Origin of the sequence: Vibrio sp. vnigr-6D03 (assembly GCF_002835515.1) — a bacterium.
Taxonomy (GTDB): Bacteria; Pseudomonadota; Gammaproteobacteria; order Enterobacterales; family Vibrionaceae; genus Vibrio; species Vibrio penaeicida.
The window spans coordinates 115,343-173,013 of the sequence record NZ_PIZL01000003.1 but is presented as its reverse complement, the minus strand read 5'-3'; the positions used below and the strand labels follow the sequence as shown (position 1 = coordinate 173,013).

57 protein-coding genes (2 of these 57 running past the window's edge) are annotated in these 57,671 nt (G+C 43.3%); 28 read left to right on the top strand and 29 right to left on the bottom strand.

All coding sequences use genetic code 11. From position 1 onward, the window contains the following. Together lldD and CW749_RS05465 are read left to right on the top strand one after the other, a co-directional pair. Positions 1-266 carry the 3' end of an FMN-dependent L-lactate dehydrogenase LldD gene (lldD, locus tag CW749_RS05470; RefSeq protein WP_101111037.1) on the top strand. It extends 886 nt beyond the left edge of the window, so the window shows 266 of its 1,152 coding nt (coding positions 887-1,152); its start codon lies off the left edge, out of view; its stop codon occupies positions 264-266. A gap of 107 nt (positions 267-373) precedes the next feature. Continuing rightward, on the top strand, positions 374-850 hold the full coding sequence (locus CW749_RS05465; RefSeq protein ID WP_101111036.1) for an outer membrane beta-barrel protein: 477 nt from the start codon (positions 374-376) through the stop codon (positions 848-850). 126 nt (positions 851-976) lie between these two features. Here the strand turns inward: CW749_RS05465 and CW749_RS05460 are convergent, their stop codons facing one another. From CW749_RS05460 to CW749_RS05445, 4 genes are all read right to left on the bottom strand, one after another. After that, positions 977-1,453 carry a DUF805 domain-containing protein gene (locus tag CW749_RS05460; RefSeq protein WP_101111035.1) on the bottom strand — a complete coding sequence of 159 codons (477 nt, stop codon included), beginning with the start codon at positions 1,451-1,453 and terminating at the stop codon, positions 977-979. A gap of 622 nt (positions 1,454-2,075) precedes the next feature. Beyond that, positions 2,076-2,375: a DUF1330 domain-containing protein gene (locus CW749_RS05455; RefSeq protein ID WP_101111034.1), complete on the bottom strand. Its 300-nt coding sequence runs from the start codon at positions 2,373-2,375 to the stop codon at positions 2,076-2,078. A 46-nt stretch (positions 2,376-2,421) separates the two neighbouring features. Beyond that, entirely contained in the window at positions 2,422-2,838 is a 417-nt protein-coding gene (locus CW749_RS05450) for an NUDIX domain-containing protein (RefSeq protein ID WP_272897837.1), read from the bottom strand. Positions 2,839-2,870: 32 nt separating this feature from the next. Further along, positions 2,871-3,365, bottom strand: coding sequence for a GNAT family N-acetyltransferase (locus CW749_RS05445; RefSeq protein ID WP_101111033.1), 495 nt, complete (start codon positions 3,363-3,365; stop codon positions 2,871-2,873). 225 nt (positions 3,366-3,590) lie between these two features. Between CW749_RS05445 and CW749_RS05440 the strand changes: the two genes are divergently transcribed. Further along, positions 3,591-4,034, top strand: coding sequence for a DoxX family protein (locus tag CW749_RS05440; RefSeq protein WP_101111032.1), 444 nt, complete (start codon positions 3,591-3,593; stop codon positions 4,032-4,034). A gap of 46 nt (positions 4,035-4,080) precedes the next feature. Here CW749_RS05440 and CW749_RS05435 read toward each other — a convergent pair whose 3' ends face one another. The 3 genes from CW749_RS05435 to CW749_RS05425 form a co-directional block, all read right to left on the bottom strand. Then, positions 4,081-4,689 carry a LysE family translocator gene (locus tag CW749_RS05435; protein WP_101111031.1) on the bottom strand — a complete coding sequence of 203 codons (609 nt, stop codon included), beginning with the start codon at positions 4,687-4,689 and terminating at the stop codon, positions 4,081-4,083. A gap of 76 nt (positions 4,690-4,765) precedes the next feature. After that, positions 4,766-5,566: an AraC family transcriptional regulator gene (locus tag CW749_RS05430; RefSeq protein ID WP_101111030.1), complete on the bottom strand. Its 801-nt coding sequence runs from the start codon at positions 5,564-5,566 to the stop codon at positions 4,766-4,768. Between the two features lie 20 nt (positions 5,567-5,586). Further along, positions 5,587-6,072 (bottom strand): NUDIX domain-containing protein, encoded by a 486-nt coding sequence (locus tag CW749_RS05425; RefSeq protein WP_101111029.1) that lies wholly within the window; start codon positions 6,070-6,072, stop codon positions 5,587-5,589. A gap of 62 nt (positions 6,073-6,134) precedes the next feature. Here CW749_RS05425 and CW749_RS05420 point away from each other — a divergent pair, with 62 nt between their 5' ends. Beyond that, entirely contained in the window at positions 6,135-6,620 is a 486-nt protein-coding gene (locus CW749_RS05420; RefSeq protein WP_101111028.1) for a GNAT family N-acetyltransferase, read from the top strand. Here CW749_RS05420 and CW749_RS05415 read toward each other — a convergent pair. The 8 genes from CW749_RS05415 to CW749_RS05380 form a co-directional block, all read right to left on the bottom strand. Next, positions 6,607-7,260, bottom strand: a complete 654-nt coding sequence (locus tag CW749_RS05415) for a glutathione S-transferase family protein (RefSeq protein ID WP_101111027.1) — start codon at positions 7,258-7,260, stop codon at positions 6,607-6,609. The genes CW749_RS05420 and CW749_RS05415 overlap by 14 nt on opposite strands. 21 nt (positions 7,261-7,281) lie before the next feature. Beyond that, complete coding sequence (locus tag CW749_RS05410; RefSeq protein WP_101111026.1) at positions 7,282-7,653, bottom strand: chromosome partitioning protein ParB; 372 nt, start codon at positions 7,651-7,653, stop codon at positions 7,282-7,284. 141 nt (positions 7,654-7,794) lie between these two features. Continuing rightward, positions 7,795-8,253 (bottom strand): GNAT family N-acetyltransferase, encoded by a 459-nt coding sequence (locus CW749_RS05405; protein WP_101111025.1) that lies wholly within the window; start codon positions 8,251-8,253, stop codon positions 7,795-7,797. Between the two features lie 95 nt (positions 8,254-8,348). Beyond that, positions 8,349-8,741, bottom strand: a complete 393-nt coding sequence (locus CW749_RS05400) for a hypothetical protein (protein WP_101111024.1) — start codon at positions 8,739-8,741, stop codon at positions 8,349-8,351. Between the two features lie 163 nt (positions 8,742-8,904). After that, entirely contained in the window at positions 8,905-9,519 is a 615-nt protein-coding gene (locus tag CW749_RS05395; RefSeq protein WP_101111023.1) for a DNA-3-methyladenine glycosylase I, read from the bottom strand. Position 9,520: 1 nt separating this feature from the next. Further along, complete coding sequence (locus CW749_RS05390; protein WP_101111022.1) at positions 9,521-9,811, bottom strand: YciI family protein; 291 nt, start codon at positions 9,809-9,811, stop codon at positions 9,521-9,523. Between the two features lie 32 nt (positions 9,812-9,843). Beyond that, positions 9,844-10,416, bottom strand: a complete 573-nt coding sequence (locus CW749_RS05385; RefSeq protein WP_101111021.1) for a TetR/AcrR family transcriptional regulator — start codon at positions 10,414-10,416, stop codon at positions 9,844-9,846. A gap of 114 nt (positions 10,417-10,530) precedes the next feature. Next, the gene (locus tag CW749_RS05380) at positions 10,531-11,091 is read right to left on the bottom strand and encodes a hypothetical protein (RefSeq protein ID WP_101111020.1); all 561 of its coding nucleotides are present in this window, start codon (positions 11,089-11,091) and stop codon (positions 10,531-10,533) included. Positions 11,092-11,301: 210 nt separating this feature from the next. Here CW749_RS05380 and CW749_RS05375 point away from each other — a divergent pair, with 210 nt between their 5' ends. Beyond that, positions 11,302-12,465, top strand: coding sequence for a DUF3541 domain-containing protein (locus CW749_RS05375; RefSeq protein ID WP_101111019.1), 1,164 nt, complete (start codon positions 11,302-11,304; stop codon positions 12,463-12,465). 92 nt (positions 12,466-12,557) lie between these two features. Continuing rightward, positions 12,558-13,097 (top strand): ATP:cob(I)alamin adenosyltransferase, encoded by a 540-nt coding sequence (locus tag CW749_RS05370; RefSeq protein ID WP_101111018.1) that lies wholly within the window; start codon positions 12,558-12,560, stop codon positions 13,095-13,097. Here the strand turns inward: CW749_RS05370 and CW749_RS05365 are convergent. Then, positions 13,090-13,527, bottom strand: a complete 438-nt coding sequence (locus CW749_RS05365) for a GNAT family acetyltransferase (protein WP_101111017.1) — start codon at positions 13,525-13,527, stop codon at positions 13,090-13,092. The two genes, CW749_RS05370 and CW749_RS05365, sit on opposite strands and share 8 nt — an antisense overlap. A gap of 251 nt (positions 13,528-13,778) precedes the next feature. Further along, positions 13,779-14,987, bottom strand: coding sequence for a NupC/NupG family nucleoside CNT transporter (locus CW749_RS05360; RefSeq protein ID WP_101111016.1), 1,209 nt, complete (start codon positions 14,985-14,987; stop codon positions 13,779-13,781). Positions 14,988-15,577: 590 nt separating this feature from the next. Here CW749_RS05360 and CW749_RS05355 point away from each other — a divergent pair. Genes CW749_RS05355 through CW749_RS05345 form a run of 3 tightly spaced genes read left to right on the top strand, consistent with a single transcriptional unit; the run spans position 15,578 to position 18,996 of the window. Next, the gene (locus CW749_RS05355) at positions 15,578-16,285 is read left to right on the top strand and encodes a response regulator transcription factor (RefSeq protein WP_101111015.1); all 708 of its coding nucleotides are present in this window, start codon (positions 15,578-15,580) and stop codon (positions 16,283-16,285) included. Continuing rightward, positions 16,275-17,711 (top strand): ATP-binding protein, encoded by a 1,437-nt coding sequence (locus tag CW749_RS05350; protein ID WP_101111014.1) that lies wholly within the window; start codon positions 16,275-16,277, stop codon positions 17,709-17,711. Before CW749_RS05355 ends, CW749_RS05350 begins: the two co-directional genes overlap by 11 nt. A gap of 4 nt (positions 17,712-17,715) precedes the next feature. Continuing rightward, positions 17,716-18,996, top strand: a complete 1,281-nt coding sequence (locus CW749_RS05345) for an ABC transporter substrate-binding protein (protein WP_237322341.1) — start codon at positions 17,716-17,718, stop codon at positions 18,994-18,996. Positions 18,997-19,112: 116 nt separating this feature from the next. Here the strand turns inward: CW749_RS05345 and CW749_RS05340 are convergent, their stop codons facing one another. The 9 genes from CW749_RS05340 to CW749_RS05300 all read right to left on the bottom strand — a co-directional run bounded on the left by CW749_RS05340 (position 19,113) and on the right by CW749_RS05300 (position 30,394). Next, positions 19,113-22,265, bottom strand: a complete 3,153-nt coding sequence (locus CW749_RS05340; RefSeq protein ID WP_101111013.1) for a multidrug efflux RND transporter permease subunit — start codon at positions 22,263-22,265, stop codon at positions 19,113-19,115. Between the two features lie 2 nt (positions 22,266-22,267). After that, positions 22,268-23,401 carry an efflux RND transporter periplasmic adaptor subunit gene (locus tag CW749_RS05335; protein WP_101111043.1) on the bottom strand — a complete coding sequence of 378 codons (1,134 nt, stop codon included), beginning with the start codon at positions 23,399-23,401 and terminating at the stop codon, positions 22,268-22,270. Positions 23,402-23,871: 470 nt separating this feature from the next. Next, on the bottom strand, positions 23,872-24,654 hold the full coding sequence (locus tag CW749_RS05330; RefSeq protein ID WP_101111012.1) for a LytTR family DNA-binding domain-containing protein: 783 nt from the start codon (positions 24,652-24,654) through the stop codon (positions 23,872-23,874). Between the two features lie 19 nt (positions 24,655-24,673). Then, positions 24,674-25,726 (bottom strand): histidine kinase, encoded by a 1,053-nt coding sequence (locus tag CW749_RS05325; protein WP_101111011.1) that lies wholly within the window; start codon positions 25,724-25,726, stop codon positions 24,674-24,676. Further along, complete coding sequence (locus tag CW749_RS05320) at positions 25,726-26,997, bottom strand: hypothetical protein (RefSeq protein WP_101111010.1); 1,272 nt, start codon at positions 26,995-26,997, stop codon at positions 25,726-25,728. Before CW749_RS05320 ends, CW749_RS05325 begins: the two co-directional genes overlap by 1 nt. Position 26,998: 1 nt before the next feature. Then, positions 26,999-27,793: an outer membrane lipoprotein-sorting protein gene (locus CW749_RS05315; RefSeq protein ID WP_101111009.1), complete on the bottom strand. Its 795-nt coding sequence runs from the start codon at positions 27,791-27,793 to the stop codon at positions 26,999-27,001. Further along, the gene (locus tag CW749_RS05310; RefSeq protein ID WP_101111008.1) at positions 27,786-29,069 is read right to left on the bottom strand and encodes an FtsX-like permease family protein; all 1,284 of its coding nucleotides are present in this window, start codon (positions 29,067-29,069) and stop codon (positions 27,786-27,788) included. The genes CW749_RS05315 and CW749_RS05310 overlap by 8 nt, the downstream gene beginning before the upstream one ends. Next, positions 29,057-29,740: an ABC transporter ATP-binding protein gene (locus tag CW749_RS05305; protein WP_101111042.1), complete on the bottom strand. Its 684-nt coding sequence runs from the start codon at positions 29,738-29,740 to the stop codon at positions 29,057-29,059. Before CW749_RS05305 ends, CW749_RS05310 begins: the two co-directional genes overlap by 13 nt. A 9-nt stretch (positions 29,741-29,749) precedes the next feature. Beyond that, complete coding sequence (locus tag CW749_RS05300) at positions 29,750-30,394, bottom strand: hypothetical protein (RefSeq protein WP_101111007.1); 645 nt, start codon at positions 30,392-30,394, stop codon at positions 29,750-29,752. Between the two features lie 252 nt (positions 30,395-30,646). On the opposite strand from CW749_RS05300, the gene CW749_RS05295 reads away from it, so the two are divergent. The 13 genes from CW749_RS05295 to CW749_RS05225 all read left to right on the top strand — a co-directional run bounded on the left by CW749_RS05295 (position 30,647) and on the right by CW749_RS05225 (position 45,839). Beyond that, on the top strand, positions 30,647-31,372 hold the full coding sequence (locus CW749_RS05295) for a MipA/OmpV family protein (protein WP_101111006.1): 726 nt from the start codon (positions 30,647-30,649) through the stop codon (positions 31,370-31,372). 146 nt (positions 31,373-31,518) lie between these two features. After that, positions 31,519-32,247 (top strand): DUF2807 domain-containing protein, encoded by a 729-nt coding sequence (locus tag CW749_RS05290; protein WP_101111005.1) that lies wholly within the window; start codon positions 31,519-31,521, stop codon positions 32,245-32,247. Positions 32,248-32,745: 498 nt separating this feature from the next. Next, complete coding sequence (locus CW749_RS05285) at positions 32,746-33,903, top strand: porin (RefSeq protein ID WP_101111004.1); 1,158 nt, start codon at positions 32,746-32,748, stop codon at positions 33,901-33,903. Positions 33,904-33,981: 78 nt separating this feature from the next. Then, positions 33,982-34,608 (top strand): DUF2057 domain-containing protein, encoded by a 627-nt coding sequence (locus tag CW749_RS05280; protein ID WP_101111003.1) that lies wholly within the window; start codon positions 33,982-33,984, stop codon positions 34,606-34,608. A gap of 529 nt (positions 34,609-35,137) precedes the next feature. After that, positions 35,138-36,532 (top strand): O-antigen ligase family protein, encoded by a 1,395-nt coding sequence (locus CW749_RS05270; protein ID WP_101111001.1) that lies wholly within the window; start codon positions 35,138-35,140, stop codon positions 36,530-36,532. Beyond that, positions 36,522-37,586 (top strand): acyltransferase, encoded by a 1,065-nt coding sequence (locus CW749_RS05265; RefSeq protein WP_101111000.1) that lies wholly within the window; start codon positions 36,522-36,524, stop codon positions 37,584-37,586. The genes CW749_RS05270 and CW749_RS05265 overlap by 11 nt, the downstream gene beginning before the upstream one ends. Positions 37,587-37,708: 122 nt before the next feature. Next, positions 37,709-38,080 (top strand): VOC family protein, encoded by a 372-nt coding sequence (locus tag CW749_RS05260; RefSeq protein WP_101110999.1) that lies wholly within the window; start codon positions 37,709-37,711, stop codon positions 38,078-38,080. 85 nt (positions 38,081-38,165) lie between these two features. Then, a complete protein-coding gene (locus tag CW749_RS05255) occupies positions 38,166-38,561 on the top strand; it encodes a hypothetical protein (protein ID WP_101110998.1) in 396 nt (131 codons plus the stop codon). Positions 38,562-38,887: 326 nt separating this feature from the next. Beyond that, a complete protein-coding gene (locus tag CW749_RS05250; RefSeq protein WP_101110997.1) occupies positions 38,888-39,109 on the top strand; it encodes a hypothetical protein in 222 nt (73 codons plus the stop codon). 587 nt (positions 39,110-39,696) lie between these two features. Continuing rightward, on the top strand, positions 39,697-41,184 hold the full coding sequence (locus CW749_RS05240; RefSeq protein ID WP_101110995.1) for an NAD(P)H-hydrate dehydratase: 1,488 nt from the start codon (positions 39,697-39,699) through the stop codon (positions 41,182-41,184). 131 nt (positions 41,185-41,315) lie between these two features. After that, entirely contained in the window at positions 41,316-41,798 is a 483-nt protein-coding gene (locus CW749_RS05235; RefSeq protein WP_101110994.1) for a L,D-transpeptidase family protein, read from the top strand. A gap of 280 nt (positions 41,799-42,078) precedes the next feature. Next, positions 42,079-43,287: a multidrug efflux MFS transporter EmrD gene (gene emrD, locus CW749_RS05230; RefSeq protein WP_101110993.1), complete on the top strand. Its 1,209-nt coding sequence runs from the start codon at positions 42,079-42,081 to the stop codon at positions 43,285-43,287. 185 nt (positions 43,288-43,472) lie between these two features. Continuing rightward, positions 43,473-45,839, top strand: a complete 2,367-nt coding sequence (locus CW749_RS05225; protein WP_101110992.1) for an EAL domain-containing protein — start codon at positions 43,473-43,475, stop codon at positions 45,837-45,839. Between the two features lie 46 nt (positions 45,840-45,885). On the opposite strand, the gene CW749_RS05220 is transcribed toward CW749_RS05225, so the two are convergent. Further along, positions 45,886-46,860, bottom strand: coding sequence for a Gfo/Idh/MocA family oxidoreductase (locus CW749_RS05220; protein WP_101110991.1), 975 nt, complete (start codon positions 46,858-46,860; stop codon positions 45,886-45,888). Between the two features lie 192 nt (positions 46,861-47,052). On the opposite strand from CW749_RS05220, the gene CW749_RS05215 reads away from it, so the two are divergent. From CW749_RS05215 to CW749_RS05200, 4 genes are all read left to right on the top strand, one after another. Continuing rightward, on the top strand, positions 47,053-49,020 hold the full coding sequence (locus tag CW749_RS05215) for an acetoacetate--CoA ligase (protein ID WP_101110990.1): 1,968 nt from the start codon (positions 47,053-47,055) through the stop codon (positions 49,018-49,020). A 155-nt stretch (positions 49,021-49,175) separates the two neighbouring features. Then, positions 49,176-50,054, top strand: coding sequence for a LysR family transcriptional regulator (locus CW749_RS05210; RefSeq protein ID WP_101110989.1), 879 nt, complete (start codon positions 49,176-49,178; stop codon positions 50,052-50,054). A gap of 170 nt (positions 50,055-50,224) precedes the next feature. Further along, the gene (locus CW749_RS05205) at positions 50,225-51,115 is read left to right on the top strand and encodes a cation diffusion facilitator family transporter (RefSeq protein WP_101110988.1); all 891 of its coding nucleotides are present in this window, start codon (positions 50,225-50,227) and stop codon (positions 51,113-51,115) included. 305 nt (positions 51,116-51,420) lie between these two features. After that, entirely contained in the window at positions 51,421-52,605 is a 1,185-nt protein-coding gene (locus CW749_RS05200) for an NnrS family protein (RefSeq protein ID WP_101110987.1), read from the top strand. 59 nt (positions 52,606-52,664) lie between these two features. Here the strand turns inward: CW749_RS05200 and elbB are convergent, their stop codons facing one another. Together elbB and CW749_RS05190 are read right to left on the bottom strand one after the other, a co-directional pair. Then, a complete protein-coding gene (gene elbB, locus CW749_RS05195; protein WP_101110986.1) occupies positions 52,665-53,315 on the bottom strand; it encodes an isoprenoid biosynthesis glyoxalase ElbB in 651 nt (216 codons plus the stop codon). Positions 53,316-53,524: 209 nt separating this feature from the next. Next, positions 53,525-55,153 carry a methyl-accepting chemotaxis protein gene (locus CW749_RS05190; RefSeq protein ID WP_101110985.1) on the bottom strand — a complete coding sequence of 543 codons (1,629 nt, stop codon included), beginning with the start codon at positions 55,151-55,153 and terminating at the stop codon, positions 53,525-53,527. Positions 55,154-56,338: 1,185 nt separating this feature from the next. On the opposite strand from CW749_RS05190, the gene CW749_RS05185 reads away from it, so the two are divergent. Together CW749_RS05185 and CW749_RS05180 are read left to right on the top strand one after the other, a co-directional pair. Beyond that, positions 56,339-57,493: an efflux RND transporter periplasmic adaptor subunit gene (locus CW749_RS05185; RefSeq protein ID WP_101110984.1), complete on the top strand. Its 1,155-nt coding sequence runs from the start codon at positions 56,339-56,341 to the stop codon at positions 57,491-57,493. A 16-nt stretch (positions 57,494-57,509) separates the two neighbouring features. Further along, positions 57,510-57,671 carry the 5' end (the start) of an efflux RND transporter permease subunit gene (locus CW749_RS05180; protein WP_180958331.1) on the top strand. Its footprint extends 2,991 nt past the window's final position, so the window shows 162 of its 3,153 coding nt (coding positions 1-162); it begins with the start codon at positions 57,510-57,512; its stop codon lies beyond the right edge, outside the window.

The following is a 57,671-nucleotide window of genomic DNA, read 5'->3' as shown; positions in this document are numbered from 1 at the left end:
CCGTAAAAGGAGACTTAAAGATCATGGTCGATTCTGGTATCCGAACGGGCTTAGACGTTGTTCGTATGCTGGCACTCGGTGCTGATTTTACACTACTCGGTCGTTCTTTTGTTTATGCGTTGGCAGCACAAGGCGGCGCTGGCGTAGAAAACTTGCTCGATTTGTATGAAAAAGAAATGCGCGTTGCTATGACTTTAACTGGCGCAAAAAGCATCTCCGATATTTCCTCTGACTTATTGGTTGATCTGAATAAGCAGACACTTTAGAACGCCACTTAAAATAAAAAGTGCGAGTGATTTAACAAAATCGCTCGCCTTTTTGTTCATTCATCGCCAAAATACGCCTCTCCTGACCATCTAGATTATCAATACTCATGAAAAAATCCCTATTACCATTGGCTCTGCTGGCTATTTCTTGTGCCTCTCAAGCAGAAGAAGGTTACTACTTCGGCCTGGGCTACAACATTTCAACTTCAGATCAAAACGACAGTAAAACAGGGTTAAGTGCAAGCTTCGGGCATACATTTCCGCTTGGAAGTACCTTCATGATGTCTTCAGAATGGCTCTATACCGATTTAGGCAAACACAATGACTACGAACTTTCCAGTATCGCATGGAACTTAAAACCGTCACTGCCGCTTAGCGAAACAATGCACATCGCAGGTGTTTTTGGCACTAACTACTATTTCCAAGAAAGCAGTACTGATAAAGACAACAAATTTGGTATTTCTTACGGAGCTGAAATTGGATTGCGACTCACGCAAAATATTGCTGTGAATACGGGCTACAAGATCTTTGATGCAAAGTCAGAACTTTCATCAATGTACGCTGAATTCCAGCTACGATTCTAGGTCACGAGTGCCAACGATTCATGAACTGAATTGAGTCATTCTTCAATTGAAAATGCCGACTTAACGTCGGCATTCATTATTATTCAACACAGATAATCCACTCCATTAGAGATTCTCTTTCGCATTTTAACCTGCGAGCTTACTCTCTGCCTTCGCTTCGTATTGCTGATACGTTTCTGTGAATTCCGGTAAGGCGGACATTATAGAAACAAACATGAGCAAGGAATAAACAATAGGTAGCAGCACAGACATTACTTTAATTACGGAGCTTGATGGAAACGGAGCATCACCAAAGCGATTATCTACTGTGTCACCGGGAACAAGACAGAGAGGGAAATTGAGCACCGGTACCCACGCAATCAATACCAACCAAGGGGAAAAGCCGATATCCCTTAGCCTTTTTACAATGAAAAGAACATAGAAAACGAAGGTAATGGGCATAACAAGAAACCCAAACTCACCCAATAAATTGGGCAATAGCAAACAAGCAGTAGCCCAACAGGCAAACTCTGTTCGATTTAACCGGCCTTTAAGCTGATAGAACTGAGGTATGGTTTCTTTTAGGGGTATATCTGGGGAACGAAGTAACTCTGATTCCGTCATTTTTTATCCTGATTTTAGTTTTTATCTAGCCAACTTTTCTTGTACAGATATGGGAAATTCGGTTTGAAATATAGAGAAAAAATTAAATAGCATTGTAACCAATATACTAAAGCCTTTAGCAGTTAAGACTCTCCTAATTTGAGCCGTGAATACGCATAACTATTCGACCTATAAACAAAGCGGCAACCAATAAAGAGTGTTAAAACACCCTAACCGACAAGTTTTTTTTATATACCCAAGTGACCTCAAGATGCAGGGTTCAGAGCCTCATATTCTGTTTCAATTCAAGGAAAAGAACGCAGCGGAATGACGAGTCCTTTCCAAGTTCTTTGACGAGGAAGTGAGGCAGAATATGGGCTCCCAAGGGCGAGTTTAACTGGCTTTCATACTTCGTTATCGATTCTTGATTTAGAACCACTAGATCTTCAAATCGATGCCTTGCCTGAAAGCCAGTTCCCTATTCTTTGGTAGGGAAGCCGCTGAAACAAGCATTTTGAGGTTACTTGGGTATCATGAACAACAATATAACGACAATTCAAACATAGTCAGGGAATATCACATAAACACGCGATACTCTTAACAGTTTTTAAACCTTCTAGGTAGCGCTGCGAGTTCAACTTCATCAAGACGTAAATTTGGATATGCGCGTAACAGACGAGACGGAAGGTTTGAAATGGTGCTCTTTTACTTTGGCGTATTCAGCATCAGTGAAAAACGCCTCTTTTGTCTTCTCATCAGGAAAAACCAAAGTAAATACTCGGTTTATTGCCTCAGGTGTTTGCGACTTTAAGACTTCAGAGACCACAAAGTCATAGCCAAATTTGCCCCCGTAACTTTTTAAGATGGGCATCATCGCTTCCCTGTATTGACGGTAACCTTGTTCGTCAGAGACCTCTATTCCTATTAACATTTCAAAAGCCATAGTACATTCCTTCTATTGAGATTTAGACATCCTATCAAGGGTTTATTTATGCGATGTTAACTGGCAATAGACGTTTGATTTTTTCCATCGCCCTCAAAAAAACCGGGTGACAATCTGCGAACACTTTTCCTTCCAAATCCTGCCAGAAAAATTGAAAATCGTGTCCACCGTCGTCTAAGGTGTGGAATGTCCATCTTTCTGGTTGCGGGTTGACCTCGCAATATACAAAGTGCCAAATATGCTGTCTGTAACCTGACTCCCATCGCCCCAAATATTGAGTACCCAAAACATGGCTTAAACCAGATTCTTCCGACAGTTCTCGTATAGCCGCTTGTTCATAGGAGGTATCTTCGGGCTCAACTGTACCTTTAACAATCTGTATCCCAGCAAGGGGATGCTTGAACATTAGCAGCTCCCTTTTCCCTGCTTTTTGCCTAACCACCACTGGGCAAACTTTCAGAATGCGACTTTTCAGTTCAGCTTGTTCATCTAAAATCAATCTGTTAACTCCAGTTGCCAATAGCTCACATCGATCAGTTCACCAAACTTCAACCCAACTTTCTTAAACTCCCCCACTTTTTGAAATCCTAGAGATTGATGCAATGCGATGCTCGCGTCATTCGGTAAACTCACCACACCTAACACGTTACGGATACGGCGCTTTGCGAGAATAGAGATTAAGTGAGAATAGAGCGCTTTCCCGATGCCCTTGCCTAATGCGTTAGGCGAAACATAAACCGACGCCTCAGTTGTATGCCGGTAAGCACTTCGGTTGTTCCATAGCCCTGCATAGGCATACCCGAGCACCTTTTCACCCTCCACCATCACAATCCAAGGCAAAGAATAACTTTGGATTTTACCGACTCTTTGGCTCATTTCTTCAGTTGTAACTGGCTTTTCTTCAAACGTTGCGGTGCTGTTTACAACAAAGTCATTGTAGATGTTTGTTATCGCCTCAATATCTTGTGAATTTACATATCTGATTTCCATATCCACTCCTTCTTCCCTTTATACCCAAGTAGACACAAGATACTTGAGTATATAAATACCGATCCTTTATGCAGTAATGTGGATTTAACATATATTCAAATTTTTCGAACGAAATGGTCAATAAAGACGTATTTTTCATTCATCGGTTTCCCAATATGATCGCTTTCAACAGCTAATAAAAGAAGTTAGCCACTAAATAACTTATTCAAATATATTGAGGTAACCATGAAAACTATCCTAAAGAAGATCACCGCTAGCAACGCAGGTTTCGCAACTTTAGCATTACGTACCCCTATTGGAATCATCCTTATCGCTCATGGTGCGCAAAAACTGTTTGGGTGGTTTGGCGGTTATGGATTAGAAGGTACTGGACAATGGATGGCTTCAATAGGCTTAGCACCCAGCGTTTTAATGGCATTTCTTGCCGGTAGTGCGGAGTTCTTCGGAGGGTTATTTTTAGTATTGGGTTTGCTTACACGTCCCGCCGCATTGGTTACCGCGTTTACAATGGTGATCGCGATATTCTCGGTGCATTTTGAAAACGGCTTGTTCTTATCAAACAATGGTTATGAGTTTGGTTTAGCACTACTTGCTGCCTCTGTTTCTCTGACCATATCAGGGTCAGGAAAACTAGCACTAGACCAATCACTCAATAAAAAGATTGCTTAACGGTGGCTCACAAAAGGAAAAGCGCAGACTAATCTGCGCTTTTCTCTCACCAAATTGGGTTATCTATTATCAGCCATAGAGAGACAAATAGTAAGCAAAGTGCATAGAACCAATTTAACCCTTTTGCATACCCACTGCTGCTGGATACCTTTGACAACCAATAGCCCATTTTCACCCATACCAAATGCATTGAAACATTCAGAACCGCTAACCAAATGACCAATATCCATATACCTTGGTCACCAAAAGCGGTCTGGGCTTGCTCACCAAACAGAGAAAACATGAGGAACACCATCAACCAGCCTTTGCTGTTCAATAGCTGAACCAATAACCCATCCACGAAACCCAAAACTTTTTGCCCTTCTGTACTGGTGCTCCCGATATTCTGAATAAATGAGATCGCCAAGTAGATGAGATAAAACGCGCCCAGCAATTGCACGACATTCATCACTGTGGGGTAGCTTTGCACGGCCTGCCCGAGCCCGAATCCAATCAGTATGGATTTAACAAAAAAGACCAAATCCACACCAATAAGAAGTGGCATCGACCGTTTAACGCCAACTTGAGCACCGGATGCAGCAAATATAATGTTCGCGGGACCGGGGCTAAACACCAATGGGAACATCACGCCTAACCAAATAATAAATAAACTCATTAAGATACCTCTGCTTTTCTTATCTTAATGAGGAGCATAATCAAGCTGTGAGGGCTTCTCTTGTACAAAATTGCAGTTAGCGGAAAAGGTAGTTTTTAGGCGAGATGCCAAAGGCCCGTTTGAAATTGCGATTAAAATGGCTTTGATCGTAAAACCCGCAAGCGAGGGATGTTTCTACGCAGCTGTTTCCTTCAAAAAGCAGCTTTTTCGCTTTATGTGCTTTAACCAACAATAAAAATTGATGAGGGGTAATACCGTAAGATGCTTTAAAAGCGCGAATAAGTTGAAACTTCGATTTGCCCGTCGCTTCTTCTAACTCCTCTAGAGCAACATTCTGGAACCAATTATCCAAAAGGTACTCCCTAACTTTAAAGGCGACATTGTTATCATGACGCTTCCCTTCCGAAGCAGTGAAAGACCCGTAGCGCTTGAACAGTTTTTCTAAGGTCGTCACCAAAAGTGACTCACGCGTGAGCGCGAAACTGGTATGTTCAAGGGCAAGGTGCAACTGCCTAAGCTCTTGGAAAAGATTAGGATCATCAATCACGGGAAAATCGACTACTGGGTCGATAGGGAGACCAGACTGTTCAAATTGTTGCTGAATGAGCGGGATATCGAAGTAAAACATTCGATATTGCCAACCTTGAGCACAACTCGCGTAGCCCGTATGAATTTCAGATGGGTTGATCGCAACAATATGGTTTTTGGGCACAACGATATTTTGCCCCCGATAAAGCAAGCCCTCTGCCCCATCTTCAATGAGCCCGATAGCCAATTCATCATGCCAATGTTTCGCAAACTCAAATGTACTGTAGTTAGCGGATAACAATTCAATTCCCGAAATGTCATCACTCTTCCAGATTTTAGCCGTTTCCAATCAAAGTCCTTTTAACAAGTTTACAACCAACATTCAGAAGCTGATTCAATATAAGGTTCGTCTAGTTCATCAAACAAACAATCTTTAGGGTAAGGCAACGCCAAGTCGGGCATTTTGTCTTTGCTAAAATATTGCAGTGCTTTTGTTTCTTCGTCCAACTCTTCACACGGTAACCCAGTAACATGACATCGAAATAGTATGACGGTGTAATCGACTCGGTCTCCATTAGGGTAGGTAAAAGAGAACCCTTCGCCACCAAATGCACCTAAGATTTTCATTGCCGAAACCGTATACCCTGTCTCTTCCAATACTTCACGCTTTATCGCTGCGCTTGGCGACTCACCTGGCTCTATCATCCCTGCTGGCAAGCTCCAAGACCCATCTTGTTTCTGTTGAAGCAGTAGGCGTTTGTGCTCATCTAAAATGACAGCAGCGACACTAGGAATCAACAGCGGCTTGTTTCCTATAAGAGATCGAATTTCTTTAATATAATTGCTCGCACTCATTGCTTTCCCTTAAAGCTTACCCAATATAAGTAACTGAAATTTTATAGAATAACGGAACATTCATGCCCAACATCAGACCCGCAAAATCAGAAGACATAAAGAAAATCGCTGAAATCGAATCCCTATGCTTTCCAGAAAGTGAAGCGGCCTCTCTCAAGAGCTTTACCGAACGATTCCAGGTTTTTCCTGAATGCTTCTTTGTATTAGAAGTTAATGGAGAAATCGCTGGGCACATCAATGGATGTCGATACCACAAAGCCGAATTGCCCGACGAACTTTTTGAAAACGCCAATCTTCACAATCCAAATGGTATGTACCAAACCGTTTTTGGCTTGGCAGTCGCTCCTTCCCACCAGCGTAAAGGCTACGCGTCTAAACTCACAAAGCATTTAATAGAGGTTTGTAAACAGCGCAACCTCACTGGCATGGTTCTGACTTGTAAAGAGCACCTCATTCCTTTTTACCAAAGCCATGGGTTTACTTCTCAAGGTCAGTCTGATTCCTCGCATGGTGGTGCACTGTGGTACGACATGACTATTGAGTTTTAACTAGGCGGAAAGGCGTTAGGTCTATCTCTTCAATCTCACACACCGCTTTAATCGTAGGGTGATGGCTTAATGCTTGAAGGTACGCTGCGAGATGAGGAAATGTCATCGGATTTTTCTCAACTGGCAGCGACCACTCAGCCAGCATAAACAAGAAGTAATCACAAACCGATATGCTATCGCCAATCAGGTATTCGTGCTTCGATAATTGATCATTAATCACCGACAATGCATTGGCTATTTGAACTTCTTGCGCCGCACGTACATGTTTGATTGTGCTTTCATCATTTGTGTGGCGGTGCGGGTAATAGTAAACCATAAGCTCTGCTTGCAACGTGTTGTTCAAGTAAGCAAGCCATTGAAGAAAAACAGGGCGGGATTTATCTCCGACCAGCGGAATTAACTGATGTTCTGGATGACTCTCGGCTATGTGCATGCAAATAGCTGGGCTTTCAAAAATCGGTTGTCCATCGTCAATTAGGGTTGGAATTCGCCCAGCAGGGTTTAGCTTTAAATAGTCCGCTGACTTTTGAGAATTGGATTTTTTATCAACCAAAACCAGCTCATAAGGCAATTGCATGTGATGCAGTAAAAAGTGCGGCGCTAAACTGGCATTGTTCGGGTAATAGTAAAGTGTATACATCGTTATATCCTTTTGAAGGCGCTAAACAGCCGTCTTAACACCATTCACTTCGTCTGGTTCAGGGTTACTCAGAAAACGTCTGACCTTAATCGTATCCTTTCCTTCCATAATGCACTTGGCTATTCGATGCATCCCATCAAATACGCGAAAGTCTTCGGTTAGAATCACGGGATAGGACAAGTCTGCATTCAGGATTCTTTTACAGTGTTCCGCCACATTTCGACAAGTTGGTAACGGACCTTCTAGACTAAACCATGTGACCTCATCAGGGCCACATATGTCGCTGATGGCGATTTCTTCAACTGGAAGAGATTCAGCCAAAGCCCATATCCGATCAACATACCAAACTGAACTCACTCCATCATTAATTTCACCGTAGCGCTGTTTGCTCATTCTGAATCCTTTCTCTTATTAGCAAAGCTAGAAGGTAATAAGCAAGGAGCTAATCGTCAAACAATCAATAAGAATATGCCCGTACAATCAAATAATTAAATGAAATATTTGGCGAGTTTACAGGGTGCAATAACGATAAGGTCAGAGGCAATTTAGTTCCATGTAAACCGAAGTAGGGTCATGTTCGTAGTCGCCATATACGTCTCGGCGTTTAAAGCCAAAAGTCTCATACAACTTTATTGCCGCAACTTGTTTATTGCCCGTCTCAAGGCGAATGGTGCGTACTCCACGTGCATTCGATTCAGTGATCAAATGGTCTAATATGCCTTTAGATAGATTTTGCCCTCGGAATTTCGGTTTAACATAAATACGTTTGAACTCGCCGTAGGTTTTGTCTGCTTTCTTAAATACAACCGCACCGCAGGCAGCCAGTTCCTCTTGTATGTAAACACCTGCAAAGTAAACGAATTCTGAGTTTAGTGCGCCGAGTGGAAGCAAATCATTGGAATCTTCTGAATAAAGTGAGTTCATTAAATGATCGATTTCTTCAATGATCTCCGGCACACCAATATGATGTGGGTACAGCTGAATAATATCCATATCAAATACTATAGTTCAAAGTAATAATTTGAATATACCATAGCAATTTCAGTTAGTTATTCTTAATTAACTCTTATAAAAGCCAACTAAACTGTCTAAGGAACGGATACGCAAGCAAATGACTCTGGCTTGATTTCACCAGTTATAGAAGTGTCGTATTTTAGAAAAGTCTGATCGCATTCGCTGCTTTCCCATGGTAAGCAGCTAGAGAGTGAAATAGTGCAAGTTTGTTCGAAGCAGCCCGCATCTAAACGGTTTATATGATTTTGCATGTTGTTACCAACTAAACTGGCAATCACGTCTCCAACCGTATTGCTATCCAAATAACAACTGCGTTGATCTTGTCTTAATGGCACTTGAGCGAATTGGAGTACTTGAGATATTTGAGGGGTTGTATTGGCGACATTTCTCACTGCGAGCTGGGAATACACATCGTTGCCATACCACCCTATTACTAACGTTAAAACCAATGCCACCAGTACTTTCATTCCATTGAATCCCTCTGCAATTTGAGGGACTCACTATACCTATAATGGTAACCCGTTATAGGCTCATAATTGAGAAACGCGTCGCGGCTCCGCTTAATTATGCACTGATTTGATTAAGGTAAATCAATGCCTGAACCATCACCGCCATAAAGCTCTCTTTCTTTTATTTGCTTTGTGGAACTTGAAAGCTCGCTCTCGCTTTGTCGACTTCTAGACGCTTCGAACATTCTAAAGCGTGGTCGTTGATTAACCCCATCGCCTGCATAAAAGCGTAGGCGGTTGTGGGTCCTACAAACTTCCACCCTCGCTTTTTTAGTTCTTTCGATAGAGCTATCGACTCCGAAGACGTGGATGCTGTTTGCGGTTTAAAATCAGCGGACAGTTTTGCTTCATATCGCCACAAAAATGCTGCAAGTGATCCCTCTTCTGCAACCAACTCTTTTGCTCGTTTCGCGTTATTGATCACCGCTTCAATCTTTCCACGATGCCTTATAATACCTGCATCTTGTAATAAGCGCTCAACGTCTTTTTCATCAAACTCTGCTACTTTGTAAAAATCGAATTGCGCAAAGGCTGCTCTCAAATTCTCTCTTTTAGATAAAATGGTGCGCCAGCTTAAACCCGATTGAAAACTCTCTAAGCAAAGCTTTTCAAACAACCTTTTGTCGTCAGAGACCGGAAAGCCCCATTCTTTATCGTGATACTCAAAAAAATCCGGCGCTGCACTGCACCAACCGCAGCGAGGTAATCCATCTGGTCCCGTTACCGTATCTGCCATACTATTTCCCTTCCAAAAATTGCAAATTTTTGTCTGCGGTATGAATAACCGTTTCAGTAACTTCAACAGCCACAATTCCCTCAGAAACAAAGGGATCGGTTGCAATTCTTGCGTCTAGCGCTTCTCTATCAACGTTTACAGCGAAGAGGCACCCACCAGGACCAGGCTTTAAATTACCAACTAAAACAAATACACCATCGTCAACGCCTTGCTTCACCCACGCATTATGACCTGCCATATGCGCCTTAGCTTTATCCATTTGCCCAGTCATTGCCATTGAAACAACAAACATGCCACTCTCCTTACTGTGTTCGTTTTACCTGATTACTGTATTTTTTCTATTTGATCTTCAAGCCAATCCTGCATTTGACTTATCTCATTCTGCAGAAAATCATCGTCTTTAAACGCATTTAATAGCGTCGCTACGCCTTGACTACGACCCAAAATATGCATTGCCATTGGCTCGGAATGTTCTTCAAAACCTAGCGCGACAAACTGCTGCATCAGCCAAGTTTTAAACAAAGAAAATAGACGAGTCGCGTCCTCTAAAGCGGGGTGTCGTAACTTACTTAACTCTGTCGTGAGCGTTCCTACTGGGCATCCATAGCGTTCAATTTTAGACTTGTTGCTTATGAGGATGTGAACAAAGCTCATGATTCTCTCTTTAGGGTTTTGGCTTTTGATATCCCAACCATTAAGCATATCTTCCGTCATAACTAAACGTCGGTTTATAACGGCAGTTAGAATGTCGTCCTTCGTTTTAAAGTGATAGTAAAAATTCCCTCTCGAAATACTTACTGAAGAAGCGATATCTGCAAAAGAGGTGAATTCGTACCCCTTTTGATAAAAAAGTAAATCCGCGGCTTCTACTATTTTGTCTCGTTTACTGCGGTTCATATTTCACCTTAACTCGCTCTACCTTCCTTAAAATAGGACAATTGACCTAATAACAAGAAAATAAAATAGGACAAACGTCCTATTCTTTCTCAGATCGCCGTCACAGAGTTAAGATCAAGCGCCCTGATTCAATCTCGCGTAATGGTTCACACCAAAGCTATACACCACTTTTAACATAAACAAAGCACTGACAATCTCCATCCAATTTGGAAGTTGAAGAAGTGGCAGTAGCAATAGCCCCACACACATAACAGTGGCACCAATAAATGTTTGATATGAGCTTCCAGCATAGCGATTCACGACCGTGGCGAAACCAATAGTAAATGCCCAGACGATGCCTGCTTCTAGAAGGGGACCTTCCAACAACCAAGCAATAAGCAGGATGTGAACGTGGCTAACAATGAAAACTATCCGCGCTTTAGGTTTGCTCGCATAGTAATTGTTTGTTCCTCGGCTAAAATTAGCAATACAGCCGGCTAGAACATCAGCCACGATGATGAAGCCAACGATAGTCGCAATGAGCCCCCAACCCTCGGCAATATTCGGAAAATAGTACGACGTGTAAATTAGCCAAGTTCCCAACGTGGCAAACAAAGCGATACAAACCACTTCAAAGTAAGTTTGCTCCTCTCCCAATACTTCATGTAAAGACGGATGAACCTGAAAACTTGTCATAGAAAACTCCTTCCTAATCTTTCTGCTTTCAGGCTATCAAACCTTGCAATAGCACCAAGTTAATACCGCGATATCTTTTATACCCAAAAGAGCAATTTCCGAGATGTGTAGAAATGAAATCTAATAGATAAAACTAACATTCACCGGACTTATATCAATCACACCAGCGGTATATTCGCTCCAATATAAATAACACTATAAAAATGCGACATGAAATTACTTGCTCCCACCCTCTTGATAACATCGTTCATTTTCGCAACTCAGACTCACTCAGCAGATGCATTAGATTTGTCTAATTACACTGAAGCTCAAAGCGATATCGCAGAGCAAAGCGCTCTCGACGACTTAAGCTATTCCGCATCAGCTGAATTAATTAAAGCAACCTACCAGAAACAACTCTATACCTTGTCGCCGTTCAAAGAAGGGCATTTTGGGTTACGAATGTACCGCCAAACATTGGACCCACAATACAAATATGCCATATGGAGCGACCTCGCGCGCGTAGCAAGTAAACTCAATCGATTTAGTGAAGAAGTGCATACACCAGAGCAAATTCATGGGTACTCTATTCAGAGGCTTTCTCGTTACCTCGACGATCGCGATGAACGCAGTTTACGCAGGTTTAACGCCACTAAGATGATGCCAGAATATATGTACCTTGGTGTGGGTCTTCTAGGTTCTATGGCACGGGCAAACGAGTATGGGCTGCAACACAAAGCAGACGCCAAGCTTAGATCTGTTATTCGCCGTTTTGATTTTAAAAAATACGCGACCAATTCGACCATGATCGAAGCGTGGGCAGCACAACTTGCGAATCAAGTGTATTGGCTTCGCCAGTTGGGTGAACAGGACGTTGTCACAGAATTCATTGAGAGCTTCCGTGCCACCTATCCAGATGAACAGGATGCCGAACTCACTCGGCAGCAATTTGGCAACAAGCTTTATGGAATGACACATATTATCCTTGCAGACTCAGGCTATTACCAATATCCAGTTTCGGAAAAAGAACATCAGTGGATCTACGATTACTTTAGAAGCAATATCTCGCTTATTCTTGAAAGAGCAAAAGAGGATGTGATAGCCGAAGTGGGGATTTCATTCTTGCTCGCGGGTTTGGACAATGATCCCGTAGTTGAAATGACAAGAGAAGCCATCAAAACCTCTATCAATTTGGAAGCTGGATTGGTTCCATCGGTTTCAGGTAGCGTCTCACTTTCTGGTGGTGAACATCGAAATGTACTAGCCATTATGTTGCTAGACTGGAAAGGCACTAACGCTGCCCCCAAATATCAGCAACACAGTTCGATTTTCTCTTCACTTCCCTATGGGCTTGAACCGAAAGATCTTAACAAAGTAATTTCTACCTCCCAATAACCTGACGTTAAGCAAATTTGATGATACTTTAGAGCGCTTGTTACAGGGTCTTCCGATCCTAAGATTTGTAGACTTAAAGCTCTGGAAACATCATGAAACCGATCAGCAAAGACTGGGATGAGTTCTGTTACCCCTTCATTTACGAGGACAACCCCACGTGCGATTTTGAGATAGCGACAGACGATCTGTGTTGTCGAGTTGGGTTGCTTTTAACGATGGATATTGAATGCGTTACAAGGGATATTCTTGAACGCATGCAGCCCAACGTCTACCACTTAAATGGATCGGTTAGAGGTAAAATAGCCATACACGAATCCCACATTGATGAACTGAAAACCGATTATCATCACTTAAGAGATCAATTAGACGGCGGATTCAAAGGGTTCGTTTTACCTGGGGGTTCAAACACGTCCGCTGAACTTCATTTGGCAAGGTGCCAAGCGAAGAAAACGGTACGTGCTTTAGTCGCAATTGAGCATCACGGGAAACGCTCTCCTGCTCCGATTTTATTTCGCTACGCCAACTTGCTTGCCAATACGCTTTACGCGTTGGCTGCGTATGAAAACAAAGAAAAAGCCGTTGAAGAACGTGAATTTGTTAGCGCCAGTTACGGTAAACCAAAAGCTAACTAGACGATTTGTTTACCACAACGCCATCCAGCCTTTTACCCATACTCACTGACTCATCCACCGCATAACCCAAGTGTTTGTAAAAGGCGATCACCTTCTCGTTGGTGCTTCTAATTTGGAGGTTAATTTTAGGGCAACCTTTCGCTAAAAGCTTTTCTTCTAGCGCATCCATTAGCGCTTTTCCTGCCCCGCTGCCCTGAAAACTTGGATCCACGGCTAAATAGTTTGCCCAACCTCGATGCCCTTCATACCCGCCCATAACACTTGCGATGATTTGACCACCTTGTTCTAGCACCAAAAATAACTCGCGGTCATGAGCAACTTTTATGTCTATGTCTTTACTGGGATCGTTCCACGGTACAACCAATCCACAGGCATTCCATAATTCGATGACTCTCGGTTTATCTGAGTCCTTAAATGTCCGTATTTTCATATTCGTCCTTTATTCAGCCAATAATGCTATTTATATACTCAATTCTTGATTTAGAAACACGAGATCTCCAAATCGATGCCTTGCCTGAAAGGCAGTTAACTCTTCTTTGGTAGAGAAGTCGCTGAACCTAGCATCTTGAGGTTAATTGGGTGTTGTATCTCAAGGTACAAAAATAAAAGGGCTGAGAAAACCCCAGCCCTTTAAAAATCAACAAATTGAGTACTTAAGTACCCTTTGCCCCTCTGGCTCTACTAAAGCAATATAAAGAGACCCGCTAAACACGCACTCATTAGGTTTGCCAACGTACCAGCCAATACCGCTTTAAAGCCCAAATTCGCCACTTCAGAACGTCTCTCTGGCGCAATGACACCAATAGAGCCCAGCTGAATGGCAATTGACCCAATATTCGCAAAGCCACACAATGCAAAAGTGACAATCACTTGTGTGTGCTCTGAAAGCGCATCTTTGTTTGCTACAAAGTCGATAAAGGCGACAAATTCATTCATGACCACCTTTTGACCAATGTATGAACCCGCAGCAAGTACTTCACTTCCCGGAACACCAATTACCCATGCTAATGGCGCAAAGATATAGCCAAAGATAGCTTGGAGCGTAATGCCTCCAAAGCCGACCAAATCTCCTAGCGATTCCAATCCTGTGTTCACCATTGCAATCACACTAACAAAAGCGATAAGCATGGTTCCAACCGCAACAGCGACTTTCATTCCGTTCATAGCGCCAATCGCCAATGCATCAATCACATTGCTTTGCTCGGCTTTGTCCATTTCTACATCAAGGTTCTGAGCTGGCGTACCTTGCTCTGGCACCAAGATCTTTGCCATCAGTAAGCTGCCCGGTGCCGCCATGAAACTCGCCGCGATCAGGTATTTCAATTCCACACCCAACCCTGCATAGCCACCTAAAACACTGCCCGCAACAGAAGCCATACCACCCGCCATTACGGCGAACAATTCTGATCGTGTCATCTTGGAAAGAAACGGACGGACTAGGAGTGGAGATTCCCCTTGAGACAAGAAGATATTACCAGTCGCAACGAGCGATTCTGCTTTGCTCGTTCCAAGAAACTTTTGGATCCCACCACCTATAAACTCGATGACTTTTTGCATAATGCCAAGGTAATACAGCGCCGAGATTAACGCACTGAAGAAAATGATGATCGGTAGAACTCGAACCGCAAATATAAAACCCGTGTTGGCAAGGTCACCGAACAGAAAGGCGATCCCTTCATCGGCAAAACCGAGCAAACTCGATACTCCATTGCTCAAAGTTGTTAAGGCTGCTTGCCCCCATGGGAAATAAAGCACTAACGCAGCAAACCCAACCTGAAGCATCAAAGCACGCGACACGGTTTTCCAGTTTATGGCTTTACGATTTTCAGAAAAAAGAAACGCACAAAGTAACAGAGTAAAGACACCCAAAAGGCTAAATAGAATCGTCATCAGATTTCCTGTTATCGGCAGTAAAAAGTGGAAGCATTAAATTGCAGAGCGGAATACAGAAAACAAGTTTGACTGGGCATGGTATGAAACCAACCCAAGGGAGAATAGGACATAAAAGTCATTGAATGTTCACCTTTACAAGCAGTTAAAAATAGCTGGTCCGGTCCTTGGGGTCATTCACATGCCCTATTGAGCACTCCTTGTGACGGCTTGTATTGGTTATTTATGATTCATCGCTTTAAACGGAAAAACGATGAATTAATCAGCCTCGGCTTATAACCGAGCGAGAAGTATAGAGAATAAATTGAGATATTCATCACATTTTTATACGCAAACGTTCGCGCGACCAATACTTAAGCAATTTTAGGATTCACTCTCATTTGCAATCGTTTGGCTCATTTCCAACCTATTTTATTTTTAGAATCCAAACGAAATGCGCTGACTTAGTGGTGACGTTGTACTCTGACCAAATGGTACTGGCGCATTGTAAGAGAACACTTACAAATACATGATATAAATGTGATTTCTACGAATTGTTTTGGCTCCGTTATCCATGCATCATATTCAATATGGAATGGAAGGAGCACAGCATGGATAGCAAGCAAATTTTGGTCGTAGATGATAATTTGGAGCTCCGAGAGGCATTAACGGACTATTTAGGACGCTCTGGATTTACCGTTGTGAGTGCCGAGAATGGTACCCAAATGTGGCAATTCTTAGCTGATCACACACCAGACTTAATCATCCTAGATATCATGATGCCCGGCGAAGATGGGTTCACGCTGTGTCAAAAGCTAAGAAAAACCTCAGATATCCCCATCATTATGCTCACTGCGGTCACAGAAGAAGCCGACAGAGTCGCTGGCTTGGAGATGGGCGCAGATGACTACATTACAAAATCATTTAGCCCGCGGGAATTGCTTGCAAGGATAAAAACCATTCTCCGTAGAAGCCAAATATCCTCAGACAATGCGATTCCTAAATGCATCCGCTTTGCTCAATGGGAGCTCAACACGGTAACAAGGCAATTGATCCATCTATCCACTCAAGCCACTAAACAGATGTCTGGTGCGGATCTTTCTCTTCTTTCCCTATTCATTAGAAACCCCGAATCAATATTGACCCGAGATGACATTGCCCGTGAAATTTGGGGGAGAGATGCCGACCCACTCGAAAGGGGCATTGATGTTCAAATCAGCCGACTTCGCCACCATTTGGATGATAAAGATCGTTCGCTCATTCTGACTGTCCGCAGCAAAGGCTATATGCTCACATCAGGCGTAAGCTATGAACATTAACCTCATTCCACGATCCCTTGCTTCGCGGACTTCTCTGTTTCTTCTTGTCGTTATTGTGCTCGCCCAATTGCTGTCTGGCGCGATTTGGTATCAGCATTCTGCCAACAAAGACAAACAAGGGTTACTCAATACAATAAGAAGCTTAACGCTTAGTGCGTCATCTACGGTGTCTTTCTTTCAAACACTTCCTTCGGAATATCGCCATCTCGTTCTCAACCAACTGCGCAATATGGGCGGTACTCGCTTTTTTGTTTCACTCAATAATCATCAAATCCCGCTTACGCCAATTGCAGAAAGTGAAAGAAAATCTCTGGTTATTGATGAAGTCAAAACAGTACTCGGAAGCGAGCTGGATAACGTTCGAAGCATGAGCATTGATTTCACTTTGCGAGAACACCTAAAAGTCTTTAACAACGAATTGCCTATCGATGAGCTTCCCTTATTGTGGGCACATTACACTCTGTCTTACGGCGACATTAATCCGCCTATATTAGTGATGCAAATTGAAGTAGCGCCGAGTGAATGGTTCTACCTCGCTGCTGTTTTACCTGCCCCTTATGTCAATTTGGAAACGAGTTTTTTCGACATCAGAGAATGGCTCACCATGTTTTTATCGGCATTTTTATTACTCGGTTGTACTTGGCTGGTTGTTCGAAAAGAATTACGTCCAATCCGAGCGCTGGCAAAGGCTGCAACCTTGATGTCTAGCAAGCTAAAGGTCCCAAACGTCAAAGAAGAAGGCAGTTCTGAGTTTCGCGCCGCCATCCATGCCTTCAATAAGATGAATCGAAGAATTGATAGCCACATAAACGATCGTGAAATGCTATTCAGCGCTATATCTCATGATTTAAAAACCCCTATTGCGTGTTTGAAGCTACGCTCCGAAATGCTCGACAACGCTGAAGACAGAGAGCGTTTTTCTAGAATCGCCAATGATCTGGATTTGATGGTAAAGGGTGCACTGCAATGTATAAAAGCCACGGATATCCATGAAGAGATCGAACTTATCAGTATCCCTGCTCTGCTAGAACACATTATTAGCACCACGCAAAATGGCAGTTCAACGATCTTAGTTCACACACACAATGCACAGCCCTATGCGGGCAAACCTTTAGCCATGAAGCGTTGCCTACAAAATCTTATTGATAACGGCATTAAATACGGTCAGAAAGTTGAAATCGATATCAACGACTCAGAAGAATCACTGGTTATTAACATTTGGGACCACGGAAAAGGAGTGGACCCCACGCTCATAGACAAGATCTGTGAACCTTACTTTCGTATCGAAAATACCTCCGATAAAGAAGGAAATGGTCTTGGTCTCACTATCACGCAAAGTATCGTTAAAGCGCACGGCGGCCATCTTTCTTTTCAGCCCGCATCAACCGGTGGCTTATGCGCTACACTGACATTCCCAAGAGGTTAACAAGATGATTCGTATGGTTTTAGCGGCAACGCTATTCGCATGTTCAGTCTCAGCCGCTTTTTCAGTCTCAGCTACATTTTCAACCTCAACCACGAGCACAAGCACAACGGAAATAGAATTCCTACATTGGTGGACATCACAAGGCGAAACAAAAGCACTCAATGTGCTCAATGAACAGCTGCATTCACATAATATTGAACTGCGCAGTGCTTCCGTAGTTGGCGGAGGTGGAGACAGCGCAATGACGGTTCTTCAAGCAAGAGCTTTAGCAGGAAACACACCTCACTTTGCCCAAATAGAAGGGCTTGCTATCCGTTCATGGGATGCCATTGGGATTTTGCATAACTTAAATACAACCGCCAAAGCTCAGGAGTGGGATCAGCACTTGTACCCACTCGCACAGTCCATCAACCAAACCGGTAACGGGTACGTCGCTCTCCCTATTACATTACATAGAATGAACTGGCTTTGGGTCAACCATAAAAACCTTCGCGCATTAAATCTTGAAGTGCCATCTAATTGGGATGAATTATTCCATGCCATGGACAAAGCAAACCAGCAGGGTATTACCCCGCTCGCTATTGGCATGCAGCCTTGGCAAGTCGTTCAGCTTTTTGAAAACTTGCTTTTGGCCAAAGGAGGCGTTGATTTCTACTACCAAACACTCGTACAACTGGACCCAACTCGTTTAAAGTCCGACACGATGAAAGCTATCTTGCGTGATTTCCGTAAACTCAGTCAGTTTGTTCAAAAAACACAGCCCGATTCAAAATGGGATACCGCAACACAATCTCTTGCCGAGAATCGCGCACTCTTTCAATTAGGAGGAGATTGGATACTGGGCGATCTCATGGCTCGCGGTGTAAAGGTGCCACAAGACATCGGATGTTATGCCGCACCACAAACCCAATCGGTGTTTTTGTATAATATGGATAGCTTCATTTTCATGTCGCGGAAATCTTTTGATCTACAGCAAGCCAACAAACTCGCTAACGTAATGGCAGACAAAGACTTTCAGTCTTCCTTCAATCGGTTAAAAGGCTCGATTCCCGTTCGAAAAGACATTTCACTCAGCAATTTTAATCCTTGTCAGCAACAATCCCGGCACGATTTCATTCGCGCGACCGTCAATAACCTCGCGGTACCCAGCATGACGGATTCCATGGCGGTCAATCCAATAGAGCAACACGCCATCAATAGTGAGCTGTTCCGCTTTTTCAAAGACACCAGTATTTCGGTAGACACCGTCATTACGCGCATCGTTTCCATCGCCAGCAGCAATTAACCCATAACAAAACATCTCTACGTTACTTGGGGATAGGGCTGGCAAAAACAATAGGTAAAAAAATACCCCAGAGTACGTCTGGGGTATTGGACTTTATGAATCAGTAATTTTTCGTGCTATTCGTCTTTTAGCTCCACCAGCTTAGTACTGCCGCCGTGGAACTTCTCGCGTTTTCTCTGCACCATTGCGTAGAAGCTTGGGATCAAGAACGTACCCGCAAGAAGCACACAAAGTAGACCGCCCACCAAAGAGACACCCAGTGAATTTTGGCTGATGTAGCCCGCTCCGGATGCAAAAATCAGTGGTGTGATACCCAGTATGAACGACCAAGACGTCATGTTAACCGCGCGGAAACGCAGCTCACCGCCTTTAACTGCTGCTTTTTCAATCGCGACTTCTTTGTTTTCCCGCTCTAATTTCGCGAACTCTACAATCAAAATGGCGTTCTTGGCGGCGAGCGCAATAAGCAGAACTAAACCTATCTGTGCGTATAAGTTAAGTGGTATACCCGTTAGATTCAGTGCAATGAAAGAACCTAAGGTTGCAACCGGAACCACTAAAATAATCGCCAGTGGGATCGTCCAACTTTCGTACTGAGCAACCATAAACAAGTAGATGAAAATCAGCGCAAGGGCGAAGGCATAAATCGCCTGATTACCCGCTAGCTTTTCTTGATACGCTAAACCTGTCCATTCGTATTGATAACCATGAGGCAACACCTCTGCCGCAACACGCTCCATTGCCGCAATCGCGTCACCACTTGAATACCCTGGTGCCGCTTCCCCTTGGATAACCGCAGAACGGTACATGTTGTAACGCCACGCTACATCTGGCTCAAACACTTGCTCATAGGTAACCAAAGTACTCAATGGAATCATTTCGCCTTTTTGGCTACGAACATGGAAACGACCGAGATCTTCCATGTCTGTGCGATGCTCCGCGTCGGCCTGCATGGTGACGCGGAAGTTTTTACCAAACATGGTGAAATCATTGACGTAGATCGAACCCAAATTACCTTGCAGTGTTTGGAAAATCTCTCCCAATGGAATACCAAGTTGCTTCGCTTTTTGACGATCGATATCGAGATAGTAGTGCGGAACGTTTGCACGGAATGTACTGTAGGTGTACAGAATTTCAGGCTGCGCGTTGGCTTTTGCCATCACCTCGCCCATAACCTGAGCCAAATCACTGCGGTCTCGACCTAGCGCATCTTCCAACACAAACTCGAAACCCGATCCTGCTCCCATACCCGGTACGGCAGGCGCACCCATAGCGAACACGACGGCTTCAGGGATTTCTTGTGCGGCACGAGCATTAATACGCGCAGTCACAGCAAAAGAAGAATGATCCCCTTCCATACTGTTTCTTTGGTTCCAATCTTTTAATTTAACGAACAGCGATGCGCCGTTTGAAGCAGCAGCTCCCGTCAGGAATGCATAGCCATTTGCTACCGTTACACCTTCAATACTCGGCTCTTGATTGATTAGGTCCATCAGTTTTTCTGTTGCCGCTTCGGTTCGAGACAATGAAGCAGAATCAGGAAGCTGAACGTTAACCAACATAATGCCTTTGTCTTCTTGGGGAACAAACGCAGTCGACGTTGTTTTCGCGAGGTAAGAAACCGCACCTACCGCTACACCGAAGAACACCAGCGCTAGAATCGCCTTTTTAACTAAAAAGCCCGCTGCTTTTCCGTATTGCTGGGTAATCTTGTCTAAGCCGCGGTTAAATGCTTCAAACCATTTTGCCGTATTGCCGCCTCCCTGTTTCAATACCAGCGAACACACTGCTGGTGACAGCGTCAGTGCGTTAATAGACGAAATTACAACTGAAATACAGATCGTTAGAGCGAATTGACGGTACATAATGCCCGTGATTCCGGGAAGCATCGCTACAGGGATAAATACAGCCAGAAGAACCAATGTCGACGTAACGATCGGACCTGTTACCTCTTTCATTGCTCTTAAGGTTGCTTGTTTCGGCGATAAGCTTGGGTCGCGCTTCATGATTGTATCGACATTTTCGATGACCAAAATGGCGTCATCTACAACGATACCAATCGCCAAAATCAAACCGAATAACGTCACGGTATTAATCGTGAAGCCTGTCGCCAACATAATGGCAAATGTACCGATAAGTGATACTGGAATCGCAATAACCGGAATCAACGTCGCGCGCGCACTGCCAAGGAACAGATAGGTGACGGCAATAACCAGTAGAATGGCTTCGATTAAGGTTTTAACGACCCCTTTTATCGACTCTTCAACAAACAGCGTAGTGTCATAGCTGGTTTCATAAGCCATACCTTCTGGGAAGGTTCCTGATAACTCCCCTAAACGATCCATGACCAAACCGCCGCTTTCCAAGGCATTAGCACCCGATTGCAAGCTTAGGACAACAATGGATGCATCGTGCCCACGGAATAAACCCGTTCCGTTGTAGAAGTTTTTGCCAAGTTCCACTCTTGCAACGTCTTTCAAGTACACAGCGGAACCATCAGGATTCGCGCGCAGCATGACACTTTCAAACTCTTCTACCGTTTCCAATCGCCCTTTAGTAACCAAGTTAAACTGCACGTCTTGAGGGTTGGCGTATGGCGCAGCACCAATATTACCAGCAGCAACTTGTACGTTCTGTTCAGCTAAAGCGGCATGCACATCCGAAGTCGTCATACCTAAGCTTGCGAGTTTTTCTGGGTCGAGCCATACGCGCATCGCGTATTCACCACCGCCAATTACGCTCACATTACTGATGCCTTTTACTCGAGCAAGCTGGTCTTTCACATTCAGGTTGATGTAGTTAATCAAAAACTGATCGTCGTACTTATCTTCAGGAGAAAAGAAATTCAGCACCATGAGAAGATCAGGCGAATTTTTCTTTACTGTTACCCCAACCATTCGTACTTCTGGGGGTAACTTTGACTCGATTTGGGTCACTCGGTTTTGCACATTCACCTGTGCCATATCGGGATCAGTACCAATGTCGAAAGTCACGTTTAAAGAATACGAACCGTCGTTCGCACTTTTGGAAGACATGTAAATCATATCTTCCACACCATTGACCGATGTTTCTATCGGATCGGCGATAGCCTGTTCCACCACTTCAGCACTGGCACCTGTGTAATAAGCCGTGACATTCACAGATGGTGGGCTAATTTCAGGGTATTCCGAAACAGGCAGCACCAGAAGAGACATCGCCCCAGCCAGTGTCAGAATAATGGAAATAACCAGTGCAAACTTCGGGCGCTGGATAAAAAAGCGACTAAGCATAGTTAGGCTCCAGTGTTAGCGGTATCTGAGTTTGTTACATTGACAGGCATTCCATTTCTGACACGTTGTAAGCCTTGTGTTATCACACGCTCATCTTTCGATAAACCTTTGGTAACGATGACACCTTCAGCCGTCTGACGACCCATTTCAATATTGCGGCGTTCAGCGATATTTCCTTCTGTGATAATCATAATGAAGTTACCTTCTAGATCCGTTTGCACAGATTTTCTCGGGATAACGATAACTTCTTCAGCACTTTGTTCTTGAATCGCAACTCGAACGTGTTGACCTGGTAACAAAGCGTGCTCTGGGTTATCGACACTCGCTCGAAGAGAAATAGTTCCCGTATTTAGGTTGATGCGGTTACCGATAAAATCGAGCTTCCCTTTGTGTTCGTAAACATCACCGTTCTCAAGTTCAATCAGCACATCTAACGCGTTGGCTGCACCTGCCCCATCGCCGCTCACTTTATCCATTCCAAAATCTAAACGTTCGCGTTCACTGACGTTAAAGCTGGTATGAATAGGATCAAGGCTAACAATCGTGGTAAGGGGACCAGAAGATGGAGATACGAGGTCACCGATGCTAACGTTACTGCTACTGATTCTTCCCGAGAATGGCGCAACAATTTGGGAGTGAGATAAGTTCACGTTAGCCAATTTTAATTGTGCTTCTGCCGCCTCAACTTGCGCCTCAGCACCAAGCTTTGTAGAGGTCAATGAATCGAATTCTGACTGTGAAATGTTCCCTTTAGGAAGAAGGTTCTTACCTCGCTTGAAGTCCAGTTCAGCTTTTTTAAGCGCAGCGTTTGCTTGAGATAAAGAGGCTTTTGCTGTCGCAACCTGAGCTTCGAATGACAAAGGGTCAATTTGGTACAGCACGTCCCCTTTTTCGACAAACTGCCCTTCAATAAACAAACGTTCTTTTAGATAACCGGAGACTTGAGCGCTGATGCTCGCATCTTCTACTGCTTCAACTCTCCCTACATACGTCTTACTTTGCTGGTGCATTATTGTGGTTGATTCCACTGCGACGACATTTGGCGCAGCGGCTTGTTGATTTCCATTTTCTGCTTCACCACATCCAACCAAGATTAATGAGCTGACTATTGCCAAGCTAAGTAATTTCTTTTTCATGTATTTACCAATTTTTGAAATGCAGATTATTAGGGTCTGTTGACCTTTCAAGATGACTCTTAAACCTAAACCGTTTGGCTCTGTGATTCTCACTGCCCACCTTTGGGCAGAAAAGCACGTATTCTCACTCTATGATGACACTTTATTTTGTTAGATTGCTTCAAATAATTCACGTAATAATGTGTCAAATTATTGCAAAATAAAATCATCGCAAGCCAATGATTAATAATACCACCTAAACAATAGTATTACATCAAACAATTTAAAATATTAATGTGTAAAGATAGAAGATTTACGTAGGGAATAACAAACAGCTAAAAGGGGTTACTCCGCTCGTGTATTTAAGAGAAAAGTGGATAGAATTAAATTTGCAGTACTGGAATAAACTCAGTTTGCCTCAACCTCTGCCAACCAAAGCTTTGCTATGTATTGAAAGAGATTGTCAGCTTCGATCTCCCTAAAAAGTGAGACTACATTCCTTTAAATAAGTGCTGAGAGGCGCGACTTACAGGAAGTTCACAACGACCGATTTTGGCAAACATTCTCCCAGCAAGATCTTTCTTCACCTTATCTATCGCTGGCACTGAAATGATTGTTGAACGGTGTATTTGCCAAAAACGATTCGGATCCAGCTGATCGAGTAACTCCTTGAGTGACATCCGAATGACATATTCATCAAACCCATCATCTTCCTTTCTACAATATACGGAAACGTATTTATCTTCCGACTTAAAGTACGCAACATCATCAATAGATACGAGGTGGATCTCATCTCCCAATGACGCTCTTATCCAATGAAGATAATTTTGTGTGGGGTTAGTTTGCTCTTTGAGTTGTTCGAACAAGGAGTGTAAATCGGGTTGCGAAGACTGGCTTTGTTCAAGTTTTGCTTGCACTTTTTGGCAGGCTTTGAGTAACCGCTCTTCATTTAAAGGTTTTAACAAGTAGTCTGCGGCGCTTAGATCAAAAGCCTTAACGGCATATTCATCGTACGCTGTTGTGAACACAATAAGGGGTGGTCGCTGCAATTTATTGAGCTTGGCTGCCAACGATATCCCATCAAGTTCTGGCATTCGAATATCCAAAAAGACCACATCTGGGTCGTGCTCCAGTATGGCGTCAAGCGCGCTTTTACCATCCTGAACTTTCGCAACTACATCAAGCTCTAGCCATACGTCGGACAACATTCTTTGAAGATGATGAAGCAAAAGTGGTTCATCATCTGCAATTAGGGCTTTTACTTGTTTTACCATTCTATGTCCTTACACGAAACTAAGCTTTAAGGAGCACTTCCAGTGCCAATTTGTTAATGGTGACTCGAGACGTCACACCATGGGTATCATTCTGTATAACAGCAAGTTTCGCATCTTCGCCAAGCAGCGTTTTTAAACGAGCACGAATGTTTTGCAACCCAATTCCATGGCCACCTGATGCATTATTGCTGACTAACCCTACCCCGTTATCACTGACTTCAAGAATAATATCAAACTGATTTTGCGTAACATTCACATTAATATGCCCGCGGTTCATGCTGGGTTCCAACCCATGTACAACAGCATTCTCTACAAGTGGCTGTAGTAAAAAAGGTGGCACCATTAATGCTTCGGTTGATTCGTCTTTTGTGACAGTGTAACTCATAAGTTCACCCAACCTAATTTGTTGAATGCCCAGATACGCCGAAAGCAAATCCAATTCATGTTCCAGCGGCACAAATTGTGTTCTATTTTTCCGCAATGTGGCACGAAGCAAGTCAGTTAAACGAGAAAGCATTTCTCTTGCTCGCTCGGGATCACTTTCTATTAAAACGTTGATGTTTGCTAATGTATTGAACAAGAAATGCGGCTCAATCTGACTTTGAAGCTGCTTAAGCTCTCCCAACACAAGCGCTTTTTCTTGATCGGCTTGGATTCTTCGGGCTTTTTCAAGTTCGTGTTTCGCCTGAATGTTTTGCTCATAGGAGTAGAAATAATAAAAACAAAATGCCGTGAAGATAAAACCCAACATAACAATGGGTTTCATGTCCTCGTAGGTCGAAAAGTTTGAATACTCACTCACCCAATAATGCGCGTTAACACTTCCACCCAGCATAGACAGTATTAGCGACAAAACATTCACGATCCTTGGCGAAAGTTCTGGTGTGATAAATGTGATGACTCTTGCGCCAAGGACAGCGCTGTATCCGTATCCTAGGCTGATCAATAAGTGCTTATAAAAAGGCGCGTCCCAAACGTAAAACGTTACGGTAGCGATCATCACACAAAATAACGATGTAAAAGTGATGCTCTTAACCCACTCATTTCGGAGCACACCAAATTCTGTAACCATTAAAATTTTCCCTTAAAATTTAACAAAATCATACGGCTAGTTTGTAGATTTTTATAGACTGAGCCTGATTTTCCACCATAAAAACGTGCGGCAAGCTCCGTTTCAAAACGAGCATTACCATCGTCATACCACTCCATTCCAATTCTAGGTGTGGCTATTATTCCTCCGTCTTCCGGTGCAACAATGACGTCGACGGTAGGTGTGATCTTTTCAAACCACGAGGGCGCATTTTCCCAATTTGTGCCCTGCCAATTCTGAGTATCCAATGTCCAGTGAAGCATCATGTTATGCCGAACTAAGTTTGCACCCGAAAGCCCTAAAGCATAGGAATTGGCTAACCCATCTTGGAGATAGTCGTTTCGCAAAGAAGTGGCGGTTTCGAAGGCATTTCTCCATTCACCATCACTCCATGCTCGGCTGTCGTACCAATACTCTGCAATCACGCTATGACCTGAATAACTGCTCCAGGTAACCCCTGTTAAAGCTTGATAAGCACCGTCTCCCTTTCCAATTTCTACGGGTGAAAAGAGTGTCTCTGGCTGTACGTATGTCATGTGTTTACGTTGAATAGCTGCCGAAGAATGCCATGCCCATTCGTGTCCAAATACCGTCACCCAACTGCCACCAACCAGACCTTGGCGCACATTGTCATAATAAGCGAGTAACTGATACTCGCTATCACCTTCCAAACCGTAATAGCGAATTCCTAGACCATTTTGTTCAGACGCTTCCTGCAACTCGCTCCCTTCTTGCTGGGTAATCGAGGAAGTCGTCGCAAGAAGTGTCCATTCTCCTTTCGCTCCATAGTGAGAAAGGCTAAATAGCCCCACTCCTTCCTCAACCTGAATACCAACAGGGTTGCGACGATAAGGATTAAATACATCTAATGGGCGGTAGCCATAAGCCACACCGTAATCTTGCCGAATTTTCCCAACTGTAAAATCCCAGTATTCACTGCCCAGCTTCAACTCCCCTTGCCAAAAAAGCTCACGCACAATGATTTGATTTTCATTGTTTTCACCATTTTTTGACTGGTAAAGGTCATCTGCTAGTAACGCGAATGTCCCAGAGGCAGAAAATCCACTTAACTCCAGCTCCAGTAAGGCATCTACGCTTTGTTCTTTGATTTCACCACTTGAAAAAAGTGGAGAGTTTGATCTTGGCGAAATGGAGTCGGCACTCACTGTCCAATCCCAATTTGCACTAAGCTCGGACGCGTTCAAAGAACCGGATAGCAAAAAAGCGATCGAGACGATATTTAAGCGAGTCACGTTACAGCTCCGACACGCTATTTCGCACTAAATACGACGGGTTGTAATATTTTTCTTCCAGCTCAAACGGTGAGATTTCTTGATATTCTATCTGGGTTTTTTTGTTTGGCTGAATCTTATCCAGTAAGGTCATAGCGACAACAGCTCTCCCCCCATTACGTTCACCTTTAGTAAACCAAGCTTCTTTGGCGATCTTTCCAGACTTCAAAATCAAATTGGCTTTAATTGGAAAGTCTGTTTCGGGTGCAAGCCAAAGTTCGATGGTGTGGTAGCTTGCTCCTTTTGTTTTTGCGGTCAAAAGCAGTTTATTGCCGTCTATTTCACTACCATCTGGTTTGGTCACACTTTCGATTTGCTCAAACACCCCTTGATAGTCATCACTCCATGTCAGGGTTGATATATCACCGACAGACGCTTCTCCCAGTAGCTTTTGCATAGGCGTAATTCGAATAGGGCGGCGACTCTTTGGCATCACTAGCCAATAGTTGTCTTCCAGCATTAACATTTTTTGTCCCGCCTCTACCTTAGATTTAAAAATCACGAGAGACTGCCTTTGAGGGCGTGTGTAGACGTGGTATTGGTGCGTTTTTTCTCTTTCATTGTTTTTGAAAAGATGTACAACAGACACGACTTTAGAGGACTCGTCTTCCATGCGATATTCATCCGCTTTTTTGAGCATTGCATTTACGTCAAGCGTTGCCAGATCGGCAGTTGCGTGTACTTGACCAATCGTCAGTACCAACCCAGCCCCGCTCATCATGCCAAGTAATACGATTCTGGAAATGAACTTAAACATACGCCAAAGCCTCTGTAATAGGTTTGTTTGCGCCCTTACGAGCAGAGAGATAAGCGGCGATGATGCAAATGATCATGACACCGAGTGTCGAATACGCCGCTAGTTCAGGGGAGAAATTGATTTGAAGCGGATAACCTTCACTGTGACCGGGAGGTGGCGGCATATCGATATCGACAACTAGCAGCAATAGCCAAATACCAATACTGCCAATCACCCCTAAAATGCTTCCAAAGAGCGCCAGCAGCCCAGCTTCTTTTATGAAGCCAGAGATAATTTCGCTAGAATACGTCCCAAGAGCGGATAGCGTGCCGATTTCGCGCGTTCTTTCAGCCACCGACATCGTCATCGTGTTGAACAGAGACACGAAGACAACTAAACCCATCACCAATCCCATGATGCCAAATATGCGATCGTACAAGTCTTTGACTTTCTTGTAGAAGAAAGCGCGTTCTTGCCAAGGAGTCAATTGGTAGGCTTGCTCAGAAGACGTGTTATCTATCAAAGATTGCACCTGTGCTTGCACCAATGAGGTTTGCTCTGTTTCAAAAAGAAAAACCGATAAAGTACTTATCTTTTCAGACACCAAAAGCTCTTGAGCAGAGTTGATATGAAGATACAGCTGACGCTTGTCTAATTCTGGTATACCTGTTGAGTAAATACCGCGAACCATAAAATCCAGAGCATTAAGCGCACCATCACTTGTGGTAGCAAGAAGAGTCACCCAGTCGCCAACTTCTACTTTTAGGTTTCGTGCCAATTCATAGGCCAGCATTATTTGAGGCTCTTCAGGGTTATAGCGACTAGAGCGAGGGCTAGACAGTGTTCTCCCCTGTCGAACATCGAGAAAAGGTCCTTTTAGGTCGAACTCTTTCTCATTGACACCATTACCAACAAAGATGGTTGACTTGTTTCCATTGGAAATCAAACCCGTAAAGTAAATTCGGGGTTGTACCGATCGCACCTCATCCAAGGACATTATTTTTCCAACAAGCGCCTGAGTATTGGATAGCCCATTGGAGAGCGGCATTTCTTCATCTTCTTCAAAAAAACCCGGCTGGCTTAGTGTTAAATGCCCAGTGTCCCTAGCGGTGGATTCTTTGAGTGACTGATAAGTAAAAAGACCGAACCCGCCTGCGCTCACCATAGCGAAAACAGCGATAGCTACAATAAAAACGGACAGTGCACTTCGGCGACCATTTCGACGAAGGTTTAAAACCGCATGGCGGAGCCCTTCAAATACACTCCATGCTGAAAGAGATGTGGTTAGCTTACCCATTTGAGCGCCTCCTCTTGGATATGCCCATCAAAGAGAGCAATCGTTCTATCACAACGATCCGCCATTCTTTGATCGTGCGTCGCGATAACAAAAGTGGTGCCAAACTCCTGACCTAAAGATTTCATGATATCAATCACCAACGTTGCACTTTCGCTGTCTAAGCTGGCTGTCGGTTCGTCCGCAATAACGAGCTTGGGCTTGTTCACTAACGCGCGGGCGATAGCGACACGCTGTTGTTGCCCGCCCGACAAATGATCGGGTCTATGATGAATAAACTCTGCCAACCCAACTTTTTCTAATATGCCTTCCGCAAGTTCATATTGTTCGCGTTTGGAATACCCCACCAGCCTTAGTGGGTACATGACGTTTTCTAGTGCGGTCATCACTGGCACCAAGTTAAAGCGCTGAAATATAAACCCCATTTCAAAGCGGCGAATACGCGCCGCTTCTTGAGGCTCTTTTGGCATCGGTTCACCGCCAAACTCGATTTCTCCGGAGTAATCGGTATCAAGTAAACCTAAAATATTGAGCAGTGTGCTTTTACCAGAACCAGAAGGGCCACAAAGCGCGAGCATTTCACCTTTGCGAATGTTACCCGTCGCGCCTTTCAACGCTGGAACATCGATCATTCCAAGTTGGTAGTTCTTCTTTATATGATGGAAACTAATCATATTTCCCCCTTACGCTTTCTCTAACAGAGCTTGGGCTTTTTGGGTTTCGGGGTGAGAAGCATTTTTCTTTTTCATCAGTGCCAACCATGCATTGGCGCGGTCGATATCTTCAGCGCGAATGGCGGTCTCAATGGCAAAGGTGTAGATCCAAGACGTGGCTTCAAAAGGGGCTTGCTGAAATTGCGATTCACCGAGTAAGTCAATAAACAAATCGTAGCCACGATCGAAGTGATTAAACATATCAGGGAGTTGGCTATAGGTTGCGGCAGACAATGCTCGTGCCAAATACGTGTCTGGCAGACCTTGTATAACCGGCTGTGATTCTAACGGGATAGATTGCGAAGCGATTAAACTTAATCCTTTATCTATCGTAACTAGGCCTTGCTCCACATATTTCATTTTGTTCCAAGGCATCCAGGCATCGCGTCCTTGCAAGGTTTGTGTACTGCCTAAGTAAACAAGGCTTAGAGGTTTGGCACCTTCGCTTTGGATCAATTGGTTTAACTGCTTATAAACCAGTTCGACTTTGTCCGTATCGCCTTGCGCGGCTTGATTGTATTCATTAATTAACTCGTTGGATGGGTTAGCGACAACTTGCGACATTCCAGCAAAAAGAAGTGACGAAATAACGAGTGCATTTTTTAAGACTTTCATAACCGATATCCATTCTGTAGTTGGTAGAGCTACTCTATTGCTCATGGACGCTCGGTTCTGTTGAATGCGACAAACGGTCGATATGCGGAGTGAACGGTTTTTCTGCCTATACTCAATATTTGTGTAAATTTTAGAAATCTAGGCATTTTTTTTGCTTAACGTTAACCGGACACACTATTTATTTGCCGCTTGTGAAAGAAAATGGGCAAAAAACGGTTCTATATGCCTGTTAAAAGGTCATGGATGTAAATTATGAAAAATATTGTCGCACTCTCATTAGCATTGGTATCTGGTTCAGCATTAGCAATGGAACCAGTTGAGGAATATGGAATTATTGGCGCAAGCGGAACGTTTGGGCAGTCGATCTATTCAACAGAAGATTCAGCGCAGTTTGGTATAACACCCAATCTGTTTTATTACGGTAATCGCGGATTTATTGATGGCAGCCTGGCAAATTATAACCTCTTGCCATACGTAGGCATTTCGGGAAATTGGCGATTCGCGCAAGTATCCAACACATTCGACACAATTCCGAATGGAATCGATGAGCGAGATGGTAACTTGGAACTAGGTATTACACTTGGAACTCCGGGTGCCCGGATCACCTACTTGCAAGACGTGATGTCTGTGCACGGAGGAAAAGAGATTCAGGTTCACCTTGGTAAAACATTCGATACCCCGATGCGTCGCTTCACGTTAACACCTTATGTAGAACTGGATTGGAGAGACAGAAAATTGTCTCAGCACCTATATGGTGTAAGCGCTTCAGAATCAAGTGCTTCCGGATTGATGAAGTACGACGCTTCAAGCAGCTATGTGTATCAGGCTGGTGTAATTGGCTTGTACGATTTTTCTAAAAAGCTGGTGATCATCAGTAAAGCTCGAATGGAAAGCCACGATGATGATAGCCCAATTGTTCAACGTAGCTTCGGTTGGTCTTTTGAACTGGGTCTGACGTACAAATTTGCTGGGAAATAATGGCGAATTTAACTACTAATATTAGTTAATTTCACCTGACTGACCATAGCAGTCTATATAAATCAATAAGTTAAAGCTGGCACGCATATTGAAATAGGTATATTCAATTATGTGTGCTTTTTAATTTGATTTGAATGGATTTGATTATGTCTTCAGTGTCTAAAAGGTTCTCTCTAAGCAAAGTACTTTCCTCTACTAATGTGTTCTCTCCTATAAAAGGGATAAATGCACTACTGTTCACCATCGCTATCATTTCACTGATTGTCGCCGACTCTGCGCTGGCAGATGAAGAACGCGCCTTTCCAGTCGACGATTTTCATTCCCTTTCTGTTGCTAAAGATGTCAGCGTATCTGTGATTTGCGGCTCCGCTCCAATGGTTATTGCCAAAGGTCATAAAGATGTACTCGATGATCTGGATATTGACCAATCTAACGGAACACTGTCTATTTCTAATGATGGTGAAGATCCCGGTATATTTTCGAGTAAACATCTTGATATCAGTGTTATCACCAACAAACCAATTGATGATATTCAGGCGATCATGGGTAGCCAGCTTCAAGCTCATCCCTGCGCAATCTCAGATAAAAACCTTCATGTCGTCGCCAGTATGGGCGCAGATGTAAAAATAGAGGGCAAAGTACAATACCTAAATGCAGAATTTTCAATGGGTGCGAATTTTAATGAAAAGGAATCGGACCTCCAAATAGAGCGAGCGAATGTGGATGCCGCAATGGGTGTAAACGCATTTCTCTGTGGGGCTAAGTATGTATCCGGAGAACAAGCAGCAGGTACGCTACTCAACATAGGGCAAGATACACAACAAAATATATCAACCGCGATGGGGGCAGCTGTGTCCAAGTCAGGTTGCAGCTAATTTATACCCATTAATTAAGTTTGAATAATCCTAAATATACGTACACAACAGGTTTTACATTAAACCTGTTGTGTACTAGAATCGACATGTAGAAAAGAAAAGTTCCGTCCATACGACGAAAGCAACGCGATGCACATCATGTTTTTTATATCAAATACCTCAAAACACGTAAATTTCTAAAAAAACTATAACGAACTCCACCAATGTTTAGCCCTACTGCAAACAGGAGTGAGTTAAGTTCCGTTCAAACAATAAACACTTTTTTTCTTTTTATATTTATTCCTAGAAACACCATATCCTATTGTTAATTAAGAATTTATATTTATCTCAAAATCTAAATTTTGACGCTCTTCAAAACGATTTCCGCTAAAAATTCGCGACAATAAATTTCTCATTAAGCTTATTCACGTACTCAATCGAACCAAGATTTCGGTGTGCGAGTATCCAGCGGCCTATCAGTGCTGGCACACCAAAAAGCTATGTATTTTAGGAGTTAACATGAATAAGATTTTTAAACCCAGCCTTATCGCAATGGCAGTTAGCAGTGTTGCATTTACCGCTTTTCCAACTATCGCAGAAGAAACCGATGCCAAGTACGACGTATACGGCATTATTGCTGTTCAAGCTCATTATCGTGACTACGAAAATTCCCCGAGCCTAACAGGCTTTCAAACCAATAATGAGAGCCGAATTGGGTTTAGGGGTTCTAAACAATTCCAAAACCTTGGACCAAAATTTATTTGGCAAATTGAAGGGGGTTATGTCGATCCTTCTTATTCTGATCACACATCAAACGGTGGTTTTGGTGAAAGGGATACCTTTGTCGGATTCGAAGATTTTGAGTCCTTTGGTCAAGTTAGAATTGGACGCGTATTAACACCACTTTACGAAGTAGTCGACTGGCCAGGTGCTAACCCAGGCTTGGGGGATGTTTGGGATTGGGGTGGCTTGATAGGTGGAGCAAAATTCCAAGACCGCTCATCGAACACCGTTCGTTGGGATTCACCAGAATGGGGAGGAATGACATTTGATGTGGCTTACGGTAGAACCAAAGCCGCCGCAACTGGAAGCGATGAAGGTTGGTGGCAAGGTGCAGCAGCGCATTACAAAGTCGGACCTTTCCAATTTGATGCTGCATATGAAGTAAACCGAAACACAGCGGAAAGCTTCCAAGATGGTACGTTAGACACTAGCGCACACGATCCGAGCACCAAACAAACCTTCAACCGTGTTTGGGACAACAATACTTATTTAGTCGGCGTACAAGGCTGGTTTGAAAACGGTATTTCCTTCTTTGCACAATATCGAATCCAAGATGCTGAAGTCACCGAAGGCATTGATTCTGGCCGTGAAGAGAAACAAAACGCAATGACATCGGGGCTCATGTACAACACGGGTGACTGGCAGTTTAAAGTCGGCTACACCAAAAACTTCGAACTTGAAGTCAATGGTGAAAAAGTGGAAGACAGCTCAGACGACGTCATCTCTGCTCAAGCAATGTACTTTGTAGACCCATCTGCAGTGCTTTACGTACGTGCTCGCGACGTCACAATGGGTGGAAATACTGTCGATTCTGGCAACGCAGGTATGACCTACGATCGCTGGAAGTCTGATTCTTTCAACGAGGTTTCCGTAGGCGTTGAATACTACTTTTAACCCTTTTAAATCATAATTTCAGGGCGAGTTTATACTCGCCCTACTCCGTTTCTGTATTTTATTTTTCCGGTGCTTCTTATGCGAATAACACATACACTCACCTTACTCTTGGCGCTTTTCTCTTTCTCAACAGTCGCCTCTACTCATCGTATAGAAATCAGCAAGGAGATGATTCCTAGAACCTTAAACGGGCAGAAAGTAGAGAGTAACTGGATTAAATCAGACTCAACTGTCGAACTGGATTCTGGTATTAACCAGCTTGTCGTGACCATTGGGCAGATTGTCGTGGAAGATGGGCGACGAACTAAATATTACTCCCAACCCTATATCCTTTTATTCGAAACGAATGATTCTCTTTCCCTTAGCTATAAAACATTCCGCACCATAGAAGATGCTCGTCAATTTGAGAAAAACCCGCAATTTGAACTTACCAACTCTACGGGTAAGCAGGTCAACTTCAAAATAGACTCTGTTCATATTGGTGGGCTTCAAACACGTCAAGACTTCGAATCTTCAATCAAAAAATACAACGAAAATGGGCGAGGGGAAGCCGCGCTTAGCCACTCAGAACCTATTTCTTCTTTAAGATCTTCCACAAGCTCAAAAGATACTCACACTATTTCAAGCGTAAAATCTGGGTTTTTGTCCCTTAATGAAATGGAGCAGAGACGCTTTATGAGCTGGGCGCTGGAAAACCTTAAGTAGCGAACATAGTAAGAATGCGGGCACCGCAAGCCCGCCAAGTCCTATACTCAAACCACCTCAAGGTGCAGGATTCAGAGCTCTATCTTCTGTTTCAGTTCAAGGAGAAGAACGCAGTGGAATGACGAGTCCTTTCCAAGTTCTTTGACGATGAAATGAGACAGAAGATAAGCTCCCAAGGGCGAGTTTGCTTGGTTTTCATGCTGCGTTACCGATTCTAGATTTAGAACCACTAGATCTTCAAATCGGTGCCTTACCTGAAAACCAAGCAATTCTCGCTGAACCAAGCACCTTGAGGTGGTTTGAGTATAGATCCAAATGGGGCGTGACAACTAAAATTACCAATATGCGAAAACATCACCAGAACATTAAATGTAAAAGAAGACACACCGTATAAATTGATAACTAGTTTGATTCTCAAAATAGGAAGTCAAAAAGCAATGACATAAACTTGTTTAAAAACAAAGTAATACGTTAGCAATATATTGGCATCACCTTTGCAATCTAAAGCATATAGCGCAAAGGAAACCACATGCCACCAATTAACCCGACATCTGAAATTGAAACACATAGAGGCTCAGCAATTGCACTGACGACCTTGTGTGCGGCTATTGGGGTGCTTTGGTACTTTGTCCCCCACCCCGCGATTCCAGTTGCTTTGGCGGTGGCACCGTTTGCTCTGCTTCTCACCATTCACTATCCGGTGTTACTGGCACTTTTATTTATCGTATTTTCATACTTTCGTCTTCACGAAGCGTTCCCATTTCTCATGCCTTTCAGAATCCCACTTCTGCTCTCGCTTGGGACGTTGTTTACTTTTTTTTGGCACATTGCCATTTCAAGAAGCATTCAATTCAAACCCTGCAAAGAACTAATGTGGCTAGCACTCTTCTTCATGGTAGTCACAATGGGTATTGTATTCGCGAGTAATAAAACGGCGTCTATCAACTACTTCACCAGTACTTACGTAAAAATCGCCATTATGACACCAGTATTAACGTGGATCCTGACCAACCCTAGCCACTTTAGGCTCGCCATCCGGCTGTTTTGTTTTGCTGGGTTGGCTGTTGCTTTCGTGGCAATTTCGAACAAGCTTGCAGGCATCGGAATTGTAGAGGGTAGCCGAGTCACAATAGGGCGGAGTTTTCAATCCGTACTGGGCGATCCGAATGACCTGTCTCTCGTACTTTTATTCCCATTCTCATTTGCGATAGCGCAAATCCTTGCCCCAGGAATGACGCGTTTAGAAAGATTGCTAGGTATTGCATCAGCCGTGTTCATTGTTTGGGCAATTATTGCCACACAAAGCCGAGGCGGACTGCTGGGAATGGCCAGTGTTGTGGGCATCTTCGCTTACCGTAGAGTGAAATCCAAATCACTGCTGATAATGGGAGGCACTGTACTCATGATGGTGTTGTACCTAGCAGCCGGTATCAGTGGAAGGAAGTCTGGAGGCGCTGCTGAGGAAGGCATAGATGAATCTGCAATGGGCAGGCTTCATGCGTGGGAAGCTGCTTTCAAAATGGCGGTAGATAACCCCTTAACAGGCGTGGGAATCGATAATTATCTCTACAACTATTTCTTCTACAGCAGTTACTGGGATGGGATGAATCATGCCGTCCATAGCTCTTGGTTTGGCGTTCTTGCTGAATCCGGTTTTTTGGGCCTGGTACTGTTTATCGCCATGATCGTCACCATGTTTAAAACCTCCATTTCTTCGGTCAGAACGGTCAGCGAAAACCCAGACAATTACCCGCCAATCACCTACGTAATGAGTGAAGGGACACTCGCTGGGCTCATTGCATTTTGTGTATCCGGCTCGTTTCTAACTCAAGGGTACACGTGGCCTATATACATATTGCTTGCACTCACTGTCGCCAATTTCAATTACATAAATCAAAGTAAGGAGACACAAAATGGACAATAGAATACCGTCGCTAGACGGACTTAGAGCCGCGTCCATTGGGTTGGTATGCTTGGGCCACTTGGTTGGCACAGTTAACTTCCCCACTATTTTTGGTCCTTTGCAAAGCTTGGGAAACTTTGGGGTAAAAGTGTTCTTCGTAATTTCAGGTTTTTTAATCACTACCTTACTTTTAAATGAGCTTAAAAAAACGAGCCGAATTAACCTATCTCAGTTCTTCATTAGACGCGTATTTCGCCTCTTTCCCGCTTTCTATTTCTATATCTTATGCATCGCTATCGCGGAGCATTTTGGCTGGCTTTCTCTAATGTCTGGTGATCTTTTCCATGCCGTAACGTATACGATGAACTATCACCATGAACGCGAATGGTGGCTCAACCACACATGGTCTCTAGCGGTAGAAGAACAATTTTATTTGCTGTGGCCATTACTCCTTACGCTACTTGGTCGTCACCACGCTAAATACCTTCTTGTTGCCACAATTATTGTTGTGCCGTGTATAAGAGGATGGATGCTTTTTGGTTTGGAAAGCTCACCTTCGGCATTAACGCGTGAATTTCAAGCTATCGCCGACGCATTAGCTATGGGGTGCGCATTAGCCTATCTAAAAGAAAGTGGATTTAAATTACCCAACTACTTTGCATCCGCGTGGTTTGTTGTCGTGCCCGTCTGCATGATTCTGATTCCAAGTGTGATGTACAAAATCCAGCCCAACTGGTTTTATATTGGTGGGCAAACGTTCATCAATGTATGTGCGGCATTGATGATTTTGCGCTATAGCCAGTTCAACCAAGGTCTAAGCTTCAAACTGTTAAATAGTAAACCCGCAATTTGGCTTGGTGCACTCAGTTACTCACTTTACTTGTGGCAGGAACCTTTCCTCAACAGTTGGACGCAAGCATGGTATGCCACTTGGCCAATTAACCTTGTACTCGCATTTGGTTTTGCACTGATTTCTTACTACTTAATTGAAAAGCCGGGATTGAAGCTAAGGAAGAAGTGGCAATCATCAAAATCTTCACACAACGGCATTTCTATTGATAAGTCGAAGGCGTAACAAAATTGAGGATAACCATCGAAATTCCAAGCCGAGTTGGGATTAAAGCAGGAATAGCACTACGCTAGAGTGACGTAACAACAGATACTTCACGACGGCACTTATTCAATAAGGAGTTCACCATGGAATTGGGCGCTTTTTCTGTCAGCTTGAACGTAAAAGACCTTCAAGCATCAAAGCAATTTTACCAAGCACTCGGGTTTTCAGTTTTTGCAGGAAACGAATCTGAAAACTGGTTAATACTGTCGAATGGCGATCATAAAATCGGACTGTTTCAAGGGATGTTCGAGAAAAACATGCTCACATTCAACCCAGGATGGAAGCAAGATTGCAGTACGTTAAGTGAATTTTCTGACGTGAGAGACATTCAAAATCACTTAAAAAAAGCAGGGATTGAATTAACGATGACTGCCGATGAATCGACATCTGGGCCCGCTAGTATCATGCTTGAAGATCCCGATGGTAATCCGATTCTTTTAGACCAACATGTGTAACATCACGAAAACACTTACTTTTTCTTGAGAATAAGCAACGATAGGAATAGTTTGAATACCCTATTCACTCAAGGTAGAAGCGGCAATGATTTCTGTTCACTATTCATACCGAGAAGGCGATAACAAAGAGCCTTCTCATTTTTCTTCAGAAAATGCGACCGTAGAGCACGTCACATCCATCATTGCTGAATACCCGTGGGATACGGAAGGTGAACTACCCAGTGAAGAGCACGGTGGTGGCGCTGTATTCATTGAGTTTACAAATAGTGACAAGCAAACTGCTCTTTTCCAATTAGTCCCCATTGGTGAAGGTCGCTGTATGTTGTTTGTCGATGTAATACTTCAAAAAGGGTTTCTCGGATTTATTGGGAAGAAAGCAGTATCCCGAACGTTTGATGACCATTCCGTTGTAGAATTCAGCAAAAACATAAAGGCTTATTGTGAATCGAGCATCAGCGAACTTTATGGCAAATTCTCGTAACACTTAAGCTGCCAAAATTCTAATCGAGATATACTGAGGCGCACAAAACTCCGCTCAAGTCTCACTACGATTATTTGTTGCATCTTACCTTCAAGTAAACATGACACTCCATCCAAAAGTGGTATATTTAAAGAACTTTTTGCGCTTTAAAAATAAAGTCATGAGCTCAAATTGCAGAGAGTTATCTTACTGGAATATTGATCACCCTAAATGTTCTAAAAACAAGTTTGACGCTCCGTAATGTGGCTCCTAAAGTTTGCTATACCCGTTGTTGTTCTGATTAACAATAAGCGGTCCGTCAAACACTAAACATAGGAGCCATCGTTATGAAAAGAGCCAGTTCAGCCTACCGCCTTCAAATGATCAAAGAAGTCGCTACACGGAACCAAGAGCAACCTAATGATGACCCTATGGCGAGTTACATACGGCAGATTCTAGAGGAAGAGCCGCTGAAAGAACAACGCATGGAATCACAACATCGATTCGTTGGCGCGCATTTTGACGAGCAAGCAGGTGGGTGGATAGATGACCGCTGGAATATGAAGTAAACGTTCAAAAAACAAGCTCTAATGATACAAAAAAAGATTCAAAAGCCAGTAGTAATAAACGACTGGCTTTTGTATTTTTAACCGTTCGGTATTCTAAGAAAAAACCTCAAATACATCACCTTGGCTTCAGCAGAACTGGCTAATACAGACTATTCTAATGATAGTATTATACCCAAGTGACCTCAAGGTGCCTGGTTCAGCGACCATACTACCAAAGAATAGGGAACTGGTTTTCAGGCAAGGCGCCGATATGTAGATCTAGTCATTCTAAATCAAACATCGGCAACGAAGTATGAAAGCCAGTTAAACTCGCCCTTGGGAGCCCATAGTCTGTCCCATTTCCTCGTCCAAGAGCTTGGAAAGGATTCATCATTCCGCTGCGCTCTTCTCCTTGAACTGGAACAGACTATGAGGCTCTGAACCCTGCATCTTGAGGTCACTTGGGTATAGAGTTCTTGATGGAATTTTAATCGCATACCTTAGGTGTCTCACTATAAAAGCAATTTTGCATAATAAGATATCAAGGAATTGCCTACACTCTGGCGACAAAGCAGGCAATATCCCTGCTAAAAGTACAGGCTAGGACAATGAATAATAATCACATATCTATTTACTCCACCACTCAAATACGTGATGGGGAAAAGCTTGCTGCACAAAAACTTGGCATTCCAATGTACGAGTTAATGGAACGTGCGGGTAAAGCGGTATTTCGTTTAATAAACGACAAATTTACTTCAGCAAAAAGACTGCTGGTTGTATGTGGTACAGGGAATAATGGTGGCGATGGCTATGTCGTTGCAAAGTTAGCTAAGTTGTTTGGTCATGATGTGATGCTGTGGCACGTAGGTGATTCGGACAGATTGACGGGAGATGCACTCACCGCTCAGCAAGGTTGGCTAGGCGTCGGGGGAGAAATATTGTCTCCAAGTTCGTCTTTTCCTAAAGGACTCGATCTTATCGTAGATGGAATGCTTGGCACTGGCTTATCTGGCATAGTCCGACGCCAATACGCCGAAGTCATCGATAAAATAAATCATCACCCCGCACCTGTCATTTCTATCGATGTACCTTCCGGGCTTTGTGCCGATTCCGGAGAAGCTCTGGGGGCAGCGGTTGAAGCTGCATATACCGTCACGTTCGTTGGTTTGAAACGGGGATTAATCACAGGAAAAGGGAAAAACTATACCGGTATCTTGTCTTACGACAGTTTAGGTACCGACGAATATTTTCAGCAAAACGTTACTTCCCAATATAAAGTGATTGGTGGTCAGATTCTGAAAGACACATTGCCCCACCGCAAACCCAATAGCCACAAAGGCAATTTTGGTCGTGTGCTTCTTGTTGGAGGCGCACACGGCATGGGCGGCGCAATTACTCTAGCCAGCGCCGCTTGCGCTCGCACGGGAGCAGGTCTCACCAAAGTCATCACCTATAAAGAGAACGCCCCTTCTCTCTTAGCGGCTTATCCCGAAATAATGATCGACCCACATATGGGCAATAAACACCTTGTAAACGAGTCGCTGCAATGGGCTGATACCTTGGTACTCGGTCCGGGTTTGGGTCAGCTTGTCTGGGGTAATGAGCTTTTCCACCTCTTTCACAATTTAGCGCTTCCCAAAGTGCTCGATGCTGACGCATTAAATTTCTTGGCAACTCAACCTGATAAGGATCAACAGCGAGTAATTACTCCTCATCCAGGTGAGGCAGCACGCCTCTTAGATTGTTCTGTACAAGACATTGAAGACAATCGATTCCAAGCCGCTAAAGATCTTCATGAAAAATATGGCGGTGTGATTGTTTTAAAAGGCGCTGGAACCGTAGTTTATGGTGGTGATACTTTTTGGGTATGCAACCAAGGAAACCCTGGAATGGCAACTGGCGGAATGGGAGACGTATTAAGCGGAATCATTGGAAGTTTACTTGGCCAAAAACTGAGTATGATCGATGCAGCATGTTTGGGGGTTTGGCTACACAGTAACGCTGCAGATAACTGCGCACAAAATGAGGGGCAAATAGGCATGCTCGCAAGCGACCTATTCCCTTACATTCGGTCACTCCTAAACGGACACGCTTAAACAGTGGTTCAAAAATAGATAACGTAATGTGAATTGAGTAGCACTACAGCGAGGAATACAAAATACCCCTCGCTGACTTCATTAACTTGGAGTAAATTATCCTTTATATACAACAACTCACATTATTAGTAATGATCAGAAAATACGCCCTAATCTGTCTTTCCTTATTGAGCCTCACGCTTCCTTTCATGGCTTTCTCTGCTGTAGACCTTGTTAAAGTTGTAAAATCAGAGCGCACAATGACGTTGCTAAGTAAGGGGGAAGTCGTCAAAGAATATCGAATAGCACTGGGAGGCTCGCCAAAAGGGCATAAACAGCAAGAAGGTGATCAAAAGACGCCTGAAGGACGATATATACTCGATTACAAAAAAGAAGATTCAGCTTTTCACCGTTCAATGCATATCAGCTATCCAAACGCAAAAGACAAAGCCAGAGCGAAAGCTCTTGGTGTCGATCCCGGTGGGTTCATCATGGTTCATGGAAACAACCCAGAAAATCGGCTTCTACAATTTGACTGGACAGAAGGCTGTATCGCGATAACAGACGATGAAATGGACGAGTTCATGGACCTTGTTCAAGTGGGTACTCCGATAGAAATTATGTGGGAAGAGTAATTTATTAAACACTCAGCTCACTAGAACTTTCGCTCCCCTTGGAAGCCCATGTCACTACCGCTTCAATAGTCCATTAGATTTTCTAATCCAATTCATAGAAAAGTATCGTGTATTTGCCCTGCATTCCCCCTTGTTAACGATACTCTTTACTCTTAATATCTCGACAACTTCGAGGTATACCTTTTTATGCCCCTGAGGTTTAAGTGGATAAGAAAAAATAAGACGCTTATTTTCCTGCTATATCCTGATTTTCTTCGCTTTCTCATTAGGAGTAGTAAAGATGTCTTCTTCGGTACCCTTGGTACGATTGACGTTTTTAATCGCCATTCTTGCTGCAGTGGGTCAAATGACTCAAACGATGTATGTTCCATCCATTGGGCATATGGCAGCAGAGTTCATTGTGAATCCTGCGGCATTACAAGCAGTAATGGCTTGCTTTCTTATTCCTTATGGTTTGTCCCAATTTGTCTACGGTCCCCTATCTGACCGATTAGGCAGAAAGCCTATTATAATATCGGGTCTCATCATTTATTTGTTGGGGACGCTCGTTACGTTATTTGCCCAAGATTACTCGCTATTTTTACTCGGCTGCTTTATTCAAGGAGCAGGGATTGGGTGTGGCGGCACTATGGCTCGTACTCTAACCAGAGATTGCTTTGAAGGTACAGACCTGCACCGAGCAAATAGCCTAATCAGCATGTGTATAATATTTTGCCCTTTACTTGCACCATTGCTGGGAGGGTACTTAACCGAAACAACGGGCTGGCGAAATAGCTACTTATTTCTTGCCCTATTTGCAGCTGCTGTTTTGCTAACGATGATAACGAGCTTTAAAGAAACACTGCCTGCAGAGCGTAGAAATGCCGCACCAGTTTGGGAAAACTATCGATACGTATTGGTAAATCGTCGCTTTCAAGGTTACTTAGTGTGTCTTGTTGCTATGTTCTCTGGTGTTGCGGTATTTGAAGCGGCGGCAGGTGTATTGTTGGGTGGTACGTTAAAGCTGCCCGCAACCGTTGTGAGCTTGCTATTTATCGCCCCCATTCCAGGATATTTAGCCGGAGCAGGGCTTTCGAGTGTTATTGCACAAAAGAGCTCTGAAAAGCACGCCTTGGTATATGGAATGGTTGCGGCGGTTATTGGCTCGGCCATCGTTTTGATTCCGGGGCTTAACGACAAAACCACTGCTGTTACACTAGTCGGTGGAGCAACAGTATACTTTTTAGGCGCTGGCATTTTGTTCCCTGCCGCTACGACAGGCGCATTAACCCCATTCTCTTCTCACGCCGGTACCGCGGGTGCACTCCTTGGTGGAATGCAAAATTTTGGTGCTGGAATCGCTACGATGGCGGCATCGGTGCTCCCTGCAAGCAATCAATTGCCTCTAGGCATCATCATGCTTATATGCGCAATTTTTGCGATGTTGGGGTTGATTTGGGTAGACAAGCATCCTGAAATACAAACGGATAGACAAGTAACTGCGATTTAGATCCAGCTTTGTAAACTCTCTTTTAAACTGTAGTAAAAGTGTCACAAAGGATATTTAGCCTCACTATACTCTTTCACCTTATAAATAAAGCGATAACGCTTTTATGGTGAGAACAAATATCATTTACAGTTACGATAATTATGACTAACATTATTTAGTCATTAAAAATCGCAGTAGAGTATAGATTGAAATATAAGTTAATTTCTCCACGCACCACCTATATTTGGCTCACAGGCATCTTAGTTGCTCTACTTTGCTTTTATACAATTAATTTCTATGAAGGCAAGCGAGCACAATATAGCTTAGAGCTGAAAACAAACGAACAAATTGAAGCCCTAGAAAACGCCATAAGTGCTTTAAAAACTGTCCTTCATTCTACTCGAGACTTTCTTCAAATCAGTAATGATCTAACATCTGAACAATTCCATAGATTGCTTCGCGATAGAACAGGAATCGATTCAGGTATACATACTATTTTTTGGGCACCGCTCATTTCGACCAGACACCCTGCTGAAAGCAACATATTAAAAATAAAAAGCAACCAACTTGGCTATACAATACATCCTGACATTTCAACCAATTACGCTTGTTCCAATTGGCTAGGGCTTCATGCATTCCCCGTGTTGTATGCTTCTCCTAAGTTTGAAGGAAGCGAATTTTTAGGTAAAAGGTTGGAAAGCCACTGCCCAAACAATAAAGCGCTAAGACGAGCTATTGAAATTAATGAGGCAAAAGCATCTACTTTTTACCATGAAGGAAAAAGAGGGCTTCAAATATATTTGCCCGTGCAATCATCACAAGGGCAAACACTGGGTGTTTTGGTGATGAACATCATTTTACATGAGTTCCTTGAGCTGGCTTGGCAAGATGAATTTTTAGCCAAAAACATTGAAATCATTGTACAAGATGAGAATAAAAGAGAATTATTTCAAATGCGCCACCCAGATCAAAAAGACAATCTTTTTGGTCTTCTGGAATTTCCATCAGTAACTAGAAGTTTATATTTCCCTACATTAGATAAGTCTTTAGTTATCACAACTATTTATTTAAATACCGATTATCGCCCGTTGATTTATGGGGCGGCCTCCAGCTTCTTAATCTTTATGTTAACCCTCTCCGTTTCCGTTAGTGTTAAAAGCTACGCAAACCGTTTACAAGTTTCGAATAAACTTGTGGCTGAGAAAACTCAAAGACTTAGAGTTCAAGCCACACACGACTCACTAACAGGGCTATTCAATCGGCAAGCGCTAGCAGAACAGTTAGAAGATTTTATTAGCCAAATCACCCCAACGGGTGGCAATGGCTTTGCCATCCTATTTATCGATTTAAATCGATTCAAAATTGTGAATGATTCAATGGGTCACACGATTGGAGACTTGCTTCTACAACAAGTTGCTCAGCGATTAATCAACAACGTCCGCAATGACGATATCTGTTATCGATTTGGTGGGGATGAATTTATCGTTTGCCTCAGGAATAAGCTTAATCGATACGACGTTAGTAACGTCTGTCAGCGCTATCTAGCGGCACTGACGGAACCCTACTACTGTGACGGTCTCTCATACAATATTGGTGCAAGCATCGGTGTCACAACGGTCAATTCACCCACTCAAACCTTAACCAACATTCTACGAGAAGCCGATACCGCCATGTATCGAGCCAAAAATTCATCATCGGATCATGTTATTTTTTATGATGACACTATGTTTGATCAGGCCAAGCAGCGCTTTACTGTAGAAAACGAATTGAGCGAAGCACACAGCAAAAAGCAGTTACTTCTTTATTATCAACCCGTTTTCTCCGTAAACTCTGATACGGTTGCGGCATTTGAAGCTTTGTTGCGTTGGAATCACCCTGAAAAAGGGTGGATCTCACCTGCTGTCTTTATCCCCGTAGCTGAAGAAACCGATCAGATTATCGAAATAGGTGATTGGATATTAGAAGAAGTTTGCGACACTATTCAACAGATATGGGACAAGTCGCCTTCTGGCACATGCCCTCGAATCAACGTGAACGTTTCGGTGAAGCAACTTAAGTCAGGTCATATCGTTAAAACACTTCGTAGCGTTCTTAAAAAGTATCGGTTCCCTAACTCCCTTCTGGGCATAGAAATCACTGAATCCACACTACTCAACCACTCAACAGCCAGCAACACGCTTAAGCAGATAAAAACGCTAGGAGTATCACTGTACCTTGATGATTTTGGTACTGGTTACTCGTCTTTGGCTGTGCTTAACGATTACCCGTTTGACGTTTTGAAAATGGATAGAAGCTTCATATGGAAACTGAATAAGAAGGGAGATAAATCCTCACAGCTTTGTGAAGCCATTATCAAGATGTCGCATTCAATTAACCTAACGGTAGTCGCAGAAGGGGTCGAAACTCAAGCTCAATTCGATATGCTCAAAAGCTATCAATGCGACTATATCCAAGGCTTTTTGAAAGGAAAACCGGTGGCAAAATGTGAAATGTCACGCTTTATTGTCTCTTCAAGCGCAGCTAAGCAATTATCAAATATCGCGTTAAAACATAAGAAATCTGAAAACGCTTAGCCGACGCTAATGTGATTACTTAATCCGAACTCGGGATAAGCGGTGACTAATCCGCTGGATATACAACACCTATCTGCTTTCTGACTTCTGTTAGTACTTTCGCCGTTATTTTTGAAAGCTTCTCGGCATTTGAATCTGTTACGTCACCGTTGACTAGCTTGGCAAAATATTGTGCTTCATACACCATACTCATTTCGTTGGATGGCAATGTTATGTTTTGCGTTGCACCACCTCTTGGTTTGATTTCAATGTTCTGCGCTTCGGACAAATGATGAATAACAATGTTGCCGTTCTCACCTTGTATCTCACTGGGTATCGCTGAATCCGCTACCTTAGAATGCGTAATCACTACATCAAAGCCATCATAGTTAAGCAACACACTGCCCTGACCATCTACCCCAGATTCTAAAATTGTCGCCGTCGCATGCACACTCTTGGGTTCGCCAAACAGGCTTATTGCGCTCGCGATGCAGTAATAGCCAATGTCCATTGTCGAGCCATTAGAAAACTCGGGGTTAAATGTATTTGGGTTTTCGCCATTAAGATATTTTTGGTAGCGAGAAGAATACTGGCAGTAGTTTAGGATGGCTTTGCGTACAGGAGAGATATCAGAAAGCGTATTTTTGACTAACTCAAAATTGGGCAGATAATTTGTTTTAAACGCTTCCAATAGAACGACATTATGTTGGTGTGCCACTGCGAACATTCTTTCAACTTCTTCATAATTGGATGCCAATGGTTTTTCACAGATAACGTGCTTTCCATGTCGCATCAATGCAATGGCTTGTTCACAGTGAAAGGAATTAGGGCTTGCAAGGTATACGGCATCAATATCGTTGTTTGCACATAATGCATCAAAATCCGTAATGATCGTCTTGCAACCGAAGTTTTCAGCAAAGGCCACTCCTGTCTCGTGATTTCTGGAATAAACCGCGGCCAAAGAGTACTGCTCAAAGCTCAACGCGGCTTTTACAAAATGCTCCGTAATCCAATTTGTCCCTACTACAGCCAGCTTTATCATTTGTTTCCCTAATTAGTTAACGTCGCTTAGTCCCTAATAATCATCTTCTTAAAAGGCGTCATTTTCAACACCATTTCAAGTAAGGATTTGTGACAGAAACAACCGAATGATCAACAAATTATTTACAATTCCGACCCAATGCTCTTCAATAAAAATATTGCTCGTACTCTGAGCTAACAATTTGGAGACGCTATGACTGGCAGTAAACCCATCTGGGTCCCGACCTCAGAAAGAATAGAAAACGCGTTAATTACAGACTTCATTCAACAACTGAATACTCGGTATGCGTTATCTATTTCTACTTATGACGAGCTTCAACAGTGGTCGGTGGATGCCAGTTCCCAATTTTGGCAATTCTTATGGGATTACCTTGGTGTTGTTGGGGTACAAGGGAAAACCATCAACGAACTGGGTCCTTCCAAATGGCAAGAAAGTGTCATTAGCAGAGATACGCTTTGGTTCCCCGAAGCAACATTAAATTATGCTGAAAACCTTTTAGCTGGATCATCGTTTTCATCGCAATCCGCTGCGATAGAGTTTTACAACGAACGAGGTGAATCGAGTACCTTATCTTGGAAACAACTTGAAGAACAGGTCTCGACAGTTCAACAATGGCTTCAAGATTGCGGGGTCAAAAAAGGCGACGTGGTTGCGGGCTATCTCCCCTACCTTACTGAAACGGTCGTTGCCATGCTTGCAACGACAAGCTTGGGGGCTATTTGGACTTCTACTTCACCCGACTTTGGTATAGACAGCGTTCTTGAACGTTTCGGGCAGGTTAAACCTAAGGTGCTGTTTTGTTGCGATGGTTACTCCTTTGGAGGGAAGAATCATGATATGCGAAACAAAAACCAAGCACTCGGCGAGCATCTCGATTCATTAAAACAGATATGCCAAATTGAATACCTAAATTTGCCACCACTAAAGGGCAGTATAAGCTGGACTGAGGTGGTCACGTGCTTTTCGCCCACAGAGATTGAATACTGCCCAGTAGGTTTTAACGATCCTTTATTTATTCTTTATTCTTCTGGCACGACAGGAAAACCCAAATGCATCACCCACTCTGTTGGTGGCACGCTTCTTAACCACAAAAAAGAGCATCAACTTCATTGTGATATCAAGGCAGGAGATCAGGTGTTCTACTACACCACATGCGGCTGGATGATGTGGAATTGGCACGTTTCTGCACTTGCCAGTGGTGCAACTTTGGTGGTGTTTGATGGTAGCCCTGTGTACCCAAATGAGGGGATTTTGTGGGATATTGCACATCGTGCTAGTGTGTCACTGTTTGGCACTTCGGCAAAATATCTCGCTGCGTTAGAGAAGAACGGCTATTCACCGAAACAACACTTTAACCTCAGTGCCGTTCGAACGCTTTGCTCGACAGGTTCAGCGCTTTACCCCGAGCAATTTGACTACGTATATCAACATATCGGGCAAGATATTCATCTCGCCTCTATTTCTGGTGGCACCGATATATGCGGTTGTTTTGTGTTAGGAAACCCAATCTCCCCCGTTTACAGGGGAGAATGCCAAGGGCGCGGTCTCGGGCTCAATGTCGACGTCGTTGATGACAATGGACTGTCTCGTCGTTCAGAACGAGGGGAATTAGTCTGCTTAAACAGTTTTCCGAATCAGCCAGTTGGTTTTTGGAATGACAGCGGTGAACGTTATCACAACGCTTACTGGGATAAATTTGAAAACGTGTGGCACCACGGAGACGACGTTGTACTAACAAGCAACAATGGCATGGTCTTCTATGGTCGCAGTGATACCGTGCTCAATCCAGGTGGCGTGCGTATTGGCACTGCTGAGATATATCAGCAAGTCAATCAATTGGACGGGGTGACCGATTCCATTGCTGTCGGACAACAATGGGATGGCGACGAGCGCATCATACTGTTTGTCCAGTTAGAAAAAACACACTCACTCTCCGATGATTTAATCACCTTGATTAAAAGTACGCTTAAAACTCGCTGTTCGCCACGACATGTCCCAGCGGTAATCCTTGCGGTAAGTGACATTCCAAGGACGAAGTCCGGCAAGCTCGTTGAAGTTGCGGTTAAGGAAGTCATACATGGCAATGAGGTCAAAAACATTGGCGCCATTGCCAACCCTGAAGTACTCGGGGAAATCGCCTCCGTATTTGGCCGGATCTAACACCGAGTCAAACAACCTTAGTTCAATCAGCATCCAAACCAGCTTTACATGAAGCTGGTTTCTACTCTATCCGTTACGAACTGTCGTAAATGCTTGCAATATTTGCTATTTTTTAATGGCATCTATAACTAACCCTCTCTGGAATTACGCACTTTATGAACCTTTCTCAAGTTGAAGCCTTTTGCACCGTCGCTGACGTTGGTTCGGTTTCTGAAGCAGCTCGTCAACTCGAATGCAACAGAACCAAACTCAGTATGGCGATAAAAGCGTTAGAGAAAGAACTGAATACAGAATTGTTTGTGCGCTCAGGCAACCACCTTTCCCTCTCAGAAGCAGGTAAAGCAATTTATAAAGATTGCGAAAGTTTACTAGTGACGCAAAAAAGGATCGTGCAAACTTGCCGCCAAGTCTCCGGTGAATTTAATGCAGAAGTATGGATTGCGCGAGACGACTCACTTCCGGATGAACTGTGGCAAAATCTAGCGCACCAGATAAACAAAAAATTTCCTGCCACCTCCTTTAACATGGTCCTCGCTTCGAGCGGCGACCTTGCTAACTTGGTCGAAACGCAGCAAGTGGATTTCGCATTCGGTGTCGATTACGAACGAACGGATGACCCGCGTGTCACTTACCATCCGATCGGTAAAATTCGAATGATGTCTGTCTGTCGAACTGGGCATCCTTTAACAAAAATGCGTCGTGTCGCAGATGAAGATTTACGAAATGCGATGCAAGCTTCCATCGCCTACCTGAACGAAAAAGATAATCCAGAACTTCAGCCTTTTTCACTTCGCTATATTGGCTTTTCAAGCTTTGATTACATGCTCAGTACCATTCTCGGAGAAGATGCCTGGGGCGTGTTACCTGAACCCTTGATTCGCCCCCTGCTTCGTCAAGAAAAAATCGCGGTAATTAAGCACACCTATGGTCTGACTCAAGAAGACTATTGCATGTTCACCGCAGCAGGAATGACAGAGGACGCCGCCATGGTTTGGCTGGCCGACAAACTCAGTGACTACCTTTTTGATTTCTAACTCATCACTGACCGCCAAATATATTGGCATCACAATAAAACCTCAAACCATTGATTTTAAAAGATTAAATCTTAAACCGTAACTTAACCGGCTTTTGTTCAGTCAGTTTTTGTTTGTAAAATGTCCATCTAGCGCGAAGAATGAAAGTGTATTAACAACCGAGACATTTTATGTGTGCTAGGACAAGCAAAAACGAAAACAGCGTATTAACCTTTTCAGCCCTTTTAGCCTCTGGCTTTGCATTCGGTGGCTTGATTCTTGGATTATGGGTAGGTTCGCTGGTCATTGTTTTTGATGGTGTCTACTCCTTAATTAGTCTGCTGTTAACTTTATTGTCACTAGCCGCCGCGTGGTACATTCAAAAGCCGTCTGACGCGCAATTCCCCTTCGGCCGCGCGGTTATCGAACCCATTGTCATTATTATCAAAGCAACATCCATTCTCGGTGTTGTGGTGTATGCCCTGTATTCAGCAATTGAAGCCCTATTGACGGGCGGACGTGAGGTCGACGCTTCTATTGCAACACTATTTGGTGTTGTGAATGTGTTAGGTTGTGGATACGCATGGTGGGTCATTGCTCGTAAAAGCAAGCAACATTCCTCTGGATTAATTGAAGCAGAAGCCAAACAATGGCAAATGGACACCTTACTGAGTGTCGTCGTTACAGCAGGGTTTGTTGTCGCGTGGTTTGTTTCTATTTCTCCATATAGCGAATATGCCGTGTACGCCGATCCAGCTATGATGGTCTGCATGTCTTTCTATTTTATTAAAGTACCGTTTGATATGTTGAAAGACGCTCTTCGTGAATTGCTGATGATGTCGCCCAATAAAGAACTGTGCCAGAAAGTAGATAAAGGCATTTCGGCGGTAGAGCAAGAAATGCCGCAAGACATTCATGTTACTGGCGTAACTAAGATAGGTCGTGAACTTAGAGTGGATGTAGATATTCACACCAATAAGAAAACCATCGAGATCGGTGATATAGAACGCACAAGAACCAAGATCACTCGCAGGCTTTCCGCCCTACCCTACGATCTGCAACTCAATTTGAACGTCTGTTAACCACAGCTCAAATGACACACAAAACGCGCTAATTTAAGCGCGTTTTTTAATAGGTGATATAACCCAAATAATGTCACCAACCTCCAAGCTCACTCCTATCTGAACGCCCATTGCTTCTCATATACGAAGACATCGCGACACTTAGCATTATGATGTTGCTTATACCCAAGTAACCTCAAGACGCTCGGGTATAGTTATAGAGCTATCAATTTCTCTAGATGAACTGAGATGAATCAAAGTTTTTATAGCGAAACAATTTTAAAGTTGTATTATAAATACATCTTTAAAATCTAAAGGTATGAGCAATGTTAAACATCACCGATATGAGAGTCGAAAACAAGATCCCCCCTATCTTACGTCTTGGTTTTAGGCCATTCTTTCTAGCGGGTCCGATCTACGCAATTATCGCTATAGTAGTTTGGGTATATGCCTTTCAGAGCGGTCAACCTAGCTACTTAAATGTTCCAGCTCTTTGGTGGCACGTGCATGAGATGTTTTTTGGATTCGCGATGGCGATTGTAGCTGGCTTTGTTCTCACCGCGGTACAAAACTGGACGGGGGTCAACGGAACAAAGGGATATCGGCTAGCGGCCATTTTCTTATTGTGGTGCCTTCCTAGAGTCTTGTTTTGGACACCCACTCCTCTCTGGCTCATCTCTACCATCGAAGCCATGTTTCTTCTCGCCACGGCATATGAAATTGGTTATCGAGTATTTAGAACAAAAGGCTGGAAAAACTTATTCTTTGTGCCGATGTTCTTACTAGCTATAGGGGCTAACTTCGCAAGCTACGCAGCCATTAAAGGTTTGCCCCCATTTCCTGCAAGTGCTGTATGGCAATCGATGATGTGGTGGTTTGTGTTGCTGCTCTCCATTATGGGGGGAAGAGTCATTCCGTTTTTTACCGCTAGACGATTTCAGTTCGAAAAACCGCAACCCATTGTTTGGCTAGAGTGGGTAGCAACACTGCCTTTGGTGCTTTTATTTATAACGAGCTTTTTCCCTCTTACGCATCAACAAATTGGGCAGTGGCTCATGCTGATTGCCGCAGTAGGTCAATTTTATAGAGTGGCTCGTTGGAAAACATGGAAAACCTTCTCCGAACCCCTAGTGTGGTCGCTACACTTAGCTTACCTTTGTATTCCCATTGCATTAACCGTTCGCGGGCTAACCTCTAATGGCTTTGTAAGCCATACCATGCTGCATCTCATCGCGTTAGGTGCACTCGGTGGTCTAATTCTCTCTATGATATCGAGAGTAACGATGGGGCATACTGGTCGGGAGATTTATAAAGGACCGAAGATGAGGTTTGCCTTTGCGGCATTAATCTTGGCGGCTGTGCTACGCAGTATTGGCGTTTCTGTAGCACCATCAGCCATGATGCCACTGATCCATACATCGGCATTGTTGTGGGTTGTCGCATTCGCCCTCTTTGTGTGGAAGTTTGCCCCTATGCTTTGGTCACCAAGAATTGATGGCAGACCAGGCTAAAGATCTTAGATTTACCCAGCCCCTTTTACATGGGGCTGGTCGTTCAATCATCTTAATCATTACAACCTATCGAGTAGCGCTTTAACCAACTTATTAATCCCAGCAGATGCTTCAGAAATCGATTCAGCCAACATATAAGCTGGTGTAGTAATGAGTTTTCGTTCTTCATCGACAAGTATATCTGTGACATCGCAGTTAACGTGCTTTGCACCCATAGATTCCAACGTCGACGCGGTTTCTGCATCTTTCCCGATCGTCAACTTAACACCTTCGCCGTATACTTTGGGTAGTAGCGCTGGCGCAATGCACATATACCCCGCAGGCTTGCCTTCACGAGCAAATGCTTTGCATACGTCAAGCACTGAACTGTGCACACTGCATTCCTTACCATCAAACGCAAACGACGATAAGTTCTTAGCCACCCCAAATCCACCGGGTACAAGCAGTGCGTCATACTCGCTTACCATCAATTCGCCGATATCTTGAATATTCCCTCGCGCGATTCGTGCAGATTCAGAAAGAACATTTCGAGTTTCAGCCGTTACTTCCCCGTTTAGATGATTAACAACATGATGCTGCTCGATATTTGGTGCAAAACAATGCCAAGAGGCTCCGTTTTGCTCTATCGCGAACATAGACAATACGGCTTCATGAATTTCAGCTCCGTCATATACACCACAACCACTCAAAATAACTGCCACTCTTTTCATTCTTTTTCCTTGCTTTATCTGACGTTCTCATCGACCAAATTCTCACTATACCCAAAGAAATTAAACAAAAGCGCGATCACCGTCAGACAAAAACGGCCTGCTTAAAAGCAGGCCGTTGGATTTGATCATTATGGATAGCGTGTTGAGAATGGATAGAGAGTTAGAAACTAAGCCGCTAAAACGCTATCGCTCAAAGCTCCTATACAACACTAGAGCTTAAAGAAAGAAAGCTGATGTTTTTGCTGTTCTGCCAGCTCAGATAACTCACCACTTGCTGTTGCACTTTGGCTTATACCGGTAACATTTTGGTTAACAAGCTCCGACATGTTGTTGATGTTGCGGTTAATATCTTGTGTTACCTGAGATTGCTGTTCTGCTGCAGTCGCGACTTGAGCGTTCATATCATTGATATCCGCTACCGATTCAGTAATCCCTACCACGGAATCATTTGCTTGATTACTCAGTGATTCGTTTAACTTCAGCATCTCCAAGCTGGTTTGCATACTTTGGTTAGCTAAACCAGATTTAGCTTGTAGCTCTTCAATAATGGCTTGGATTTCTTGCGTTGAATCTTGCGTACGTGCCGCCAGCATTCTCACTTCATCCGCTACTACGGCAAAGCCTCTGCCCGACTCTCCAGCGCGTGCTGCTTCAATCGCTGCATTCAACGCTAATAAGTTGGTTTGCTCAGATACACCACGAATTACTTCAATAACATTGTTGATTTGCTCTGATTGCTCTTGAAGCTGAGTCACCACACTTGCCGCCTCATTCAATGATGAAGACATTTGCGCGTTCGCATCTTCAGCTTCTTTGAACACATCTAGGCTCGATTTTGCCAATTGGTCAGCTTGCTTAGCCGTAGAATCCGCTGCAGTCGCGTTGTCGGATACGTTATCAGCAGTACTCGCGAGCTCGGTTACTGCGGATGCAACTTGTTCCAACTCATTTTGTTCTTGCTGTGCATTTCGTTCAGCTTGCGTCATTACTGCTGCCAACTCAGTTGATGCAGAAGCAACATCTTCACTGATGCGTGTTAGCTCTCCTACCGTTTTGTGCAACTGAGAAACCGTGGTGTTTACATCAGCACTTAGCTTAGCAATCTCGTTGTCACCATCTTGATCGGCTCTTACTGTTAAATGACCTGCCGCCAACTTGCGCATAACGTCTTGTAACTTAGTGATAGGTGTTACGATCAAGCCAGATAACCACCATGCCACTATTAGAGAAATAGCAAATACCGTTAACAGAATGTAAGTAGCATTGGATTTAACTTGTTCGTTGCGTCTTAAGCTATCGTCCAAGTGTTCCATTGCGTATTCATTAACTTGCTTCGATAGTGCGTTGATCTCTTCCACCATATCGTTACCAATTTTCCGATATTCAGAGATAAACGCATCAAACTTAGCATCTGATAGTGTACCGTTATCGTGTTTGTTAAGAATTGGTACCGCTCGGTGTGAGTAATCTACGTATGCTGAAATAGATTGTTTTACCTTATCGACTTCGCGTTGAAAAACGGTTGTTTTTTCAAGCTGCGATAATTGCTGAGTAAGAAACTGCCCTTTCTCACGTAGGTGTAATTGAAAGTCGTCTCGGCGGCTAGGATCGTAAATTGCGTAAACAGCACTGATCCTTAACGGGTATATAGTATCGTCTAGCTTGGCAAGGGTATCTTTATAGAAAACTAATGAGCTTACATTTTCTGCCATGTCTTTTTGTTCAGCTTCCAGATTCGTTTTTGTTATCCAAAGTGAACCAAATAAAGCGATGACAAGAATAAGTACCGGGATTAGGACTTGAACTCGAATTGATATATTTTTCAAAGAAAATGGCATAGGTACCTCATACAGTTTGTTAACTGCATCCCTGCTGGTCATATATAGAAGGCAGAAATATAGAGCAGCACCTCATTTTTGTCCACAATAAAAACAAGCTTTACTAATTTTAATTGGTTAAAATTTAAGCCATTAAATTGACACGCAGTCAGTAATATGGCGTTTTTTTATTTGTTAGTGATATATATATCAAGTAAAGGTCAAAAACATAAAATAAATAGAATTATTTAAATTTGTTACAGTTGGTTAATAAACCGTATATTGGCCTTTTCACAATGAAAAAGGTTATCATTTACATAACAATAAGTTACAGAAACATCTAGCCGTCCATACTTCTAACAGTCTTTTAATCGAGAAATGTTACACCGAAGTTGCATGTATTGGTGTGCATTTTAATTGCTGAATAAACATTCAAAGTTATCGCTTTTAATAAAAAGAACTTATTAAAACCAAGAAATAGAAGTCATAGAAAGGATATAACAATTATCATCTAAGTATGACAAGTTATAAAAGCCTTTTTGTTTTGGAAAATATAACGTTATTTTAATTGACCTTAATTTTAATACTGTTACTAACGTTACACTTTAAATAACTTATAAAATTAGTGAGTCACTTCGTGTATATATCCAAGTGACCTCAACGTACAGAGTTCAGGGCTCTATATTCTGTTTCGATTCAAGCCTCTCTACTTCAAACTCAGGAGCGCACTGGAATACGACACAATCAACACACTGCTGTCACAAACTGTCACCCATCGAATCCATCCTCTATTTATAATACAGACATAGAAAATGTCTCTAGGTGAACTCATGCTAACGATTCAGGTCAATTAATCCTGCGTTAATGGTTGCCTGACATGATATCGGCAATCCGTAAGACTTGGTTGGATGCGCTGAACGGGATCTTGCAAGTAATCTTCAGCGTGGTGTTTTTTACTAACACTTAGCTAATCAAACCAATCGAATGGAACGATAAATACATCGTACTGTCATAACCGATTGTTATTACACAAGTTTAATATTGGCACTTAGTTTGCAAAAATCTCGAAAAACGTTGTACCCATAACAGAATTGATTGAACATTCTAACGTGCGTCAATCTTTGAACTGTTCATTCAAAACACAACGAAACCGGATCTCATTTTTATCCGTATTAGAGATGAACTTAAAGAAGAAAAGGGAAGCAAATGTCTAAAAAATTATTACGTTGGTTGGCTCCAGTAGTAATTCTAGGTGGCGCTTATGGCGCTTTCAATGTAATCGCAGCAAACGGACCAGAAGCGGAGGAAAAGAAAGAGGTTGTCACCATTCCTCTGGTTCAGGCTGAAAACATATTCCCAAGTGACCACCAAGTCATCATTTCAAGCTTTGGCGAAATTTCTCCAGTGGAACAGACACGACTTTCCGCTCAAGTATCAGGGGAAGTGACAAGTTGGCACCCTAATTTTGTCGCTGGTGGGATAGTGAAACGCGGTGAGGTTTTATTTAAATTAGAACGAGATAACTACGAAGCAGCGGTCTTACAAGCAGAAGCATCACTCGCCAGCGCAAAAGCCTCACTCATAGAAGAGCAAGCAAAAGCAAAGGTTGCTGAAAAACAAGCGAGAAAGCTAAACAAAAAACAAGTGACAGACTTGTACCTAAGAAAACCTCAAGTGTTGAGTGCTCAAGCACAAGTAAAATCAGCACAAGCTGGTTTAAAGCGCGCAAGACGCGACTTAGAAAACTGTACTGTGATTGCACCGTATGACGCGCTCGTTGTTTCACGAAATATAGGTGTCGGTCAGTATGTTTCAGCAGGCTCTGAAGTCGCACAACTCAACAACATTGAAGCAGCGGAAGTCAGTATCCCTATTGCTGGGTTCGATAGTTCATTCCTTCCTGAAACTCTCAGAGGTATCAAAGCAACCGTTATTGAAAAAGGTGTTCGCTCCATAGAGCGTGAAGGCTTTATTTCTCGTGATCTCGGCATAGTCGATAGCAGCACGCGTATGGTTAACCTTGTGGTACAAATTGAAGATCCGTATGGCGTAAACTCGGACAGACCTATCTTAAAATTCGGCTCTTACGTGCAGGTGCGCTTTGCGGGTAAAGAGCTCAAACACATTTACCGTCTTCCACAAGAACTTGTGAACAATCGAACGGTTTGGATCGTGAATGAAGAGAACCAACTAGAGCCAAGAACCGTTAACGTTTTACGTGAAGAAGGTGAGTTTTTCTTGATTGGTAGTGGCATTGAAGAGAAAGATCAGGTGGTCCTGACGTTACCTGAATACCCTCAGAAAGGCATGAATGTCGAAATCGCCCAATCAGGGTCTGAATCCGCTAGTGTTGCGAAATAAGGACTGATTCATGGACATGGATACAAACAAACCGACTCAACCAACGGAAAAAGGGTTGATTGCTTATTTCGCTAATAACTCAGTCGCTGCCAATTTAATGATGATCTTCATTATCATCATGGGCGCTGTGAGTTATTTCTTCATTCAAAGACAGATGTTCCCAAACATCGAAGTTAAC

Excerpts from the sequence above, each read along its gene's own strand:
- CW749_RS05455 (WP_101111034.1), bottom strand. The coding sequence starts at position 2,375 with ATGGCTTTTGAAATGTTAATAGGAATAGAGGTCTCTGACGAACAAGGT.
- CW749_RS05215 (WP_101110990.1), top strand. The coding sequence starts at position 47,053 with ATGACTGGCAGTAAACCCATCTGGGTCCCGACCTCAGAAAGAATAGAA.
- CW749_RS05420 (WP_101111028.1), top strand. The coding sequence starts at position 6,135 with ATGCCCAACATCAGACCCGCAAAATCAGAAGACATAAAGAAAATCGCT.
- CW749_RS05310 (WP_101111008.1), bottom strand. The coding sequence starts at position 29,069 with ATGGGTAAGCTAACCACATCTCTTTCAGCATGGAGTGTATTTGAAGGG.
- CW749_RS05255 (WP_101110998.1), top strand. The coding sequence starts at position 38,166 with ATGATTTCTGTTCACTATTCATACCGAGAAGGCGATAACAAAGAGCCT.
- elbB (WP_101110986.1), bottom strand. The coding sequence starts at position 53,315 with ATGAAAAGAGTGGCAGTTATTTTGAGTGGTTGTGGTGTATATGACGGA.
- CW749_RS05445 (WP_101111033.1), bottom strand. The coding sequence starts at position 3,365 with ATGGAAATCAGATATGTAAATTCACAAGATATTGAGGCGATAACAAAC.
- CW749_RS05410 (WP_101111026.1), bottom strand. The coding sequence starts at position 7,653 with ATGAGCAAACAGCGCTACGGTGAAATTAATGATGGAGTGAGTTCAGTT.
- CW749_RS05295 (WP_101111006.1), top strand. The coding sequence starts at position 30,647 with ATGAAAAATATTGTCGCACTCTCATTAGCATTGGTATCTGGTTCAGCA.
- CW749_RS05190 (WP_101110985.1), bottom strand. The coding sequence starts at position 55,153 with ATGCCATTTTCTTTGAAAAATATATCAATTCGAGTTCAAGTCCTAATC.
- CW749_RS05340 (WP_101111013.1), bottom strand. The coding sequence starts at position 22,265 with ATGCTTAGTCGCTTTTTTATCCAGCGCCCGAAGTTTGCACTGGTTATT.
- CW749_RS05360 (WP_101111016.1), bottom strand. The coding sequence starts at position 14,987 with ATGACGATTCTATTTAGCCTTTTGGGTGTCTTTACTCTGTTACTTTGT.
- CW749_RS05285 (WP_101111004.1), top strand. The coding sequence starts at position 32,746 with ATGAATAAGATTTTTAAACCCAGCCTTATCGCAATGGCAGTTAGCAGT.
- CW749_RS05205 (WP_101110988.1), top strand. The coding sequence starts at position 50,225 with ATGTGTGCTAGGACAAGCAAAAACGAAAACAGCGTATTAACCTTTTCA.
- CW749_RS05400 (WP_101111024.1), bottom strand. The coding sequence starts at position 8,741 with ATGAAAGTACTGGTGGCATTGGTTTTAACGTTAGTAATAGGGTGGTAT.
- CW749_RS05265 (WP_101111000.1), top strand. The coding sequence starts at position 36,522 with ATGGACAATAGAATACCGTCGCTAGACGGACTTAGAGCCGCGTCCATT.
- CW749_RS05345 (WP_237322341.1), top strand. The coding sequence starts at position 17,716 with ATGATTCGTATGGTTTTAGCGGCAACGCTATTCGCATGTTCAGTCTCA.
- CW749_RS05350 (WP_101111014.1), top strand. The coding sequence starts at position 16,275 with ATGAACATTAACCTCATTCCACGATCCCTTGCTTCGCGGACTTCTCTG.
- CW749_RS05335 (WP_101111043.1), bottom strand. The coding sequence starts at position 23,401 with ATGAAAAAGAAATTACTTAGCTTGGCAATAGTCAGCTCATTAATCTTG.
- CW749_RS05440 (WP_101111032.1), top strand. The coding sequence starts at position 3,591 with ATGAAAACTATCCTAAAGAAGATCACCGCTAGCAACGCAGGTTTCGCA.
- CW749_RS05365 (WP_101111017.1), bottom strand. The coding sequence starts at position 13,527 with ATGAAAATACGGACATTTAAGGACTCAGATAAACCGAGAGTCATCGAA.
- CW749_RS05370 (WP_101111018.1), top strand. The coding sequence starts at position 12,558 with ATGAAACCGATCAGCAAAGACTGGGATGAGTTCTGTTACCCCTTCATT.
- CW749_RS05280 (WP_101111003.1), top strand. The coding sequence starts at position 33,982 with ATGCGAATAACACATACACTCACCTTACTCTTGGCGCTTTTCTCTTTC.
- CW749_RS05315 (WP_101111009.1), bottom strand. The coding sequence starts at position 27,793 with ATGTTTAAGTTCATTTCCAGAATCGTATTACTTGGCATGATGAGCGGG.
- CW749_RS05260 (WP_101110999.1), top strand. The coding sequence starts at position 37,709 with ATGGAATTGGGCGCTTTTTCTGTCAGCTTGAACGTAAAAGACCTTCAA.
- CW749_RS05355 (WP_101111015.1), top strand. The coding sequence starts at position 15,578 with ATGGATAGCAAGCAAATTTTGGTCGTAGATGATAATTTGGAGCTCCGA.
- CW749_RS05290 (WP_101111005.1), top strand. The coding sequence starts at position 31,519 with ATGTCTTCAGTGTCTAAAAGGTTCTCTCTAAGCAAAGTACTTTCCTCT.
- CW749_RS05235 (WP_101110994.1), top strand. The coding sequence starts at position 41,316 with ATGATCAGAAAATACGCCCTAATCTGTCTTTCCTTATTGAGCCTCACG.
- CW749_RS05270 (WP_101111001.1), top strand. The coding sequence starts at position 35,138 with ATGCCACCAATTAACCCGACATCTGAAATTGAAACACATAGAGGCTCA.
- CW749_RS05325 (WP_101111011.1), bottom strand. The coding sequence starts at position 25,726 with ATGGTTACAGAATTTGGTGTGCTCCGAAATGAGTGGGTTAAGAGCATC.
- CW749_RS05390 (WP_101111022.1), bottom strand. The coding sequence starts at position 9,811 with ATGTTTGTTGTTTCAATGGCAATGACTGGGCAAATGGATAAAGCTAAG.
- CW749_RS05435 (WP_101111031.1), bottom strand. The coding sequence starts at position 4,689 with ATGAGTTTATTTATTATTTGGTTAGGCGTGATGTTCCCATTGGTGTTT.
- CW749_RS05375 (WP_101111019.1), top strand. The coding sequence starts at position 11,302 with ATGAAATTACTTGCTCCCACCCTCTTGATAACATCGTTCATTTTCGCA.
- CW749_RS05425 (WP_101111029.1), bottom strand. The coding sequence starts at position 6,072 with ATGAGTGCGAGCAATTATATTAAAGAAATTCGATCTCTTATAGGAAAC.
- CW749_RS05200 (WP_101110987.1), top strand. The coding sequence starts at position 51,421 with ATGTTAAACATCACCGATATGAGAGTCGAAAACAAGATCCCCCCTATC.
- CW749_RS05385 (WP_101111021.1), bottom strand. The coding sequence starts at position 10,416 with ATGAACCGCAGTAAACGAGACAAAATAGTAGAAGCCGCGGATTTACTT.
- CW749_RS05415 (WP_101111027.1), bottom strand. The coding sequence starts at position 7,260 with ATGTATACACTTTACTATTACCCGAACAATGCCAGTTTAGCGCCGCAC.
- CW749_RS05185 (WP_101110984.1), top strand. The coding sequence starts at position 56,339 with ATGTCTAAAAAATTATTACGTTGGTTGGCTCCAGTAGTAATTCTAGGT.
- CW749_RS05210 (WP_101110989.1), top strand. The coding sequence starts at position 49,176 with ATGAACCTTTCTCAAGTTGAAGCCTTTTGCACCGTCGCTGACGTTGGT.
- CW749_RS05220 (WP_101110991.1), bottom strand. The coding sequence starts at position 46,860 with ATGATAAAGCTGGCTGTAGTAGGGACAAATTGGATTACGGAGCATTTT.
- CW749_RS05460 (WP_101111035.1), bottom strand. The coding sequence starts at position 1,453 with ATGACGGAATCAGAGTTACTTCGTTCCCCAGATATACCCCTAAAAGAA.
- CW749_RS05465 (WP_101111036.1), top strand. The coding sequence starts at position 374 with ATGAAAAAATCCCTATTACCATTGGCTCTGCTGGCTATTTCTTGTGCC.
- CW749_RS05330 (WP_101111012.1), bottom strand. The coding sequence starts at position 24,654 with ATGGTAAAACAAGTAAAAGCCCTAATTGCAGATGATGAACCACTTTTG.
- CW749_RS05240 (WP_101110995.1), top strand. The coding sequence starts at position 39,697 with ATGAATAATAATCACATATCTATTTACTCCACCACTCAAATACGTGAT.
- CW749_RS05305 (WP_101111042.1), bottom strand. The coding sequence starts at position 29,740 with ATGATTAGTTTCCATCATATAAAGAAGAACTACCAACTTGGAATGATC.
- CW749_RS05380 (WP_101111020.1), bottom strand. The coding sequence starts at position 11,091 with ATGACAAGTTTTCAGGTTCATCCGTCTTTACATGAAGTATTGGGAGAG.
- CW749_RS05300 (WP_101111007.1), bottom strand. The coding sequence starts at position 30,394 with ATGAAAGTCTTAAAAAATGCACTCGTTATTTCGTCACTTCTTTTTGCT.
- CW749_RS05250 (WP_101110997.1), top strand. The coding sequence starts at position 38,888 with ATGAAAAGAGCCAGTTCAGCCTACCGCCTTCAAATGATCAAAGAAGTC.
- CW749_RS05405 (WP_101111025.1), bottom strand. The coding sequence starts at position 8,253 with ATGGATATTATTCAGCTGTACCCACATCATATTGGTGTGCCGGAGATC.
- CW749_RS05395 (WP_101111023.1), bottom strand. The coding sequence starts at position 9,519 with ATGGCAGATACGGTAACGGGACCAGATGGATTACCTCGCTGCGGTTGG.
- emrD (WP_101110993.1), top strand. The coding sequence starts at position 42,079 with ATGTCTTCTTCGGTACCCTTGGTACGATTGACGTTTTTAATCGCCATT.